53 protein-coding genes (1 of these 53 cut by a window edge) are annotated in these 55,606 nt (G+C 62.1%); 26 read left to right on the forward strand and 27 right to left on the reverse strand.

The genetic code is table 11. The features are described 5' to 3' along the window. Positions 1-116: 116 nt before the first annotated feature. On the forward strand, positions 117-707 hold the full coding sequence (locus tag CNQ84_RS09130) for a LysE family translocator (protein WP_096004581.1): 591 nt from the start codon (positions 117-119) through the stop codon (positions 705-707). Between the two features lie 16 nt (positions 708-723). Then, positions 724-1,527, forward strand: a complete 804-nt coding sequence (locus tag CNQ84_RS09135; RefSeq protein ID WP_096004582.1) for a helix-turn-helix domain-containing protein — start codon at positions 724-726, stop codon at positions 1,525-1,527. A 69-nt stretch (positions 1,528-1,596) separates the two neighbouring features. Here the strand turns inward: CNQ84_RS09135 and CNQ84_RS09140 are convergent, their stop codons facing one another. The 3 genes from CNQ84_RS09140 to CNQ84_RS09150 form a co-directional block, all read right to left on the reverse strand. Continuing rightward, the gene (locus CNQ84_RS09140; protein ID WP_096004583.1) at positions 1,597-3,048 is read right to left on the reverse strand and encodes an esterase-like activity of phytase family protein; all 1,452 of its coding nucleotides are present in this window, start codon (positions 3,046-3,048) and stop codon (positions 1,597-1,599) included. Positions 3,049-3,393: 345 nt separating this feature from the next. Further along, a complete protein-coding gene (locus CNQ84_RS09145) occupies positions 3,394-4,233 on the reverse strand; it encodes a CvfB family protein (RefSeq protein WP_096004584.1) in 840 nt (279 codons plus the stop codon). A gap of 41 nt (positions 4,234-4,274) precedes the next feature. Further along, a complete protein-coding gene (locus CNQ84_RS09150) occupies positions 4,275-6,116 on the reverse strand; it encodes a monovalent cation:proton antiporter-2 (CPA2) family protein (protein WP_096004585.1) in 1,842 nt (613 codons plus the stop codon). A 137-nt stretch (positions 6,117-6,253) separates the two neighbouring features. On the opposite strand from CNQ84_RS09150, the gene CNQ84_RS09155 reads away from it, so the two are divergent. Beyond that, complete coding sequence (locus CNQ84_RS09155; protein WP_096004586.1) at positions 6,254-7,066, forward strand: methyltransferase domain-containing protein; 813 nt, start codon at positions 6,254-6,256, stop codon at positions 7,064-7,066. 3 nt (positions 7,067-7,069) lie between these two features. Here CNQ84_RS09155 and CNQ84_RS09160 read toward each other — a convergent pair whose 3' ends face one another. The 3 genes from CNQ84_RS09160 to CNQ84_RS09170 form a co-directional block, all read right to left on the reverse strand. After that, the gene (locus CNQ84_RS09160; protein WP_425439957.1) at positions 7,070-7,558 is read right to left on the reverse strand and encodes a SprT family zinc-dependent metalloprotease; all 489 of its coding nucleotides are present in this window, start codon (positions 7,556-7,558) and stop codon (positions 7,070-7,072) included. Beyond that, positions 7,558-8,025 carry a flavodoxin family protein gene (locus CNQ84_RS09165; RefSeq protein ID WP_096004588.1) on the reverse strand — a complete coding sequence of 156 codons (468 nt, stop codon included), beginning with the start codon at positions 8,023-8,025 and terminating at the stop codon, positions 7,558-7,560. Before CNQ84_RS09165 ends, CNQ84_RS09160 begins: the two co-directional genes overlap by 1 nt. A gap of 350 nt (positions 8,026-8,375) precedes the next feature. Next, a complete protein-coding gene (locus CNQ84_RS09170) occupies positions 8,376-8,669 on the reverse strand; it encodes a hypothetical protein (protein ID WP_083728838.1) in 294 nt (97 codons plus the stop codon). A 197-nt stretch (positions 8,670-8,866) separates the two neighbouring features. On the opposite strand from CNQ84_RS09170, the gene CNQ84_RS09175 reads away from it, so the two are divergent. Next, complete coding sequence (locus tag CNQ84_RS09175; protein ID WP_096004589.1) at positions 8,867-10,195, forward strand: MFS transporter; 1,329 nt, start codon at positions 8,867-8,869, stop codon at positions 10,193-10,195. Next, positions 10,192-12,456, forward strand: coding sequence for a glucosylglycerol-phosphate synthase (gene ggpS, locus CNQ84_RS09180; protein WP_096004590.1), 2,265 nt, complete (start codon positions 10,192-10,194; stop codon positions 12,454-12,456). Before CNQ84_RS09175 ends, ggpS begins: the two co-directional genes overlap by 4 nt. Before the next feature lie 66 nt (positions 12,457-12,522). Here ggpS and CNQ84_RS09185 read toward each other — a convergent pair whose 3' ends face one another. Then, positions 12,523-14,385, reverse strand: a complete 1,863-nt coding sequence (locus CNQ84_RS09185) for a choice-of-anchor I family protein (RefSeq protein WP_096004591.1) — start codon at positions 14,383-14,385, stop codon at positions 12,523-12,525. A 127-nt stretch (positions 14,386-14,512) separates the two neighbouring features. Here CNQ84_RS09185 and CNQ84_RS09190 point away from each other — a divergent pair, with 127 nt between their 5' ends. The 7 genes from CNQ84_RS09190 (at position 14,513) to CNQ84_RS09220 (ending at position 18,986) form a co-directional block, all read left to right on the forward strand. After that, positions 14,513-15,124: a DNA-J related domain-containing protein gene (locus tag CNQ84_RS09190; RefSeq protein ID WP_096004592.1), complete on the forward strand. Its 612-nt coding sequence runs from the start codon at positions 14,513-14,515 to the stop codon at positions 15,122-15,124. A gap of 139 nt (positions 15,125-15,263) precedes the next feature. Continuing rightward, the gene (locus CNQ84_RS09195) at positions 15,264-15,863 is read left to right on the forward strand and encodes a Yip1 family protein (protein WP_096004593.1); all 600 of its coding nucleotides are present in this window, start codon (positions 15,264-15,266) and stop codon (positions 15,861-15,863) included. A 138-nt stretch (positions 15,864-16,001) separates the two neighbouring features. Further along, the gene (gene ttcA / locus CNQ84_RS09200; protein ID WP_096004594.1) at positions 16,002-16,826 is read left to right on the forward strand and encodes a tRNA 2-thiocytidine(32) synthetase TtcA; all 825 of its coding nucleotides are present in this window, start codon (positions 16,002-16,004) and stop codon (positions 16,824-16,826) included. Between the two features lie 14 nt (positions 16,827-16,840). Continuing rightward, the gene (locus CNQ84_RS09205; protein ID WP_096004595.1) at positions 16,841-17,512 is read left to right on the forward strand and encodes a DNA-3-methyladenine glycosylase I; all 672 of its coding nucleotides are present in this window, start codon (positions 16,841-16,843) and stop codon (positions 17,510-17,512) included. Positions 17,513-17,625: 113 nt separating this feature from the next. Further along, complete coding sequence (locus CNQ84_RS09210) at positions 17,626-18,150, forward strand: C40 family peptidase (protein ID WP_096004596.1); 525 nt, start codon at positions 17,626-17,628, stop codon at positions 18,148-18,150. Between the two features lie 20 nt (positions 18,151-18,170). Further along, positions 18,171-18,752: a GNAT family N-acetyltransferase gene (locus tag CNQ84_RS09215; protein WP_096004597.1), complete on the forward strand. Its 582-nt coding sequence runs from the start codon at positions 18,171-18,173 to the stop codon at positions 18,750-18,752. 3 nt (positions 18,753-18,755) lie between these two features. Further along, complete coding sequence (locus CNQ84_RS09220; protein ID WP_096004598.1) at positions 18,756-18,986, forward strand: cysteine-rich CWC family protein; 231 nt, start codon at positions 18,756-18,758, stop codon at positions 18,984-18,986. A gap of 1 nt (position 18,987) precedes the next feature. Here the strand turns inward: CNQ84_RS09220 and CNQ84_RS09225 are convergent, their stop codons facing one another. After that, positions 18,988-19,638, reverse strand: coding sequence for a class I SAM-dependent methyltransferase (locus CNQ84_RS09225; protein ID WP_217350081.1), 651 nt, complete (start codon positions 19,636-19,638; stop codon positions 18,988-18,990). Then, complete coding sequence (locus tag CNQ84_RS09230) at positions 19,635-20,714, reverse strand: patatin-like phospholipase family protein (RefSeq protein ID WP_096004600.1); 1,080 nt, start codon at positions 20,712-20,714, stop codon at positions 19,635-19,637. Before CNQ84_RS09230 ends, CNQ84_RS09225 begins: the two co-directional genes overlap by 4 nt. Before the next feature lie 128 nt (positions 20,715-20,842). Here CNQ84_RS09230 and CNQ84_RS09235 point away from each other — a divergent pair, with 128 nt between their 5' ends. The 4 genes from CNQ84_RS09235 to CNQ84_RS09250 are packed head-to-tail and all read left to right on the forward strand — an operon-like array spanning position 20,843 to position 23,451. Next, entirely contained in the window at positions 20,843-21,154 is a 312-nt protein-coding gene (locus CNQ84_RS09235) for a PepSY domain-containing protein (RefSeq protein ID WP_096004601.1), read from the forward strand. Then, positions 21,120-21,458: a PepSY domain-containing protein gene (locus tag CNQ84_RS09240; protein WP_096004602.1), complete on the forward strand. Its 339-nt coding sequence runs from the start codon at positions 21,120-21,122 to the stop codon at positions 21,456-21,458. Before CNQ84_RS09235 ends, CNQ84_RS09240 begins: the two co-directional genes overlap by 35 nt. Next, complete coding sequence (locus CNQ84_RS09245; RefSeq protein ID WP_096004603.1) at positions 21,458-22,129, forward strand: response regulator transcription factor; 672 nt, start codon at positions 21,458-21,460, stop codon at positions 22,127-22,129. The genes CNQ84_RS09240 and CNQ84_RS09245 overlap by 1 nt, the downstream gene beginning before the upstream one ends. Next, positions 22,126-23,451 carry a sensor histidine kinase gene (locus tag CNQ84_RS09250; protein WP_133065886.1) on the forward strand — a complete coding sequence of 442 codons (1,326 nt, stop codon included), beginning with the start codon at positions 22,126-22,128 and terminating at the stop codon, positions 23,449-23,451. Before CNQ84_RS09245 ends, CNQ84_RS09250 begins: the two co-directional genes overlap by 4 nt. A 7-nt stretch (positions 23,452-23,458) precedes the next feature. Here CNQ84_RS09250 and CNQ84_RS09255 read toward each other — a convergent pair whose 3' ends face one another. After that, positions 23,459-24,622: an EAL domain-containing protein gene (locus CNQ84_RS09255; protein ID WP_096004605.1), complete on the reverse strand. Its 1,164-nt coding sequence runs from the start codon at positions 24,620-24,622 to the stop codon at positions 23,459-23,461. 392 nt (positions 24,623-25,014) lie between these two features. Here CNQ84_RS09255 and CNQ84_RS09260 point away from each other — a divergent pair, with 392 nt between their 5' ends. Then, positions 25,015-26,223, forward strand: coding sequence for an ammonium transporter (locus tag CNQ84_RS09260; RefSeq protein ID WP_096004606.1), 1,209 nt, complete (start codon positions 25,015-25,017; stop codon positions 26,221-26,223). 132 nt (positions 26,224-26,355) lie between these two features. Here CNQ84_RS09260 and fabI read toward each other — a convergent pair whose 3' ends face one another. The 8 genes from fabI to gloB form a co-directional block, all read right to left on the reverse strand. Further along, positions 26,356-27,150, reverse strand: a complete 795-nt coding sequence (fabI, locus tag CNQ84_RS09265; protein ID WP_096004607.1) for an enoyl-ACP reductase FabI — start codon at positions 27,148-27,150, stop codon at positions 26,356-26,358. 13 nt (positions 27,151-27,163) lie between these two features. Beyond that, on the reverse strand, positions 27,164-28,798 hold the full coding sequence (locus CNQ84_RS09270; protein WP_096004608.1) for an ABC transporter ATP-binding protein: 1,635 nt from the start codon (positions 28,796-28,798) through the stop codon (positions 27,164-27,166). 1 nt (position 28,799) lies between these two features. Continuing rightward, a complete protein-coding gene (locus CNQ84_RS09275) occupies positions 28,800-29,831 on the reverse strand; it encodes an ABC transporter permease (protein ID WP_096004609.1) in 1,032 nt (343 codons plus the stop codon). 3 nt (positions 29,832-29,834) lie between these two features. Continuing rightward, on the reverse strand, positions 29,835-30,908 hold the full coding sequence (locus CNQ84_RS09280; protein ID WP_083728983.1) for a microcin C ABC transporter permease YejB: 1,074 nt from the start codon (positions 30,906-30,908) through the stop codon (positions 29,835-29,837). A 2-nt stretch (positions 30,909-30,910) separates the two neighbouring features. After that, positions 30,911-32,788 (reverse strand): extracellular solute-binding protein, encoded by a 1,878-nt coding sequence (locus CNQ84_RS09285; protein WP_096004610.1) that lies wholly within the window; start codon positions 32,786-32,788, stop codon positions 30,911-30,913. A gap of 17 nt (positions 32,789-32,805) precedes the next feature. Further along, the gene (locus CNQ84_RS09290; RefSeq protein WP_235827215.1) at positions 32,806-34,638 is read right to left on the reverse strand and encodes an extracellular solute-binding protein; all 1,833 of its coding nucleotides are present in this window, start codon (positions 34,636-34,638) and stop codon (positions 32,806-32,808) included. Between the two features lie 218 nt (positions 34,639-34,856). Then, on the reverse strand, positions 34,857-36,380 hold the full coding sequence (locus CNQ84_RS09295; protein WP_245841306.1) for a LysM peptidoglycan-binding domain-containing protein: 1,524 nt from the start codon (positions 36,378-36,380) through the stop codon (positions 34,857-34,859). Between the two features lie 81 nt (positions 36,381-36,461). Next, positions 36,462-37,241 (reverse strand): hydroxyacylglutathione hydrolase, encoded by a 780-nt coding sequence (gloB, locus tag CNQ84_RS09300; RefSeq protein ID WP_096004613.1) that lies wholly within the window; start codon positions 37,239-37,241, stop codon positions 36,462-36,464. 126 nt (positions 37,242-37,367) lie between these two features. On the opposite strand from gloB, the gene CNQ84_RS09305 reads away from it, so the two are divergent. Genes CNQ84_RS09305 through dnaQ form a run of 3 tightly spaced genes read left to right on the forward strand, consistent with a single transcriptional unit; the run spans position 37,368 to position 39,319 of the window. Further along, positions 37,368-38,141 (forward strand): class I SAM-dependent methyltransferase, encoded by a 774-nt coding sequence (locus CNQ84_RS09305; protein WP_096004614.1) that lies wholly within the window; start codon positions 37,368-37,370, stop codon positions 38,139-38,141. Beyond that, positions 38,138-38,590, forward strand: coding sequence for a ribonuclease HI (gene rnhA, locus CNQ84_RS09310; protein WP_096004615.1), 453 nt, complete (start codon positions 38,138-38,140; stop codon positions 38,588-38,590). The genes CNQ84_RS09305 and rnhA overlap by 4 nt, the downstream gene beginning before the upstream one ends. A gap of 3 nt (positions 38,591-38,593) precedes the next feature. Continuing rightward, a complete protein-coding gene (gene dnaQ / locus CNQ84_RS09315; protein WP_096004616.1) occupies positions 38,594-39,319 on the forward strand; it encodes a DNA polymerase III subunit epsilon in 726 nt (241 codons plus the stop codon). Between the two features lie 319 nt (positions 39,320-39,638). On the opposite strand, the gene nhaB is transcribed toward dnaQ, so the two are convergent. Further along, positions 39,639-41,132 carry a sodium/proton antiporter NhaB gene (gene nhaB, locus CNQ84_RS09320; RefSeq protein ID WP_096004617.1) on the reverse strand — a complete coding sequence of 498 codons (1,494 nt, stop codon included), beginning with the start codon at positions 41,130-41,132 and terminating at the stop codon, positions 39,639-39,641. A 357-nt stretch (positions 41,133-41,489) separates the two neighbouring features. Here nhaB and CNQ84_RS09325 point away from each other — a divergent pair, with 357 nt between their 5' ends. The 4 genes from CNQ84_RS09325 (at position 41,490) to CNQ84_RS09340 (ending at position 45,512) form a co-directional block, all read left to right on the forward strand. Continuing rightward, entirely contained in the window at positions 41,490-42,302 is an 813-nt protein-coding gene (locus tag CNQ84_RS09325; RefSeq protein ID WP_096004618.1) for a crotonase/enoyl-CoA hydratase family protein, read from the forward strand. A 96-nt stretch (positions 42,303-42,398) separates the two neighbouring features. After that, a complete protein-coding gene (locus CNQ84_RS09330) occupies positions 42,399-44,009 on the forward strand; it encodes a FimL-related protein (RefSeq protein WP_096004619.1) in 1,611 nt (536 codons plus the stop codon). Further along, positions 44,006-44,842, forward strand: a complete 837-nt coding sequence (gene nudC, locus CNQ84_RS09335; protein ID WP_096004620.1) for an NAD(+) diphosphatase — start codon at positions 44,006-44,008, stop codon at positions 44,840-44,842. The genes CNQ84_RS09330 and nudC overlap by 4 nt, the downstream gene beginning before the upstream one ends. Before the next feature lie 22 nt (positions 44,843-44,864). After that, positions 44,865-45,512, forward strand: coding sequence for a hypothetical protein (locus CNQ84_RS09340; protein ID WP_096004621.1), 648 nt, complete (start codon positions 44,865-44,867; stop codon positions 45,510-45,512). Between the two features lie 80 nt (positions 45,513-45,592). On the opposite strand, the gene CNQ84_RS09345 is transcribed toward CNQ84_RS09340, so the two are convergent. From CNQ84_RS09345 to CNQ84_RS09360, 4 genes are all read right to left on the reverse strand, one after another. Continuing rightward, positions 45,593-46,360 carry an SDR family oxidoreductase gene (locus CNQ84_RS09345; protein ID WP_096004622.1) on the reverse strand — a complete coding sequence of 256 codons (768 nt, stop codon included), beginning with the start codon at positions 46,358-46,360 and terminating at the stop codon, positions 45,593-45,595. Positions 46,361-46,589: 229 nt separating this feature from the next. After that, positions 46,590-48,395, reverse strand: coding sequence for an allophanate hydrolase (atzF, locus tag CNQ84_RS09350; protein WP_096004623.1), 1,806 nt, complete (start codon positions 48,393-48,395; stop codon positions 46,590-46,592). A gap of 220 nt (positions 48,396-48,615) precedes the next feature. Then, positions 48,616-48,930: an SCP2 sterol-binding domain-containing protein gene (locus CNQ84_RS09355; RefSeq protein ID WP_083729026.1), complete on the reverse strand. Its 315-nt coding sequence runs from the start codon at positions 48,928-48,930 to the stop codon at positions 48,616-48,618. Positions 48,931-48,980: 50 nt separating this feature from the next. After that, the gene (locus CNQ84_RS09360; RefSeq protein WP_096004624.1) at positions 48,981-49,685 is read right to left on the reverse strand and encodes a histidine phosphatase family protein; all 705 of its coding nucleotides are present in this window, start codon (positions 49,683-49,685) and stop codon (positions 48,981-48,983) included. 173 nt (positions 49,686-49,858) lie between these two features. On the opposite strand from CNQ84_RS09360, the gene sohB reads away from it, so the two are divergent. Beyond that, complete coding sequence (gene sohB / locus CNQ84_RS09365) at positions 49,859-50,884, forward strand: protease SohB (RefSeq protein ID WP_096004625.1); 1,026 nt, start codon at positions 49,859-49,861, stop codon at positions 50,882-50,884. 8 nt (positions 50,885-50,892) lie between these two features. Further along, positions 50,893-51,879 (forward strand): YhdH/YhfP family quinone oxidoreductase, encoded by a 987-nt coding sequence (locus CNQ84_RS09370; protein WP_096004626.1) that lies wholly within the window; start codon positions 50,893-50,895, stop codon positions 51,877-51,879. 67 nt (positions 51,880-51,946) lie between these two features. Here the strand turns inward: CNQ84_RS09370 and CNQ84_RS09375 are convergent, their stop codons facing one another. The 4 genes from CNQ84_RS09375 to CNQ84_RS09390 all read right to left on the reverse strand — a co-directional run. Continuing rightward, complete coding sequence (locus CNQ84_RS09375) at positions 51,947-52,444, reverse strand: DUF934 domain-containing protein (RefSeq protein WP_096004627.1); 498 nt, start codon at positions 52,442-52,444, stop codon at positions 51,947-51,949. Continuing rightward, positions 52,428-54,086 (reverse strand): nitrite/sulfite reductase, encoded by a 1,659-nt coding sequence (locus tag CNQ84_RS09380; RefSeq protein WP_096004628.1) that lies wholly within the window; start codon positions 54,084-54,086, stop codon positions 52,428-52,430. The genes CNQ84_RS09375 and CNQ84_RS09380 overlap by 17 nt, the downstream gene beginning before the upstream one ends. A 354-nt stretch (positions 54,087-54,440) precedes the next feature. Next, positions 54,441-54,671: a DUF2970 domain-containing protein gene (locus CNQ84_RS09385; protein WP_065335795.1), complete on the reverse strand. Its 231-nt coding sequence runs from the start codon at positions 54,669-54,671 to the stop codon at positions 54,441-54,443. 47 nt (positions 54,672-54,718) lie between these two features. Further along, a protein-coding gene (locus CNQ84_RS09390) for an MATE family efflux transporter (protein WP_096004629.1) crosses the window boundary here: on the reverse strand, positions 54,719-55,606 show its 3' portion. 447 nt of this gene lie beyond the right edge of the window; the window shows 888 of its 1,335 coding nt (coding positions 448-1,335); its start codon lies beyond the right edge, outside the window — the gene reads right to left on this strand; its stop codon occupies positions 54,719-54,721.

Genomic DNA, 55,606 nt, shown 5'->3' on the forward strand with positions numbered 1-55,606 from the left:
AGGGGCTTTGTCAGCAGTCTGGGGCGCCGCAAGGCGCCTTTTTTGTGCGCGCAATTTCCTTCAATACACAGCCGGCCATTTGCCGCAGCATGCTCTGACTAATGTAATGAGGGTGCATGATGCTGTCGCTGTGGTTGTCGATGTTGGCCTTTACCCTGGTGGGCTCGGTTGCGCCTGGGCCGGTTTGCGTGGTGACGGTCAGCAGCGCGGCGCGCGCCGGCATGCTGCGCGCCATGCCTTATGTGCTGGGTGCATCGCTTGGCTACGCGCTGATGGTGTTGCTGCTGGGGTTGGGGCTGCTCGGCAGCCTGGCGCAGAGCCCGGCAGTGCTGCAGGGTCTGGCCTGGGTCGGCGCGGTGTACCTGTTGTATCTGGCCTGGCGTATTGCGCGCGCCGAACCGGGGCTACCAAGAATGGCAGGGATTCGGGTGCCGGGCTTCTGGGCCGGCGCGCTGGCGCAGTGGTTAAACCCCAAGGCCTGGCTGTTTTCGTTATCGGGTTTGAGCATGTTTGTCAGCAACCAGGCGCAACCACTGGCGGTCTTCTGTATCCTGTCACTGGTGGTCTGTCTGTTCGGCGTTGGCTGCTGGGCGTTGCTGGGGCACCTGCTCGGTGGGCGTTTACCGGGTGCGCGGGCAATGCGAATATTCAATTTGGTGATGGCGCTGCTGCTGGTGCTCAGTGTGGTGCTGATTCTGTTGCCGTAACCGGTTTGAGGTGTGCATGTCGCAAGAGCAGTTTCTCCAGCGTAGCCCGGCGCTGCCGGTGATCGAGCTGCGGCAGGCTGATCGTTCGACAGCCTGTTATCAGGCGCACACCCACGACGAGTTTTCCTTTGGCGTGATCGATCAGGGTCATACTGCCTATCGCAACCGGCAGCGCCTGGAACGTATCGGTGTCGGTAGCATGGTGATGGTCAATCCGGGAGAGGTGCATGCCTGCAACCCGGCTGCCGGCCAGTGGTCTTACCGGATGCTGTTTGTTGATGCCAACTGGCTGGGCGCGCTGCAGCGTGACGCCTTTGGCGGTAGTGCCGACTATCAGTGTTTTCCAGACATTTGCAACCCGGCGGCCAGCGCCGAGTTCGATGCCCTGTTTGCCAGTTTGCGACGCAGCGATGGTGCGCTGGAAGCCGAAGGGCGGCTGGTCGAGATGCTGCAGCCGTTGTTTGCCCAGCAGCAGGAAGGGCCGCAAACCCTGCACCAGCGCGGGTTGCTGCGTGCTCGGGAATTGATCATGGATCGGCTCGGCAGCAACCTGCAGCTTGATGAGCTGGCCGAGGCGGCGGAGCTCAATCGTTACCAGCTGATTCGTGGTTTTAAGCGCCTCTATGGCCAGGCACCGCACGCCTATCAGCTGGATGCTCGGATCAAACTGGCGCGTTCGCGCCTGCGAGCCGAGGCGGTCAGCCTCAATCACCTGGCGCTCGATCTGGGGTTTGCCGATCAGGCGCATTTTCAGCGTCACTTCAAATTGCGCACGGCGCTGACACCGGGACAGTACCGGGCGTTTCATCAGGCGGGTTGAGTCGTCGAGAGTAAAAACAAGACAGGCGCCGTAAAGGGCGCCTGTCTTGTTTGCAGCAACGTCAGCCCATTAGTTCACCGACAGATCTACTTCACGGATGTACAGGCGACCAGCATCGATGGTGGCCTCGTCGAGCATCTTTTGCTCCAGCACGCCGCCGGTGGACCAGGTGGCGAAGTCATCGTCGTTCAGGACGCCCAGGTGGCTGTCGTCGATGCGCCACAGGCCTTCCATCTTGTCGTGCGGGTAGTTGGCTTCAACTACCATGTCCAGCGCCAGTGTCTTGTCCACCGGATAGATGCCGACTGCAGCCAGGGCCTCCCAGCCACCGTCGAGCACGACTTCTTCCAGCGTCTTGCCGTTGATGGTCAGACCCAGATCCGGGTCCTGCACCATGCCGGGCTGCAGGGCGACGGTTTCCAGGTTGGTGCCGGTGGACAGGTCGATGCGGTAGATCTGTTTCTGTGCGTTGGGCGACACACCGGCCGCGCCGTTCGGACCGCCATAGAGGAAGCTGCCGTCGCGCTCGAGTACCAGGAAATCGGTACTGCTCAGACCGACCATTTCCGAGTTGGAGTTGGTGGGTTTTTCCTGCTGGTACAGATACTGGCCGATCTCGTCGGTCTCGAGATTCACTGTCACAATGCGGGTAATGGTCTGCGCGCGCACGGCCTTGGTCGGCAGGTCCATGGTGGACTGCATCAGGCCGACCAGAGTGCTTTCGTCCGGGGTGATGGCCAGGCCTTCCATGCCGCGGTTGGCGCGGCGATAGGCGTACTCTGCCGGAAGGTTAATGCGGGTGCGTGTGTCGGCCGTGAACGGATTGATACGGTCGATCTCGCGGCCTTCAGCATCAAAGTGCACCATGTGCGGACCGTATTCGTCGCTTGCCCAGAAGCTGCCGTCGCGCAGTGCGACCAGGCCTTCGCCATCCAGGCCGTAGTCGTCGAGCTTGAGCGGATTGCTTGCCGCATCGTAGGGCCGGGTGGGGTCAACCACGACCGGTGTACCATCCGGGTTGTAGGGCGTCTCACCGGTGCCGCCCAGCGCCGAGGTATTGGGCAGGCCGGTGATCAGGGTGCCGTCCGGGCGTTTGAGCTCAATGGTGGCCAATTGCTCGACCCCGCCGCTGGCGGTGATACGAAAGTGCCCGATACGTGGCGTGTAATCGGCGACCGGGAATGACTTGCCGGAGCCGTAGGCGCCACCGACAAAGTCGGCGTTGGGGCCGCGGTCGGTCATGGCGTAAAACTCACCCAGGTTGCTCGGGTGCGCAGTCATGGCCGAGCCGTAGCCGCCATTGCGCACTTCGAACGGCGCCATGGTCTTGCCATCGATCAGGTCATCACGCAGTACCGCGAAGGGCAGTTCAACCCCTTCCTGCGGGAAGGCAGCCAGGCGTGCTGCCAGCTCCTGCTCGGGGGTGATTGCAGCGTCGTCATCATTGTCGCTGTCGGAGTTACAGGCGGTCAGCAGCGCGCTGCCCAGCAGCAGCGCAGAAAGCACTTTCCAGTTGGTCATGTCTTCGTCCTTGTCATCGGCAGGGGGCCGGCGGTTGCCGGCGAGGTAGACAGGGACAATAAAGACGGCAGGTGACAGCGCCGCGAAGAATTGATGACGGTTTGTGTGAGGCTATTTCAGACCCTAGGGTCTGTTGCCGTTTCGTTCGCCCGCCTGTTGCAGCCTGTAAAGCCGCCAATCAAGGAGCGAGAAGCGTAGCGTGGTCATTCCACGTGAGCGACGAGCCCCGTAGCATGGAGAACCGCGCAGCGTTCTCCGTGGGTTCATTTGCCGACGCGCGGAGAAGCCTGCGGCGTTCTCCGCCCTACGGCAGAGCCGCAATGCGCAGGCCCGCCGGGCCGTTGCTTATTGGGCCAGTTCGATATGCTCCGAATGAATCCGAATAACGCCCTTTTTCATCAAACCGCCAATGGCTTTTTTGAAGTTGCTTTTGCTGACGCCAAAGGCGTCGCTGATGGCCTCGGGGCTGCTGCGATCACTCAGGGCCAGGTGGCCACCGCTGGCGCGCAGGCGGTCGAGAATCTGCTGCTGCAGTAGGTCAGCGGCCTGGGTGCCGACCGGCTGCAGGCTGAGGTTGATCTTGCCGTCGGGGCGGATTTCGCGAATGTAGCCCTGCTCCTTGCGGCCGAGCTTGATTGGCCGGAAAGCCTCGTTGCGGTGGATCAGGCCCCAATGCTCGCCATTGATGATGGCCTTGTAGCCCAGATCAGTACGCTCCACCAGCAGCAGGTTGACCGCATCGCCGACCTGGTAGCGCGCCGGGGTCTTGTCCAGATAGCGGTCCAGGCGGGTGGTCGCCAGCACCCGGCTGGTGTGCTTGTCCAGATACAGGTAGGCGACGCAATACTGGCCTTCCTCCAGCGGCTTTTTCAGCTCGGCGAAGGGCAGCAGCACATCCTTGGGCAGGCCCCAGTCGAGGAACAGACCGACCTGGCTGCGTGCTACGACCTTGAGATTGGCAAAGTCGCCGACCTGTGCGCGGGGCCGCGTAGTGGTGGCAATGATGCGGTCTTCGCTGTCGAAGTAGACAAACACTCGCAGGCGGTCGCCCACCTCGGTGCTCTGGTCCTTGGGCACATAACGGTTGGGCAGCAGAATCTCGCCATCTTCACCACCGTCCAGGTAGAGCCCGAAGCCGGTGTGCTTGGTGATTTCCAGATTATTGAAACGCCCGATGTCGGCCATGCTGCTGCTCCTGATTGCTATAGCGGCGTATTCTAGCAGCCTCAGGACTGCCGTTTTGCTTGTTCGATCATGTCAGCCACGCTGCGCGCCTCGATGCGGTCGGTGTCGAACAGGTTTTCCAGATCGGCACGGGCCTGACGGGCGGTCTGCATGACAGCGGTGGCGTCGTCGTACACCGCGTGCTGGGCCGCCAGGACCTGTTCGTCGTGGCGCCGGAAGCGCGCCAGACGCGAGTCCGCCTGCTCATCGCTGAGGCCCAGTCCGGTAAGAATCTGGCGGCTCATTTCCAGACTGGAGTGAAAGGTTTCACGCACCGGCAGTACGTTCAGGTCGATCAACTTGTGCACGTGCTGGCGGTTGCGGGCACGGGCGATGATGGTGATCTGCGGATACAGTCGGCGTACGGTCTCGGCGGTGCGCAGGGTGATGTCCGGGTCACTGCTGGTGATGATGAAAAACTGTGCCTTGTCGACCTGAGCGGCCCGCAGGATCTCCGGGCGCAGGGGGTCGCCGTAGTAGATCGGCATCTCGGCACTGATGCTGCGCGACATCTCGATGCTGTCGACCGAGGTGTCCAGCGCAACATAGGGCACGCGCTGGGCCCGGAGCACACGGGCGATGATTTGCCCCATGCGGCCCATGCCGGAGATGACCACACGCGGGCTGTCGGTATCGATCTGCTGATACTCCTCGGGCACCTTGCGCGGCGTGGCCTGCTCCTTGGGCAGCAGTGCTGCGAGCAGCAGAATCAGCAGCGGGGTGACGGCCATCGACAGGGTAATGGCCAGTACCAGCAGATTGTGCTGGGTGGCGCTCAGCAACTGGTGCCCGCTGGCCAGTTGAAAGACGACAAAGGCGAACTCGCCGCCGGCCGCCAGCACCATGCCCAGCCGCAGTGCGCTTCGGCGATCAAGCCCGGCGGCCAGGCGCCCGGTCAGGTAGATCAGCGGCAGCTTGAGCACAATGATCAGCGTGGTCAGCAGCGCGACGGCCAGGCCGTTGGACTGCAGCAGCGATACGTCGGCCTGCATGCCGACGGTGATAAAGAACAGCCCCAGCAGCAGCCCTTTGAAGGGCTCGATCTGCGACTCCAGCTCATGCCGGTATTCCGAGTCCGCCAGCAGTAAGCCGGCCAGAAAGGCGCCAAGGGCCATGGATACGCCGACCGACTCCATCAGCCAGGCCGTGCCGATCACTACCAGCAGGGCGGTGGCGGTGGAGACTTCCTGCAGGCCGGTGCGGGCGACGATGCGGAATACCGGGCGCAGCAGGTAGCGTCCGCCGACGATGATCACGGCGATGCTGCCCAGTACCTTGAGCGTCTGCAGCAACAGGTTGCCGTCGGCGCTGCTGCCGGGTTGGCTGCCGAGCAGCGGGATCAGTGCGATCAGCGGAATGGCGGCCATGTCCTGAAACAGCAGTACGGCAAAGGCCTGGCGGCCGTGGGGGCTGGTCAGCTCGCGGCGCTCTGCCAGCAGCTGCAGGCCAAACGCGGTGGAGGACAAGGCAAGCCCCAGACCGAGCACTAGCGCGGTTGCCGGCGGCTGCTCAAACAGCAAGAGGGCGAGCAGACCGATGACGCTGGCGCACAGGCCGACTTGCAGCGCTCCGGTGCCGAACACCGCCCGGCGCATCACCCACAGCCGGCGCGGCGATAGCTCCAGGCCGATGATGAACAGCAGCAGGACCACGCCCAGTTCGGACACATGGCTGATGTCTTCGGGGTGCGGTACCAGATCCAGCGCCCAGGGCCCGATGATCACGCCGGCTGCCAGGTAGCCGATGACCGCGCCCAGGCGCAGGCGCTTGGCTACAGGCACAGCGATGACGGTGGCGAGCAATAGAACGACGATAAGCTGCAGAGCGCTGCCGGAGGGGTGCATGTGAAGGGGTACCTGAACAGAGGATAAACGACCTCTGCAGTTTAAGTGACGGCGCTGGCACTGTGGCGGAAAATCTGTCGCGCGGTTGGGCAAAACTGCTACTGTGCCGCGCAAAGAAGAGGATAGGGAGTACGGCGGTGGCAGCATGGCGGGGCTATCTGCAGCAACTCGGCTGGTGGCTGGCGCATCGCCTCGGGCGTGAGCCGGAGCGCGTGTTGGCGCGTGAGCATGATGCGCTGGGCGAGCTGCGGGTAACGCAGGCAGGCGAGCTACGTTACCTCTACTTTGGCGAGGAGACTGAACAGAGCTGCGCGCTGATCGGCAACCCGGCCTGGCTGGAGTACGACTACACCCGCGCGATGCTGCTGGCGGGGTTCTGGCTGCCACAGATCGAGCGAGCGCTGGCGTTGGGGCTGGGCGCCGGCAGCCTGGTCAGTGCGGTGTTGCAGCACCTGCAACCGGCTCAGATGCGCGCGGTAGAACTCCGTCCTGCGGTGGTGGAGCTGGCTCGGCGCTGGTTTGCGCTGCCGCAGGTGCCCGAGCTGCAGGTGGTGGTAGCAAGCGCCGAGCAGTACATGGAATCGCTGACCGAGCCGGTCGACCTGCTGCTGCTTGATCTGTATCTGGAAGACGGTATTGCCGGCGCCCAACTGCACATGGACTTTTTGCAACAATGCCACGCGGCGCTGCGCCCGGGCGGGCTGATGGTGGTCAATCAATGGCAGCAGGGCAGCAGTGGCAAGCCCTACGCCGTCCACCGTCTGCGCGAACTGTTCGGTGAGCGCTACCTGCAGGTGGAGGTAGTGGAGGGCAATATCCTCCTGTTTATCCCGCAGGCGGGCGAGCTGGCGCTGGACCGTCAGGCCATGAATGTCTGGGCCGACCGGCTGACGGCGCAATTGGGCTACAGCCTGCGACCCTATATCGAGGGGCTGCGGCGAGCGGGGTAGCACCTAAACCTGCTGGCTCTTGCCGGTGAAGTGCAGCGCATCGCCACAGCGCCGACACAGGTAGCGGTTGCCCTTTTTCACCAGGGCGTGACGGCGTGCGGTAAAGGGCATGTGCTCGGCGCAGCCGCAGCGATACAGGTACTGGGTGCTGCGTCTGCGGGCGACCGGGTAGTTGTGGCAGCGGTCTGCGGGCAGGCCGAACAAGCCGGTCATCAGGGCCTGCCATTCACGGCCGTGCGGGCGGATGCGGTGTCCGTACAGCTGGTGGGCAATCAGGTGGGCGACTTCATGGGCTACTGTCTGCCGTAGAAAATGCTCGCTGTTGTCGCGATACATCTGGCCGTTGAAGCGCAGCAGATTGCGATCCAGATAGGCCACGCCGGCGCGTTGGCCGCGCAGGTCCAGGTGGATAGCGGGGCGCGCAAAGGTGCGACGAAAATACTGCTCGGCCTGCGCGTAGCAAGTCTCGGTACGGGCGATGATGCGTTCCATCAGAACACCGCGTTATCGAGTCCGGCAGCCATGTACAGGCCCAGCTCCTCGACCTGCTGTTCAAAGTCGTCCTGCCAATCACCGCGCAGAGTCAGTGGCGCCTGTAACCAGTTCCAGCGCAGGCCAGTGACAATCGACTCCACCGCGCGGCGGGTGCCGGTGCCGTCCATGCCGGCACGGATGTAAAGCGCACAGGGCAGTCCCTGCTTCTCTTCCAGTACCGGGTAGTAGCAGCGATCGAAGAAATCCTTAAGCGCACCACTCATGTAGCCCAGGTTTTCGGTGGTGCCCAGAATAATGGCGTCGGCCTGCAGCACGTCTTGCGGTTGGGCTTCCAGTGGCGGCACCCAGCGGGTCTCGACCTGTTCGATATCCGGATGGCGCGCGCCGCGCAGAGCTGCTTCGGCCAGCTTGCGGGTGTTGGGCGAGGGCGCGTGCGCGACGATCAGCAGTTGTTTGGGTGTCATACCTTAGGGTCCGTTGACGGTTCGTTCACCAGCCTGCCGGAGGCCATTTTTCGGCCAGGCAAGGCGGAAGGAGCGCAGTGTGGTCGCTCCACAGAAGCGACTGACAACGCAGCATGGCCGAAAAATGGCCCCGGCCCTGCGGGTGGGGCCGCCGAGGTTGTGCCTGTAAAGCTGCCACTCAGCGTCCCTCGTCGTTTATTTGGAATGACCACAAAAACGCCGGGAGCGTTTTTGTGCGCTAGCCCCGAAGGGGTGAAGCACAGGGATGTGCTGAACAAACTACACTCCTCGCTACTTGATTGGCGGCTTTACAGGCAGCAACAGGCAGGTGAACGAACCGTCAACAGACCCTAGCCCTGCCGGCTATTCCACAGCCGGGCAACCGCGCGTTCGCTGCCCAGCCAGGCGACCAGCAGGCCAAGTGCCCCGAGCAGCCCGAAGACGGCGACGGGCAGGATGAAAAACGGATCGCTGCCGGCCGGCAACAGCAGCCCGAGCGCACTGGCCAGGGCGATGAACAGCAGGCTCATGATGACCAGAATGGCGCGGCTCTTGGGTGCGTAATGGTACGGAGCGTCACCGGCTTCCAGCGGGTTGAGCAAGGGCGCGCAGAGGCGGCGGGCGTGGTCTTTGATGGTAGCCATGGCGGGGCGAGATTCCTGTCAGCGATTGTTGGCCAGTGTAGCGTCATGTGCCCTGTGTTTTGAAGGTACAGACAATCCGGACTGGCCAGCACGGCCCGGATTGCGGTAGGGTGTTTACAGCTGAATATAAATAGTACGCATAAATTTACACCCCCAAATCCTGCCTGGACCCGACGCCACCAAGGAGATTCGGTTCCATGCTTCGACTTGTAGTGCCCATCGCGGCCCTGCTGTGCGGCATCGCTCTGTTGCTGCTGGGCACCGGCCTGCTCAATACGCTGCTCGCCCTGCGCGGTAGTGCCGAAGGTTTCAGCGACCAGACCCTCGGTCTGCTGGGTTCCGCCTACTTTGCCGGTTTTATTCTCGGTACCTGGTTGTGTCCGCGGCTGATTCGCCGCATGGGGCATGTCCGTGCCTTTACCTTTCTGGCTGCTGCCGAGGCTGCCTGTGTGCTGATCCACCTGTTGTGGATGCTGCCAGGTGTCTGGTTGCTACTGCGGGTGATGACCGGTGTTGCGCTGGTCGGCATCTACACCGTGATCGAAAGCTGGCTCAACACCCAGGCGCCGCCCGAGCGACGCGGACAGGTGTTTGCCTGCTATATGGCGATCAACCTGGGCTCGCTGGCGCTGGCCCAGCAACTGCTGAACTGGGATAGCCCGCTCAACTTCACGCTGTTTGTGATTGCCGCGATGTTGGTGGTACTGGCCGTCATGCCGGTATCGGCCACTCGCCTGTCGCAACCGGTCATTACCGATACCCCCGCCTTGTCGCTGCGCCGTCTCTGGGAGGCCGCGCCTGTCGCCTGCGCCGGGGCCTTGCTGTCGGGGCTCGGCATGGGCGGCTTCTGGGGGCTGGGCGCGGTATACGCCACGCGCATGGGCATGGACACGGCGCAGATCGCCGGATTCGTCTCGCTGGTGATTGTTGCCGGAGCGCTGGCCCAGTGGCCGATGGGGCGGCTGTCGGACAGCATCGACCGCCGCCGGGCGCTGGTCATCATCGCCGGCAGCGCGGCGCTGGGTGGGCTGCTGATGGCGGCGCTCGGGCCGTTCGGGTTGTGGCTGCTGGTGGGGGCGGTGGTGTTCGGCGCCGGTTCGTTTTCGGTATACCCCGCCGTGGTGGCGCATCTGATCGATCATTTACACCAGGAAGATATTCTCTCCGGCAACGCCGCCCTGTTGATGCTGCACGGAGTGGGCGCGGCGATCGGTCCTGCGCTGGCAGGTGTGCTGATGAGCGTGACGCCGGTGGCCTTGCCGCTGTTCTTCACCCTGATGTTCGCGCTCTGTGCGCTCTATGCCGGCTGGCATCTGCGTGCCGGTCGTGACCGAATTGTCGATGGTGCGGCGCATCAGGTGCCGATGGTACGCACGTCAACCGCCGTGCTGGAGATGATGCTGGAGGACGCCGGTGGTGACGACGCCGCTGCTACCGCCGATGCGGCGTCTGAGCAGGCAGCGCCCAAGCAGGCTGCGCCCGACACCGATACCGATTCCGATGTAACAGGGAGACCTCAACCATGATGTTGGCAACCGATCTGGATGGAACCTTTCTTGCGGGCGACCCGGATAACCGGCAGCGCCTCTACCAGCTGATCAGCGCGCACCCGGGCATCACCCTGGTGTTTGTTACCGGTCGTGGCCTGGAGGTGGTGGTGCCACTGCTGTCTGACCCGGCGATACCCCAGCCCGACTACATCATCTGTGATGTGGGGGCGACGGTAGTCGACGGCAAGACCCTGCAACCGGTCTACCCGGTGCAGAGCGAGATTGAGGCGCGCTGGCCGGGCGAGCAGCTGGTGCTGCAGACGGTGGCGGCGTTTCCCGGACTCGAACGCCAGCAGGTACCGCAGCAGCGCCGCTGTTCCTGGTTCTGTGAGCCGGACGCGGTCACCGACGAACTGCGCGCTGCCGTCGAGGCGCTGGACTGCGACCTGCTGTTCTCGGCCGGCATGTACCTGGATTGCCTGCCCCGGGGCGTCAACAAGGGCAGTACCCTGCAGCGTCTGGTCGAACATCTGGATGAGTCGCTGGACGATGTACTGGTGGCAGGCGACACCCTGAATGACCTGTCGATGTACGAGCAGGGCTTCAAGGGCGTGTGCGTCGGTGAGTCGGAACTAGCGCTGCTGGAGGCCACCAGTGACCGCGCCAAGGTACTGCACGCCCGTCTAAGTGGCTGCGGCGGGATTCTTGAAGCGGTCTCGCATTTCGGCTTTCTCGGCCCGCTGGGCGTGGATTCGGAGCTGCGCGACCTGCAGATCAAGGGCAAGGCGGATCTGGTCATGGTGTATCACCGCCTGCCTTACGAGGAGGTAGAGCAGGACGGCAAGGTAATACGCCGTCCACCGTCGTCGCCCAACGGTATTCTGCCGACCCTGCTGAGTTTTTTTGCCGGCGATCAGCAGGGCTCCTGGGTGGCCTGGTCGATTCATGATCCGCGTCGGCGTGAAGGCTTTGAGGTACACACCAAGGTGGATGCCGAGCGCTACCCCAACCTGGTTGCGGCCAGGGTCGCTTTGACCAAGGATGACGTGGATGTGTTCTACAAGCGCTTCTCCAAAGAGGCGTTCTGGCCGACCCTGCATACCTTCTGGGAGCGTGCCGTGTTCCGTGAGGAGGACTGGGCGGTGTTTCTCAAGGTCAACCGTCTGTTTGCCGAGCGTACTGCCGCCGAGGCGGCGCAGGGCGCGGTGGTCTGGCTGCACGACTATAACCTGTGGATGGTGCCGGCCTTCCTGCGCCCACTGCGCCCGGACCTGAATATCGCCTTTTTCCACCATACCTACTTCCCCTCTGCCGACGTGTTCAACGTGCTGCCGTGGCGCCGCGAGATCATCGGCAGCCTCTTGCAGTGCGATTACATCGGTTTTCACATTCCTCGCCAGTCGGAGAACTTTGTCGATGTGGTGCGCGGGGTCGCGCCGCTGGAGGTACTGGAAGAAACCGGCTGCGCGCCGCGCTATCTGACCTACGGCTGCGCGGTGGGGCTGGACCGCATGGCGACGCGCATCAACGTGCACGGCCGCGAGATCGGCCTGGGCGCGCACCCGGTCGGGCTGGATGTCGACCGTGTACAACAGGTGCTCGACAGCGATGTGTGTCAGGAGCAGATCAGCATGCTGCGCAAGGAGCTGGAGGGCATCCGCGTGGTGCTGTCGGTGGAGCGGCTGGATTACACCAAGGGTACCTACGCCAAGCTGCTGGCGTTTGAGGCATTGCTGGAGGCCCATCCGGAGCTGATCGGCAAGGTCAGCCTGATAACCATCTGCGTGCCTGCGGCGCGCGAGATGACCATTTATGCCGAGTTGCTGGGGCAGATCGAGCAGGCGGTGGGGCGTATCAACGGACGGTTCTCACGGGTGGGCTGGACGCCGGTGCAGTTCTTCTATCGCGCCGTGCCCTTTGACCAGTTGGTGGCCTATTACTTGATGGCGGATGTGATGTGGATTACCCCGCTGCGTGACGGGCTGAACCTGGTGGCCAAAGAATACGTGGCAACCCAGGGGCTGTGCGGTGGCGCCGGGGTGCTGGTGCTGTCCGAGTTTGCCGGGGCGGCGGCCGAGCTGCACGGCGCACTGCTGACCAACCCGCACGATCCGCATGATCTGCGCGATGGCCTTTATATCGGGCTGACGCTGGGCAAGGCAGAGCGCGAAGCGCGGTTGCGGGAGTTGTTCGGGATAGTGCAGCACAACGATATTCGTCGCTGGGGCGATGAGTTTTTGCAGGCGGTACGTGGGGTGCACCGTGAGGCGCTGGAGCATAGCGACGAGGTGGCCTAGCCGGAAATGAACAGGGCCGGCTAGATGGCCGGCCCTGTGGGCTAACAACGTGTCAGCACAGCTGTGTTACGGCAGTACCTGGTTGACCTGGTACACCGTGGTGGTGCCGCTGACTTCGTGACCGACGATCAGCAAAGCTTCACCGTTCGGTGAGTCCTCGGCAGAGACAAACACCAGACCTTCCGGCCCCAGGTCTCCGGCATCGGCCAGCACGGATTCGGTATCTTCCGTGGTCCAATCGGCGCGGGTGTTCAGGTAGTCCACCATCTCAGGCGCGGTCGGGTCGGTAATATCCCATACCATCACACCGCCCATGCGCTCCAGACCGATAAAGGCAAAGGTTTTCTCGCCCAGCTGGCCCAGGGTGACGCCTTCGGGCTCCGGGCCCTTGTTGTCACTGCGGTTGTCGAATACGTCACCTTCATCGTGGGTCGAGTTGAAGTAGTCGGCGCAGGGAATATTGCGGTTGGCGCCCAGCATGCACTCGGCGCTGGCGATGTACTGCTCGAAGGCATCACCCGAATCCCATACCAGCGCACCATCGGCATCGCGGATGGAGAAGGAGCGAGCGCCGTAGGCGTACAGGTTGTCGTACATCAGACGGTCACCCGCGACGTTTTCATTGCCGGCGGCATCGAACATCACCGGGTTGCCGGCGTCGTCTTTGCGATAGCCATCGGTCCAGGCAATGGTCAGGCGGCCCAGGGTTTCGTCTTCGCGGCAGTCGCCCGGATCAGCGGCGGTGGCGCCGCAGTAGCTGAAGGTGGTCGGGTTGAGCAGGGCGCCTGCTGCCAGTTCACGCAGCTGCGGCGGCAGGTCGTCGCCGGCGCGGCGGTCAAAGCCGCCGGTGTGGAGCAGGTGCTTGGCGCGAAACTCCTCAACAAAGCCCTTGCTGGCATCGCCGGCCCAGTAGGCGTCGTCGTCCTCGCCCCAGGCGCGGGCGTCACCCTCGTTGGCGGCGACCAGGTAGGTGCTGCCACCTGCGCTATAGGCGGCGATGGCATCAGGTTGGTACATGCCCAGCACTCCAGGCCAGGTGGTGATGTTGATTTCGCCGTCTTCGTCACTGGCATCAATGCCGTTGCCAGCCACGCCGTGGTCCTTGTAGCCCAGCGGCAGAATGTCGGTGACGGTGGCGCTGGCAATGTCGATCTTGGCCAGGGCGTTGTTCTCTTGCAGGGCAACCCAGGCGGTGCTGCTGTCGTCGGAGATGGCGATGTATTCCGGCTCCAGGTCCTGCTCGACGCTGGCACCGGGGCCAAAGATGCGCACGCCAGCGGCGACCAGCTCGTCGCGACGGGCGTTGAAGCTGCTGAAGGTGGCGGTTCTGACCTCGACGATGTCGTCGTCGGTCAGGCTGAGAATGCTGATGGAGCCGACCGGGTCGACGCTGTAGTCGTTGCTCGGCTCGCCTTCGTTGGCGGTCAGCAGGTATTTGCCATCAGGGCTGAAAGCCAGCATGTCGGGCTGGGCGCCAACCTGTTCGGAGCCGAGCAGCTCCAGAGTGGTGGCGTCATACAGGGCAACGTAGCCGTTGTCGGTCTTGGGCGAGGCTTCGATGGCCACGGCCAGGTAGCCGCCCTTGTAGGCGATGCTGTTGACCACGGCGTCGGCGGCAATGCCGGTGGCGGTCAGGGTCTCGATCAGGGTCGGGTTGGCCGGGTCACTGGCATCCAGTACGTCGACAGCGCCTTTCTGCGCGTTGACGATGAAGATGCGCTTGTTGACCGGATCAAAGGCCGGAATCTCGGCGGCGCTTTCGGCGAAGATGCCGGCACTGTAGCGACCCAGGAAGCTCAGATTTATGCTGTCAGGGGTGACTACCGCTGGCGGTTCGACCACGGCGTCGTCATTGTCACTGTCGCTGTTGCAGCCGGCCAACGCGGCCAGCATGGCGCTGGTCGTCGCGGCGAGTACCCATCTGTTCATGTGTTCTGTCCTTGCTGAGGTCTTGGAAGGTGACAGTGATACGCACTTGGCGTGACAGGGGCTTGTCGCTTTGATGGCAAAGTGATGACGGTTTGGGCTGGGTGACGGGCACTGATACACTCCAGCGATGACCGAGGTATACCCGCAAGACCTGGTGCCGGATGACTTCAGTGCGCAGCTGCGCGCGATGCTGCAGGCCCACCCCCAAGGCGTGAGTGAACATCAGTTGCTGCAGTTGCTGGCCCGGCAGTTGCCCAACTCATTGTTTGCCGAGCCCGGTGCACTGCGCGATCCCCTGCAGCTGTTTCGTCTGCACTTTCTGTTGTTCAACCGTCTGTATGATCTGGCCGACCAGCTGGCCGATGATCAGCTGGCGCTGGATATTCATGTGCTGAAGATCGTGCTGGTGCCCCGAGCATCGGGCGACGCAGCGCTGCAGCCTGAAGACCCGCTGCGGCGGTATTATCTGGACTGGAATCAGTGGCGCCAGACTAACGCGGACGACGTTCAGCGACTGCTTGATGGTTTCTGGCGCGGACGCGGCGCGCTGTCGGATGGCGAGGTGGCAGAGGCGCTGGAGGTGATGGGCTTTGATGCCGAGCCCGCGCCGGCTGCATTGAAGCAGCGTTATCGCACGTTGCTCAGCCGCCACCATCCTGACCGCGGCGGCTGCACTGCGCGAGCGCAGGAGATCAATCGCGCCATGCTAATTCTGCAACGCTATTACGGCAAAAACTGAAGTTGCCAATCTCTCTAAGCAGGGTCTGATCTGCCGAGCGCTTTTTGACTATAGTCAATGCAGGGCGCTGCCACGGCGCGCTCGGTTCTCCGATCGGAGGTGTCCGGCCGGGGCTCAATAATAATGAGGAGGTCAGACCATGATCCATCACGTAGTGGGGCTGTTTACCCATCCTGACGAGGAGTGGAAGGAAATCAGAGGTGAGGAAGAGAGCATCGGCCACATGTACCTTACGCATGTGTTGCTGCTGGCAGCTATTCCCGCCGTGTCCGCCTATATAGGCACCACCCAGATCGGCTGGACGATCGGCACGCCGGAAGCGGTCAAACTGACCCAGGCCAGCGCGCTGCAGATGACGGTGCTGTCCTACCTCGCCATGCTGGCGGGTGTAGCGGTCATGGGAGCCTTCATCCACTGGATGGCGCGCACCTACGATGCCAGCCCAACCTTTAATGATTGCGTGATCTTTGCTGCCTACACCGCAACACCGCTGTTCATCGCCGGGGTGGCGGCACTCTACCCAAGTCTGTGGCTGGGTATGCTGGTGGGCACCGCAGCCATCTGTTACACGGTCTACCTGCTCTACCAGGGCATTCCCATCTTTATGGATATTCCCAGTGACGAGGGCTTCCTGTTCTCCAGTTCGGTGCTCGCGGTTGGACTGGTAGTGCTGGTAGCGATGATGGCGACCTCGGTCATCTTCTGGGGCTTTGGCGTAGGGCCTGTGTACCTGCGTTAGTCAAGCCTATTGGGCTATCTTCTCCAGGCCTGCCTGAGCCGGCATCAGCCCCCGTCAGTCGCACTGACGGGGGCTGATGTTTTTATGCTCAGCGCTTTCCAGTAAAATGCCGGCTTTTGCCAGACCGGTGCCCTGTCCATGAGTCGTCTCAGTGTCAACCAGAACAAGTTGCAGAAACGTTTGCGTCGTCTGACCGCCGAGGCGGTGACCGACTACAAGATGATCGAGGATGGCGACAAGGTGATGGTCTGCCTGTCAGGCGGCAAGGACAGCTACACCATGCTCGACATGCTGCTGTACCTGCAAAAGGTGGCGCCGATCAGCTTCGAGATTGTCGCGGTCAACATGGACCAGAAGCAGCCGGGCTTCCCGGAAGAGGTGCTGCCAGCCTACCTTGAGAGTGTGGGTGTGGCCTATCACATCCTTGAGCGTGATACCTATTCGATCGTCAAGGAGAAGATTCCCGAGGGCAAGACCACCTGCTCGCTGTGTTCGCGACTGCGCCGGGGCAATCTCTACACCTTCGCCGATGAAATTGGCGCGACCAAGATGGCGCTCGGGCACCACCGCGACGACATTATCGAAACCTTCTTCCTCAACATGTTCTACGGCGGCAACCTCAAGGCCATGCCGCCCAAGCTGCTGTCTGATGACGGCCGCAATGTGGTGATTCGTCCGCTGTCCTATTGCAATGAGGCGGATATCGAGGCCTATGCCGAGCTGCAGGGTTTCCCGATCATTCCGTGCAATCTGTGCGGCTCGCAGGAAAACCTGCAGCGCAAGGTGGTCAAGGATATGTTGCAGGGCTGGGAGCGTGCGACGCCCGGTCGGCTGGAAAACATTTTCCGCGCCCTCAGGCATGTGCAGCCGTCGCAGCTGGCTGACACGGCGTTATATGATTTCGCCAGCCTGCGTATCGATGAGCAGGCTGCGTCCCGTGTGCTCAACGTCATGAATCTCTGAGGCGGGAGCTGTCGATGCAGGACTACCGCTGGCTGCATGAGTACTGCCTGAATCGCTTTGGCTCGGCGCAGGCGCTGGAAGCGCTTTTGCCCCAGCCGCGAACCGCAGATGAGCTGCGTGCCATTGCTGATGATCGCTATCTGTCGACCATCGCTTTGCGGGTATTTCGTGCGGGGCTCAGACATAGTCTGGTGGATGCCAAATGGCCGGCCTTTGAAGAGGCCTTCTTTGGGTTTGCCCCGGAGAAAGTCGTACTGATGAGCGCCGAGCACATCGAGCGGCTGATGCAGAACACTCGCCTGATTCGCCATCTTGGCAAGTTGCGCAGCGTGCCGCGCAATGCCCAGCTGGTGCTGGATATCCGCGCCGAGTACGGCAGTATGGGCAACCTGATCGCTGACTGGCCGGAGGACGATATCGCCGGGCTCTGGCGTTTGCTGGCCAAGCGGGGCGCGCAGCTGGGCGGTCAATCGGCACCGCGCCTGTTGCGCATGCTGGGCAAGGACACCTGGGCTCCCAGTGAGGATGTGGTGGCCGCGCTGAAGGCACAGGGCATCATCGACAAGATGCCGACCAGCCAGCGTGACCAGGCCGCCGCGCAGGCGGCTTTCAATCAGTGGCGCGCGGACAGCGGACGGCCGTTATGTCAGCTCTCTGCGATGCTGGCGTTTACCGTGAACCATTGATCAGAAAAAGGCAGCTGATCTGTGGCTTGGCGCGGCAAGTTAAAGTAAATTCTTGACCTTGGGCGCTTGAGCGTCCATTTTTTAATCAAACCCCTCGGGCTGGAGGTTGCCGGATGCGGCACAGTGCGCTGTTGATCCTGTTTCTGACCGCTGTTTTGGCAGGCTGCTCCAGTGCGCCCAAAAACCCTCCCGTTGCGGTGTCTGCACCGGCGCGCACCTTGCCCTCGGTGACCCCCTCCGACTCCTCTCAGATTCTTGGCAATGACGTGGTCTTTCAGGCTTTCAGTCTGGTGGGCACCCCGTATCGCTGGGGCGGCACCTCGCCCGAGACCGGTTTTGACTGCAGTGGCTTGATTCAGTACGTCTACCGCGAAGCGGCCGGCATGAGCCTGCCGCGCACCACCTCCGATCTGTATAACCTCAACGTGGCTCGCCCCGCCGAGAGCGCGCTGGCGCCGGGTGACCTGGTGCTCTTTGCCATGAACGGCGGACGCGTCAACCACGCCGGCATCTATATTGGTGAGGGGCGCTTTCTGCATGCGCCCAGCACGGGCGGCGTGGTGCGCGTCGACGAGCTGGAGTCGTCGTTCTGGCAGCGTACCTTCAAGGGCGCACGCCGGGTGATCGGTAGCCACTGACCCGCTGCCAGGAGTCAAACATGTTTATCCAACCTGGGCCCCTGCGGGGCCAGCACGTATTGCTGGAGCCGCTGGCGCTGGAGCATACCGCTGCGCTGCAACGCGCCGTTGCCGATGGAGAAAGCTGGAAGCTCTGGTACGCCAGCGTGCCGACGCCTGACGCGATGCCTGAGTACGTTCAGCACGCGTTGCACGGTATGGAACAGGGCAACCTTGCCTATGCGGTGCGCAGCCTTGCCAGTGGGGAGATCGTTGGCTGCACGCGCTACTACGACGTAGATACCGCCAATCGCCGCGCCTTGATCGGCTATACCTGGTATGCCGATGCCGCTCGGCGAACGCCGATCAACAGCGAGAGCAAGCTGCTGCTGTTGCAGCATTTGTTTGAGGCCGCCGGTGCCATCGCGGTCGAATTTCGCACGCATTTCTTCAATCAGGCATCGCGGACGGCTATCGAGCGTTTAGGCGCCAAGCAGGATGGTGTGCTGCGCAGCCACCAGATTCTGCCCGATGGCTCGATTCGCGACACTGTGGTGTACTCCATCGTTGCCAGCGAGTGGCCGGCGGTGAAGAACAACCTGCTGAGCCGTCTGGCAGGCTGACAGGTGCAACTGGCGCCTGCGGGTAGTGATGCGGCCCGTTGTCCTTTCTGCGCGGGTGCCAATGCCTGCGCTGCCGAGACGGGGAGCTGCTGGTGCTTTGACCTGTCCGTTCCTGAGGCTCTGCTGGCGCTGGTGCCGACAGAGCAGCGTCATCGCGCCTGTATCTGCCAGCACTGTGTGCGCGCCTTTACCAGTGACCCTAACGGCTTTGCAGAGCGCTATCGCCTGCGCTGAATCAGCGCTTGCGCAGTAACACGACATCCGCCCCCACTATCTCCAGCTCGGCCTGCCAGTGTTGCGCCAGCCAGTGAAAGCTGTGTTCGCTGAAAAAGCTGATATGGGTCGGGTCGCTCTTGTAGTGCCAGGTGCTGAAGGCCTCCGGGCTGGTTACCCGCTTGGTCATCAGCCCGAGCCAGCCGTCAGTCTTGAGGCAACGCCAGAGTTGCTCCAGCACCGCAAGCGGCGCAGCCAGATGCTCCACTACCTCGGTTGCGGTGATGAAGTCCCATTGCTGTTCAAGCGCGGCCGGGTTGGGGTGGTAGTAGAGGTCGTGCAGGGTCACCTGATGCCCGTGCTCACGCAGCATCAACGCGAGGGCCGGGCCGGGGCCACAGCCAAAGTCGAGACCGCAGCTGGCTGGCGGCAGGCGCTGCAGCAGTGGCTCAGCCAGACGTGAGAGAAAACGCCGATAGCCCGCGTCATCGGGGTGGTTCTCGTGGCGGTCGTACTCGGCCTTTTCCTGCGCGGCGGTCAGGTGCCATTGCGCCGGTACGTGCACCATCAGGCACTGTTCGCACTGCCAGTAGCCGCGCTTGCGGTCACTGAGCATCCAGTGGGAGGGCGAGCTGCAGAGCGGGCAGGGCAGGGCCTGGTGCTGCGCAGTCACAGTGGCTTGATACGGTCTATCAGTTGTCCGGAGTCGGCCAGCTCCAGGAATTCGTCGCCCATGCGCTGGCTTTCGCTCATTGCCTTGCGCCAGTACTTCTCGCGGCCATCGTTGTCGTACACGTAGCGATTGAAGTCCTTGCGATCCGGTAGCTTGCGATGCGGCAGGCGCTCCAGGTACTCGGGCGAGGGCGCCAGCAGCAGCACGTCGCGCAGTTGCTGGGCGTTGTGCTTGCGCCACGGCATGCTCTTGTCGAACCAGCCGGGAATCACGCGATCGATGAAGTGCGGATAGAGAATGACCCCGGGCGCGGTGTAGGGCAGGTCGAGGTGATAGTCGAGCAGGCCGCCATCGCGGTACACACCGGGCTCGGCGCCAGGTATGTCGCGGACCGCCTCCATCACCATCGGAATGGAGCCGGAGGCGAGCAGCGCCGAGCGCAGGTTTTCGGCTGTCAGTTCGACATGGGCGCTGGTGAAATCGCGCAGCTCTTCCAGCGCGGGCAGTTGACGCGGGTCATGCAGGATCACGCGTTCAAAGAAGCGGCCGAGGTGCCGACGGCCCAGCAGATTGGCGCCAATGACGCCCCCCAGGCCGAGCGCCAGGCGCGTGCGCGAATCGTCGCGCAGCAGGCCGCGGCTCTTCACTACGACGATGTTCAGACGGTAGTGCGGATTGCTGAGAATGGCATCAAACTGCGCCTGCAGCAGCTCGTCGATCATCTGGCCGCAGGCAGCGCTGATGGTCTGAATGGTCACGCCCTTGGGGAAGCGCATGGCGGTGTACAATTCGCCGAGCTGACGCAGCGTGTGCACAGGGTCTGGCATGCAGGCGCTGGCGAAGCGCCAACTGCCGATGGAGGCGCCGATCAGGCTGCGGGGTTGCGGCGCGCGCGGCAGCCATTCGCCGAACAGCGCCAGGTCCAGTCCCTGAATGCCCAGTGCCTTGGGGCCACCGGCGGCGCCGGGAATCATATGTACATCGGCCGGCTGCAGGCCGTTTTCGCGGATGTGCTGAAGGGCGCGCTGCCCTGCGCGGAGCGTCAACGCCGGTGTTTTAACCTGTATCGCTGTCATGCTGAGCGGGTTCCCTGTGGCTGCGCGCCCGATTTTAAGGTTGGTTTCAGCTGGTGGCTATAGTCTGTACTTGTCAGAAGGCGGTACCGAACGGTTCGGCATCGCTCCACATAAAAGAGGAAACGACTATGTACAAGCAACTTGTTTCGCTGTCTTGCGCCGCCATCCTGGGTCTGGGCAGTGCTGCCGTGCTGGCAGACGACGATGTACGCATGGATGAGGTCCCCGGTCTGGTTGAGCAGGGTACCATTCAGTCCCTGGAAAGCCTGAACGAAAAGGCGCTCTCGGTGCAACCTGGCACCATCACCGATACCGATCTGGACAAGCATTATGGCCGCTATGTCTACGAAGTTGAAATTCGCGATGCCCAAGGGCAGGAGTGGGACCTCGACCTGGATGCGAGCAATGGCGACGTTCTGGAACACCGCCGCGACGATTGATCCGCGGCGCATCAGCCGCCCGCTGGTATGGGCGCTGGTGCTGATTCCACTGAGTGTCAGCGCGCGCGACCTGAGTCAGGACGAGGCGCTGACGCTGACCGAGCAGGGGCACATTGTGCCCCTGCAGGTGCTTGTGGATGACGCCCTGGAGCGATTCCCGGGCCGCCTGCTGGAAGCCGAGCTGGAACTTGATGACGGCATCTACATCTATGAGATCGAGGTGGTGACCCACTCGCGGCGGGTCATGGAACTGGAATACGACGCGACCACTGGCGATCTGCTGGACGTAGAAGAGGACGATTGATGCGGCTGTTACTGGTTGAGGATAACGTGGCGCTGGCCGACAGCCTGCTGGCCGTACTCAAGCGTGCGGGCTACGCAGTGGATTGGCGCGCTGATGGACGCGATGCGCTGCTGCTCGGTGAGCAGGAACCCTACGACCTGGCCATTCTTGACCTCGGCCTGCCGGGCATGGATGGCCTGGAGATCCTGCGCACTTGGCGTTCTGCCGGCAGCTCGCTGCCGGTGCTGATCCTCACGGCTCGTAGCCGCTGGACCGAGCGCGTTGAGGGGTTGCAGGCCGGTGCCGATGATTACCTGACCAAGCCATTTCACAATGAGGAGTTGCTCCTGCGCGTGCAGGCACTGCTGCGTCGTGCCCATGGCCGCGAGCCGCAAACCCTGCTCAGCGCTGCTGGCCTGCAACTGGATGAAGCGCAGCAGCAGGTGGTGCGCGACGGGCAGGCGCCGGTCAGCCTGTCGGCGAGCGAGTTCAAGCTGCTGCGCTACTTTATGCTCAACCCGGGCAAGGTGCTATCCAAGACCCGGTTGGCAGAGCACCTCTACGATTATGAAGACGAGCGCGACTCCAACGTCATTGAGGTACTGATCAACCACCTGCGCCGTAAACTGGGCCGTGAGGCGATTGAAACGCGCCGTGGTCAGGGTTATGTGCTGGTGGGGGCGGATGCGTGATATCCATCAGCCGCCGTTTGACGCTGAGTCTGGTACCGCTGCTGCTGGTCAGCGTGTTGCTGATTGTGCAGGGCGGTGTCTGGTTGTATGACCAGGCGCAGCGCGACTACCTGACCCAACTGCTGCAACGTGAAGCCGACAGTATGCTGGCTGCGCTGACCCGGGGCAGCGACGGTCTGTTTCTGGACATGGATAAGGTTGACCCTGACTATCGACGCCCCTACTCGGGGCGTTATTTCGTTGTGCAGGGAGCCGAAAAATGGCGCTCGCGCTCGCTCTGGGATCACCGTTTACCGCTGCCGGGCGACGGCCTGCAGGCTGAATTGCTGCCCGGGCCGGATGGTCAGGAGCTGCTGGTCTGGTCCGGTGAGTACCTTAAGGGCGGCGAGCGTCTGACCATCAGTGTGGCCATCGACTATCAGCCGTTGCTGGGTGAGTTTCGCCAGGCCAGCTGGTGGCTTACCGGACTCGGGGTGCTGGTGGTGCTGCTAGCTGCGGCGTTGCAGCACTGGTTTCTGCGTCGTTCGCTAGGGCCGCTGCGCAGGGTGCAGGGCGAGTTGGCAGAGTGGCGCAGTGGGGAGCGTCTGCAGTTGAGCGAGCAGGTGCCGGAGGAGCTGGCGCCGCTGGTGGCTGAAATCAATCATCTGGGCCAGCAGATAGAGTCCGTGCTGGAGCGTGCGCGCAATAGCGCGGGTGATCTCGGGCATGCCTTGAAGACCCCGCTGGCGGTCATCGAGAGCCGTCTGGAGAGCTTGTCCGGGCAGCTGCCGCAGACCGATTGGCAGGAGCTGCAGGAGCAGGTGCAGAGCATCCGTACCCAACTGGAGCGCACACTGCAGCGTGCGCGTCTGGCACCGGATCAGGCGCGTGGGCAACGCTTTGCGCCGAGCACCGACCTCACCGCTTTGGTGCAGACGCTGCAGAGCCTGTATCCAAATGGCCCGCAGATTCAGCTGCAGGGGGAGTTGTCCATCAGTTGGCCCTTTGACCGGGAGGATCTGCTGGAGCTGCTGGGTAATCTGCTGGATAACGCCTGCAAATGGGCGCGCGCCGAGGTACGTATTGCCTGGCAGCTGCGTGCCGACCAGCTGGATCTGGAGGTGGCAGACGACGGCCCCGGTATCGCGAAGGCTGAGCGTGAGCAAGTGCTTGGGCGGGGCGCGCGCCTTGACCAGCAGGCCCCCGGGCATGGGCTGGGCCTGGCGATCGTACGGGATATGGTAGCCACCTATCAGGGCACGCTGGCGCTGGAGCAGGCCCCGGAAGGCGGGCTGCTGGTGCGTATCAGCGTGCCACTGCAGCGCCGCCGGGGCGGCGCCTGAGCAAGCGTCAGAGTGCGGAGGCGTCGATATCGACCAGCAGCAGGTGGCGGCTGTCGTCGATGAACAGTCCGGACGTCATGCAGTACTGGTTAGTGGTAGCGTCGCGGTAGCGGTTGGACAGGATCACGCGGCTGTCTTCGCCGGCCTCGGCCAGAATCTGATAGAAATACGGCCGCCAGGACCAGTTGTGGTCCAGGTAGCGAGGGTCGGTCTGCCAGGTGCCGTCGCGCCAGTCAAAGTTGGGGGAGATCTGCGTGCCCTCGGCATCACACAAAAAGCAGCGCAGCAGCCACGGATAGTTGCGCGGGTCGGGCAGCCGCGTCGCTTGAGCGCCCTGTTGCAGCCATTGACGCAGTTCGGCAAACAGCTCTGCCAGCGAGCGGCGCAGGTGGGCCAGCTTTTCGCGCTCGGCCAGCTTGGCGTGCACGTAGTGATCGCGCATCCGCGAGAACTGCTGCTGCACGGCTTCGCTAGGCAGAAAGTTCTCGGCCGGCTGGCCAAACAGGTAGCCCTGCACGTAACGGGCGCCGCACTCCAGCGCAAAGTGCAGTTCCTGCTCGGTCTCCACGCCTTCGGCGATGATCCAGCACCCGCTTTTTTCCGCCATCAATGCCAGTGCGCGCACAAAGTCGCCGCTGTTACCGTTGCCGGCGGCCGCCTGACGGAACAACTGGATATCCAGCTTGAGGATGTCCGGCTCCAGCGCCAGCACCCGGTCAAGCATGGAGTAGCCGGCACCGAAGTCGTCAATGGCGATGCGAATGCCAGCGGCGCGGTAGCGCTGCACGACTTCGCGCAGCTGCTCGATGCTGCCCTGCAGCTCGGTGATTTCAAACACCACCTGATCGCTGGCAATGCCCATTTCTTCAAGCAGTTGCAGACTGGGCAGCGGCTTGCCCGGTTGTAACTGGCTGATCCAGGCGGGCGAGATGTTCAGGCTGAGAAACCCCTCGGGCGTATCGCGGAAGCGCTCCAGCGCCTGTCGGCGGATGGCGCGGTCCAGCTCCAGCAGATCTTCCTGCGGCGTGGCCGGGTTGGTGAACAGCGGGCCGGCGCTGCGAACATGTCCTTCATCGTCGCGCAGGCGCGCCAGGGCCTCGTAGCCGGCAATGCGGCCAGTGGCGGTGTCGATCAAGGGCTGGAAGTAGGGCAGTGGCTGGCCTGTAAACACATCATTCTCCGGGGTCGGGACGTCGGGCGCTGACAGTATGCAAGATTATAGCCAAGCGGCTGGATGCTGCCGTGCCCAAGGACTTTGGGTCCGCGCAGGTGTCATCAAAGCGTCATTGTGCGCTTGCAGTGCACGATTTTGCGCTTTTGGTATGACGATTGCACTAATCAGGGGAGTTGCAAGCTTGATTACGCGCCAACATGGTGCCTTGCTGTTATGGGAAACAGCCAAGATTGCATCTAATGCTATGAAAAATAAATACAAATTAAACAAACCCTGAAAACCCGGCCGCAGCGACCTATTTTGCTGTCCGGGAGATATTGCACCAAATGTATGCAGCGCAAAGCGCTGTGCACGCATGGGGTGCACATTGTTTGCAAGAGGCTGCTTGAATGGAAAACCTGCACAGCGCTGTTGAAACCCTGGTTCACGGTGCAAACACCCTGTTTATTCTGATGGGTGCGATCATGGTTCTGGCCATGCACGCCGGCTTTGCCTTTCTTGAGGTGGGTACGGTGCGGCAGAAGAACCAGGTCAACGCGCTGTCAAAGATCATCAGCGACTTTGCCATCTCCTGCCTGGCGTATTTCTTCATTGGTTACTGGATCGCCTACGGCGCAACCTTTTTCACCGACGCGGCCACGCTGTCGCAGAACAACGGCTATGCCCTGGTCAAATTCTTCTTTCTGATGACCTTTGCCGCAGCGATTCCGGCCATCATCTCCGGCGGTATCGCCGAGCGCGCCAAGTTTGCTCCGCAGCTGTGTGCATCGCTGCTGATTGTCGGCGTGGTCTATCCGTTCTTCGAAGGCATCGTCTGGAATGGCAACTACGGCTTCCAGGGCTGGCTTGAAGCGACCTTTGGTGCCGGTTTCCATGACTTTGCCGGCTCAGTCGTTGTGCACGCGGTAGGGGGCTGGATTGCCCTGGGCGCGGTGCTGCTGCTGGGCGCGCGTAACGGCCGCTATCGCGGTGGCCACGTGGTTGCGATGCCGCCCTCCAATATCCCGTTTCTGGCGCTGGGTGCGTGGATTCTGACCATCGGCTGGTTTGGCTTCAACGTGATGTCGGCGCAGACGCTGGAGGGTATCAGCGGTCTGGTGGCGGTGAATTCGCTGATGGCAATGGTCGGCGGCACCCTGGTGGCGCTGCTGGTTGGCCGTGCTGACCCGGGCTTTATTCACAACGGTCCGCTGGCGGGGCTGGTGGCGGTGTGCGCAGGCTCGGACCTGATGCATCCGCTGGGCGCGCTGGCCACCGGTGCGGTTGCCGGCGGACTGTTCGTCTGGACCTTCATCCTGACCCAGAATCGCTTCAAGATCGATGACGTGCTGGGTGTCTGGCCGCTGCATGGTCTGTGCGGTGTGTGGGGTGGTCTGGCGGCCGGTATCTTTGGCACCGAAGCGCTGGGCGGTCTGGGCGGCGTCAGCTTTATATCGCAGCTGATTGGCTCGCTGGCTGGTGTGGTGGTTGCCTTTATTGGCGGTCTGCTGGTCTACGGCGTGATCAAGTCGGTGGCCGGCCTGCGTCTGAGCGAAGAAGAGGAATACCAGGGCGCCGACCTGTCGATCCACAAGATCGGGGCGACCTCGGAAGACTGAATGCGCGATACCGTTGTAGGGCGGGCAAAGCGAAGCGTGTCCGCCATCGGCGCCACGCGATACCGGCGGCATAAAACATAAAAAAACCGGGCTGAGTCGCCCGGTTTTTTTATGTCCGAAAACAGCCGCGGCTTAGTCTTCCAGGCCACCCATGGCGGTGATGTTGAAACCACCGTCAACGTAGGTGATTTCACCGGACATGCCGGAGGCCAGGTCGGAGCAGAGGAAGGCGCCGACGTTGCCGACTTCTTCGATGGTGACGTTGCGACGCAGCGGGGTTTGTGCGGCGTTGTGGGCCAGCATCTTGCGGAAGCTCTTGATGCCGGAGGCTGCCAGGGTGCGGATCGGGCCGGCAGAGATCGCGTTGACGCGGGTGCCTTCCGGACCCAGGCTGGTGGCCAGGTAGCGGACGCCGGCTTCCAGACTGGCCTTGGCCATGCCCATGACGTTGTAGTTCGGCATGGTGCGCTCGGCGCCCAGATAGGACAGCGTCAGCAGGCTGCCGTTGCGGCCTTTCATCATTTCGCGACCGGCCTTGGCCAGCGCGACAAAGCTGTAGGCACTGATGTCGTGGGCGATGCGGAAACCTTCACGGGTGGTGACTTCGGCAAAGTTGCCGTCCAGCTGGTCGCCCGGGGCAAAGCCGACGGAGTGCACGATGCAATCCAGGCCGTCCCACTTTTTCGCCAGCTCGACGAATACCTGCTCGATCTCGGCGTCATCGGCCACATCGCAGGGGAAGCACAGCTCAGGACCGGAGCCCCAGCCGGCAGCGAATTCTTCAACCCGGCCTTTCAGCTTTTCGTTCTGATAGGTGAAGGCCAGTTCGGCGCCCTCGCGGTGCATGGCCGCGGCAATGCCGGAGGCAATGGACAGTTTGCTGGCGACGCCAACGATGAGTACGCGCTTTCCGCTGAGAAATCCCATAGTGCTTTCCTGTTTAGTGCTTGGCCGTATCGGCCCTGTTATCGGTTTGCGGCAGGGCAAAGGCCGCTTCCAGCAACTGACGAGTATACGCGTGCTGCGGAGAAGCGAAGATGTCGCCTGCCGGTCCCTGTTCTACTACTTCGCCCTGGCGGATCACCATCAACTGATGGCTGAGAACCTTGACCACTGCCAGGTCGTGACTGATAAACAAATACGTCAGATTGTACTTCTGCTGCAAACTGCGCAGCAGCTCTACCACTTGCCCCTGTACCGTGCGATCCAGTGCCGACGTCGGCTCATCCAGCAGGATCAGCTTGGGCTTGAGCACCAGTGCCCGGGCAATCGAGATCCGTTGGCGCTGGCCGCCGGAAAACTCATGCGGATAGCGGTGCCGGGTCTCCGGATCCAGGCCGACTTCTTCCAGCGCCTGAATCACCATCTGTTCGCGCTCGGCCTCGGTGCCGATGCGGTGAATCTCCAGCCCTTCGCTGATGATCTGGCTGACTGACATGCGTGGGCTCAGACTGCCATAAGGGTCCTGAAACACCACTTGCAGCTCGCGCCGCAGCGGGCGTACCTCCTGCTGGCTAAGCCCGTCCAGACGCTTGCCGTCACATTCGATCAGGCCCTGACTGTCGATCAGCCGCAGGATCGCCATGCCCAGGGTGGTCTTGCCCGAGCCGCTCTCGCCAACAATACCCAGGGTCTGCCCGCGGGGCAGGCTGAAGCTGATGTCGGTGACGGCCTTGACGTGATCCACGGTACGTCGCAGTACGCCTTTCTTGATCGGAAACCAGATCCGCACCTGCTCCGCCCGCAGAATATCCTCTGCATTCGGATCGACTGCCACCGGCTCACCGCTCGGATCCGCCGCCAGCAGCTGACGGGTGTAGTCGTGCTGCGGGTTGCTGAACAGAGTAGCGCAATCGTTCTCTTCGACGACGTCTCCGCGGTACATGACACATACTCGGTGGGCAATTTTGCGGACCAGGTTCAGATCGTGGCTGATCAGCAGCATGGCCATGCCGAGTTTCTGCTGCAGTTCCTTGAGCAGCTCGAGGATCTTCAGCTGTACCGTGACATCCAGTGCAGTGGTCGGCTCGTCGGCGATCAGCAGTTCCGGTTCATTGGCCAGTGCCATGGCGATCATCACGCGCTGACGCTGGCCGCCGGACAGTTCATGGGGGTAGGCGCCCAGGCGCTTGCGCGGCTCCGGGATGCCGACCAGCTCCAACAGCTCCAGCGTGCGTGCACGCGCCCGCGCCTTGTTCAGCCCCTTGTGCAGGGCGAGCACCTCACCAATCTGCCGCTCTACACTGTGCAGCGGGTTGAGCGAGCTCATCGGCTCCTGAAAGATCATCGAGATGCGGTTGCCACGGACCTTGCGTAGTCGATTTTCGCCGGCCTTGAGCAAGTCGTCGCCGCGAAACTCGATGCTGCCGTTGGGGTGCGAGGCGATCGGATACGGCAGCAGACGCAGAATCGAGTGCGCGGTGACCGATTTGCCGGAGCCACTCTCGCCGACCAGGGCGAGGGTCTGTCCGGGCTGAATGTCAAAGCTGACATCCTTGACCGCCAGGACGCTGTCATCGCCCTGACGAAAGGCCACGCTGAGATTGCGGATGCTGATCAAAGGTTGTTCGCTCATCTCATTTCCTTGGGTCAAAGGCATCACGCAGCGCCTCGCCGATAAACACCAACAGGCTGAGCATCAGTGACAGTACGACAAAGGCGGTAATCCCCAGCCAGGGCGCCTGCAGGTTGCTCTTGCCCTGGGCGATCAGCTCGCCCAGCGAGGGCGCGCCGGGCGGCAGGCCAAAGCCGAGAAAGTCTAGCGAGGTCAGGGTGATGACGCCGCCGGTCAGAATGAACGGGAAGAAGGTCAGGGTAGCGACCATGGCGTTGGGCAGAATGTGCCTGAACATGATTACCTGGTTGCTGGCGCCGAGGGCGCGAGCGGCGCGCACGTACTCCAGATTGCGACCACGCAGGAATTCGGCACGCACCACATCCACCAGCGCCATCCAGGAGAACAGCAGCATGATGCCCAGCAGCCACCAGAAGTTGGGTTGCACGAAGCTGGCCAGAATGATCAGCAGGTAGAGCACTGGCAGGCCCGACCAGACCTCGATGAAACGCTGGCCGAACAGGTCGATGCGCCCGCCATAGAAGCCCTGCACTGCGCCGGCAATCACGCCGATGATCGAGCTGAAAATGGTCAGCGTCAGCGCAAACAGCACGGAGATGCGGAAGCCGTAGATCACCCGCGACATCACGTCCCTTGCCTGGTCATCGGTGCCCAGCCAGTTGTCCGCCGACGGCGGTGCGGGGGCGGGCACCTGCAGGTCGTAGTTGATGGTGTCGTAGTGATAGGGGATCGGCGGCCAGAGCATCCAGCCATCGCCGGCGTCGGTGATCAGCTCCTGCACGTAGGGGCTACGGTAGTCGGCTTCGATCGGAAACTCGCCGCCAAAAGCGGTTTCCGGATAGCGCTTGAACACCGGAAAGTACAGCTCGCCCTGATAGCCCACGGCCAGGGGCTTGTCGTTGGCAATCAGCTCGGCGCCCAGACTCAGTACAAACAGCACCATGAACAGGTGCAGCGACCACCAGCCACGGCGGTTGGCACGAAAGCGAGCAAAGCGGCGCTGATTGAGCGGGGACAGATTGAACAGGCGCATGGATCAACCCTCCCGGCTGCTGAAGTCGATGCGCGGATCGACCAGGGTGTAGGCGATATCGCCGATCAGTTTCACCACCAGGCCGACCAGGGTGAAGATGTAGAGGGTGCCGAACATGACCGGGTAGTCGCGGTTGATCGCCGCCTCAAAGCCGAGCAGGCCGAGGCCGTCGAGGGAGAAGATCACCTCGATCAGCAGCGAGCCGGTGAAGAAGATGCTGATCAGCGCCGAGGGGAAGCCGGCAATGATCAGCAGCATGGCGTTGCGGAACACGTGGCCATAGAGCACGCGGCGCTCGGACAGGCCCTTGGCGCGGGCGGTGACCACGTACTGCTTGCCGATTTCGTCGAGAAAGCAGTTCTTGGTCAGCATGGTCAGAGTGGCAAAGCTGCCCACGACCATGGCAAAGATCGGCAGCACCAGATGCCAGAAATAGTCGAGTATCTGCTCGCCGGTACTCATCTGCTCGAAGTTGTTGGAGGTCAGCCCGCGCAGCGGGAACCAGTCCAGATAGCTGCCGCCGGCGAACAATACGATCAGCAGGATCGCCAGCAAAAAGCCGGGGATGGCGTAGCCGACAATGATCAGCGAGCTGGTCCACACATCAAAGGCTGAGCCGTGCTTGATGGCCTTGCGAATGCCGAGCGGAATGGAAATCAGGTAGGTCAGCAGGGTGGTCCACAGCCCCAGCGAAATGGAGACGGGCATCTTCTCCAGAATCAGGTCGGTTACCTTGGCGTCGCGGAAGAAGCTGTCGCCAAAGTCGAACTGCAGGTAGCCCTTGATCATCAGCCAGAAGCGTTCATGGGCGGGCTTGTCGAAGCCGTACATGCGCTCGATCTCGGCAATGATGTCCGGGTCCAGTCCCTGCGCGCCACGGTAGTTGCCGCCGCTGGCAACTTCGCTGCCGCCACCACCGACCCGGCTGGTAGCGCTGCCCTCAAAGCCTTCAAGGTTGGCAATCATCTGCTCGACAGGGCCGCCAGGCGCCGCCTGGATGATCAGAAAGTTGATGAGCAGGATGCCAAACAGCGTCGGGATTATCAGCAGCAGGCGACGGATAATGTAGGCGAGCATGCTTATTCAGCCTCTGGCGCGGCATCGCCTGCGTTGTCTGCGGCTGCGGCTTGTGGTTCCGCCACTTGTTCCTGTTCGCTGCGCAGACGTTCATCCTTGGCGGGGTTTACCCACCAGGTGTAGAGCCCAAGGTCGTACTTCGGCGGTTGCTCCGGATGTCCGAACTTGTTCCAGTAGGCGGCGCGATAAACCTTGGTGTACCAGTTGGGTACGACCAGGTGCAGCGAGCGCAGCGCGCGGTCCAGGGCGTGGGTGTAGGTGACCAATGACTCGCGCGAGTCGGCTTGGATCAGGCCCTCAACCAGGGTGTCGATCGCCGGGTCTTTCAAGCCCATCAGGTTGCGACTGCCCGGGTTGTCTGCACTGGAGGAGTGCCAGTATTCGCGTTGCTCATTGCCCGGTGAATTTGACTGGCCAAAGCTGGTGACCACCATGTCGAAGTCGCGTGAACGCAGGCGGTTGATGTATTGCGATACATCGACGCGGCGCAGCTCCATGTTGATGCCGAGCGAGGCCAGGTTGCGCTTGAACGGCAGCAGCACGCGCTCAAACTCTGCCTGTACCAGCAGGAATTCAAATTGCAGGGGCTCGCCTTCGGCGTTGACCAGTTGATCGTCGACAATCTGCCAGCCTGCCTCCTGCAGCAGTGCATAGGCTTCGCGGCGCTGCTCACGAATAGTGCCGCTGCCATCGGTTTTGGGTGGCGTCCAGACCGGCCCGAAAACGCTGGCTGGCAACTGGTCGCGCAGCGGTTCAAGTAGTTCCAGTTCGTCAGCGTCAGGTTCGCCTTGGGCAGCCAGTTCAGAGTTGTCGAAGTAACTGGTGGTGCGAGTGTAGGCGCCATGGAACAGCTTGGCGTTCGACCATTCGAAATCGAACAGCAGTGCGATGGCCTGGCGCACCCGTGCGTCGGCAAAGTAGGGCTTGCGCATGTTGAAGACGAAGCCCTGCATACCCTGAGTGTTGTTGTTTGGAATCTCTTCCTTGATGATCCGGCCGGCCTCCAGTGCCGGGCTGCTGTAGCCGGTTGCCCAGTTTTTGGCGGCCATTTCCTGGTTGAAGTCGAACTGGCCGGCCTTGAAGGCCTCCAGCGTGACGTTGCCGTCGCGGTAGTAGTCGACGACGATCCGGTCGAAGTTGTAGAAGCCGCGCTGCACCGGCAGGTCTTTGGCCCAATAGTCTTTCACTCGCTCAAAACTGACACTGCGACCGGGGCGCACCTGACCAATCTGGTAGGGGCCGCTGCCTAGTGGCGCTTCCAGCGAGCCCTTACTGAAGTCGCGACCTTCCCAGTAGTGTTTGGGCAGTACCGGCAGTTGGCCCAGCACCAGCGGTAGCTCCCGGTTGCCGCTGTGTTTGAAGTGAAAGGTGACGCTGTGCGCATCGTCGGCGACGACCCTATCCACATCGTCGTAGTAGGCACGATAGAAGGGCGCGCCTTGCTCGATCAGGGTGTTGAAGGTGAACACAACGTCGTCGGCGGTGATCGCTTCGCCGTCATGAAAGCGTGCTTCGGGGCGGAGCTTGAATCTGACCCAGCTGCCGTCATCGGCCTTCTCGATGTTTTCGGCAACCAGCCCGTATTCGGTGAAGGGCTCGTCGAGTGAGTGGAACGTCAGGGTGTCGTAGATCAGGCCAAGTTGCTCGGCGGATGTGCCGCGGCTGATGTAGGGGTTGAGCGAGTCGAAACCGCCAAAGCCGGACAGTCTCAGTGTGCCGCCTTTGGGCGCGTCCGGATTGACGTAATCGAAGTGAGTGAAGTCGGCGGGGTACTTGGGTGCCTCATCATAGAGCGTAACGGCATGTTGTGGTGCGGCCTGCAGGGCGCCTGTGGCACTCATCAGCAGGGCCAGGCTGCAGGATTTCAACGAGAGTCGCATTCAGGTCCCTTATTCTTCTATTGTTGCGCCGGCGCCTGCCACCAGCTGCGGATCGACAGCGAGTAGGGCGGAATCTCCGGGGTGCGGAGCCAGCTGCGGTAGGCGATGCGGTGGTAGTCGATATACCAGTTCGGAATCGTATAGTGCTGCCACAGTAATACTCTGTCGAGGGCGCGTGCGGCGGCAACCTGCTCACTGCGGCTGCTGGCGGCGCCCAGGCGCTCGACCAGCTGGTCGACCACCGGGTTGTTGATGCCCGCATAGTTGCGGCTGCCTTTGACGTTGCGCTGGCTGGAGTGGAAATAACCAAACTGTTCCAGTCCCGGCGACAACCCTTGGGGCAGGGTGGTGAGGATCATGTCGTAGTCAAACTGATCCAGCCGTGCCTTGTACTGCGCCCGATCCACGGTGCGAATCTGCATGTCGATCCCCAGGCGCGCAAGGTTTGCGCGATAGGGTTGCAGGATGCGTTCCAGGCTTGAGTTGACGAGCAAGACTTCAAAGCTCAGTGGCTCGCCGTCATCGTTTTCCAGGCGCCCGCGGCGCAGTTCCCAGCCCGCTTCGGCAAACAACTCCACGGCCTCGCGCAGGGTGTCGCGTGGGATTCCCCGGCCATCGGTCTCAGGTAGACTGAATGGCTCAAGAAAGAGTTCCGAGGGCAGTTGATCGCGAAACGGCGAGAGGTAAAGAAACTCTTGTCCGGCCGGAATGCCGGTGGCGCTGAAGGGGCTGTTCGGGTAGTAGCTCAGCGAGCGCTGATAGGCATCGTAGAACAGCACCCGGTTGGACCATTCAAAGTCGAACAGCATGCCCAAAGCCTTGCGCAGGGCCAGGCTGTCGAAGGGCGTGCGGCGGGTATTGAAGAACATGGCCTGGGTGGGGCTGGGGATTTCATGCGGCACGGCGCGCTTGATTACCTCGCCATTGGTCACCGCAGGGAAGGCGTAGGCGTTGGCCCAGTTGCTGGCTTTGTGGTCGATGTAAATGTCGAATTCGCCGGCTTTGAAGGCCTCAAAGGCGACGCTGTTGTCGCGATAGAACTCCACTTCCATACGGTCGAGGTTGTACTTGCCGCGGTTGATCGGCAGGTCGCGTCCCCAGTAGTCCTCCACGCGCTGAAAGCTGATGCGCCGGCCCGGGTCCACACTGCTGACCCGGTACGGGCCGCTGTTCAGGCCGGCCTGGAAGGTGGTGCTGGCAAAGTCGCGCCCCTGCCAGTAATGCGCTGGCAGCACCGGCAGTTCGCCCAGGCGCAATATCAGCAGCGAGTTGCCGGGGCGGTTGAAGACAAAACGGATACGTCGTTCACCCAGAATGTCGATGCGGCTGACGTCCTGCAGCACCGAGCGATAGTTGGGGTGCCCCTGTTCCTTCAGCAATCGGTAGGAAAAGGCGACGTCCTCGGCGGTAATCGGCTCGCCGTCGTGAAAGCGCGCTTCTGGCCGCAGGTTGAATACGACCCAGCTGCGGTTGTCGGCAAACTCCAGGCTTTCGGCAATCAGGCCGTAGGCCGAGTACGGCTCGTCACCGGAGGGGTCGTAGACGCCGCTGCCCACCATCAGCGGCTCGTTCAGCTCGCTGATGCCAAATTGGCCAAAGTCGCCGGTGTTGATCGGGCTGGTGCCCTTGAGGGTGTACGGGTTGAGCGTGTCGAAGGTGCCGCTGCCCATGACCCGCAGGGTACCGCCCTTGGGCGCGTCAGGGTTGACGTAGTCCAGATGCTCGAAGTTGGCGGGGTACTTGGGTTGGCCGTAGAGCGAGTAACCATGCTGGCGGTAGAGGGTCGCCCAGGCGGGTTGGGTGAGGGTAAACAGCAGCGCCAGGCACAGCATTCGAGACAGCAGGGGCATGACTTTTCGCACGATAAGGTGGCCGATGGCTGACGGCATTGCCCGGGCTGCACGTCGAGTGACAGCTGGTGTCGGCGCGCCGTCAGCGATGGTGCCAACGCTACCATTGTGCGACGCCGGGCGGAAGCCCGGCACCGTGTTTAGGGAAACACTGATTAACTCGGCCGGTCCTCCGGCCCGAGCGCCCCGCAGGGCGAGCGCAGTTGTTCAGCGCTTGCTTAGCGCACGAACAGAGTGAGTTGCTGACCCGGTTGCAGGTAGCGACCCAGCTGGTTCCAGTCGCGGATCTTGTCGACATCCACATTGAAGCGTTGGGCGATGGTGTACAGCGAGTCACCGGAACGCACGGTGTAGGCCACACGGCGCGTATCGCCATCAGCGCTGGTGCCAGCAGTCTGCAGTACCAGGGTGTCACCAACAGTCAGGCCGTTGCTACTGAGGTTGTTGTCGCGCTTGATGCGGTTGACCGTGGTGCCGTGGGCGCGGGCAATGGTCCAGAGGTTGTCGCCGGGCTGGATGCGGTAGCGCAGCGAGTCGGCGCCAGCCAGCGTGTTGGTAGCCGGCGCGGCGGGGCTGCCGGCCAGTTGCGGCAGCATCAGCGTCTGACCCACGCGCAGCAGGCTGCCGTTGATGTCGTTGACGTCGCGAATCACGCTGACGCTCAGCTGGTGACGTTGGGCGATCTGGGACAGGGTGTCGCCGCGGCGTACCCGGTAGTGCTGGTAGTTGACGCGCTCGTTGGCTGGCAGGCTGGCCAGCGCGGCGGTGAACTGTTCCACATGATCGACCGGAATGAGCAACTGGTACTCGCCGTTTGGTGCGGTCACGCGTTGATTGAAGGCCGGGTTCAGGCTGAGCAGCTCGTCGGTGGACAGGTCGGCCAGTTCGGCGACCTTGTGCAGGTCGATCTGCTGATCAATGGCCACGCCAGCGAAGTAGGGCTCGTTGGCCAGGCTGGGCAGCACGGTGCCGTAGGCGGTTGGGCTGTCGACGATCTGAGCCAGGGCCAGCAGTTTGGGCACATAATTCATGGTTTCGCGCGGCAGCTGCAGGTTCCAGTAATCGGTCGGCAGGCCGAGGGCTTCATTGCGCTTGATGGCACGGCCAACGCAGCCTTCGCCGCAGTTGTAGGCCGCCAGGGCCAGCAGCCAGTCGCCATCGAAGTAGCCGTTGAGCAGCGTCAGGTAGTCAAGGGCGGCGGCGGTGGATGCGGTAATGTCGCGGCGACCGTCGTACCACCAATCCTGACGCAGCGAGAAGTTGCGCCCGGTAGAGGGGATGAACTGCCACAGGCCGGCGGCCTGGGCACTGGAGATCGCCTGCGGGTTGTAGGCGCTCTCGATAAACGGCAACAGGGCCAGTTCCAGCGGCATCTGGCGCTCGTCCAGTTGCTCAACCACGTAGTAGAGGTAGCGTTGGGCGCGTGCAGAGGTCAGCTCGAAATAGCGAGTCTGGCTGGCAAACACGATACGTTGCTGGTCGATGCGCGGGTTGTCGATAGAGGCCGGATCGAGGGTGAAGCCGGCGCGAATGCGGCCCCACAGGGTGTGCGGTTTGCTGGCTTGGGGAATCGGTTCGAGAACGGAGGGGGGGACAACGGGAGCGGGGAAAGGTGACGCGGCGAGTGGCTCGACGGGCTGTTCGAGCTGTCCCGTCTGCCGGTAGCCCTGGCTGTCGGTGGTTTGACAGCCACTGATCAGCAGCATCGCTCCGAGGGAGGCTGCTGACAGCAATTTGGGCAAGATGGCAGATTCCGTGATTCGCATGTAGGACCCCAAAAAAATGAGGTCGATTCTATGGGCGGGTTTTTAACCGGTCAACGGTTAAAAACTGTCCTTCCATGACCTTACAGTTGCAAAGGTTTCTACGCCCGGCTTCAGGTCGCGATTTGCCTGCCTGCTGGCGGCCTGCGTCACAGCGTCGCACTCGGCCCGCAGGAACGGATTGGTGCGTTTTTCCAGAGCCAGATCGGTTGGCAGCGTCATGCGGTCGGCGGCGCGCAGCTCTTCCACGACTTCCAGGCGTACACGAATATCGGTGTTGTCCGGCTCTACTGCATGGGCAAAGCGCAAGTTGGCCAGGGTATATTCGTGGGCGCAGTAGATGCGGGTGTTGTCTGGCAGCGCAGCCAGACGTGAGAGCGAATGGTGCATCTGCTCCGGCGTGCCCTCGAACAGGCGACCGCACCCGCCAGCAAACAGGGTGTCGCCGCTCAGCAGCCAGGGGTCGCCGGCGTTGTCGCAGAAGAAGGCAATGTGGCCGAGGGTGTGGCCGGGTACGGCAATCACCTCCAGCTCCAGGCCGAACAGGTGCAGGCGATCGCCGTCGCTGAGGGCACGGTCGCGGCCTGGGATGTTCTCGTCTGCGGGGCCCCAGACGCGGCACTCGGTGGCCGCCTTGAGGGTGTTGACGCCGCCAACATGGTCGGGGTGGTGATGGGTCACCAAAATGTGGCTGAGGCTGTATTCCGGGTGTCGACCGAGCCAGGTGATTACCGGCCGGGCGTCGCCCGGGTCAACCGCGGCAACCTGCTGGCGCTGCTCGTCGATCAGTAGCCAGATATAGTTGTCATTGAAAGCCGGTAGCGCGATAAAGGTAGACATGGGCAGGCTATTCCTCGAGATATTCTTGGTTTCGTTGTCGACCAGGGTGCAGCCTACCATTGCACGACCCCGATGTACTGGTTCGGACAAATACACAGAGTGGGGTGATACCCCGGTGGAGATGACATGGCTCGCGGTGAGGCGGCAGGGTCAATAAGCCAGGCTGATCTGATGCGATTGCTGCAGGAGGCGCGCCAGTGGCTGGCGTCGCCGGCCGGTTGCATGCTGTTGGACGCCGAGCGGCAAGTGCAGCGCGAGGTGCTGTCGGCGTGTTTTGGCCAGCACCTGGTGCAGTACGGGCTGGCTCCCCAGCTGTTGACGCCAGAGGTGCGGGTGCTGCGCCATTGCTGGTTGCTGGACATGCGTGGCGAGGGTGAGAGTATTGCTACCGAAGAGGCTCGTTGGCCTTTTGCACCGCAAGCGCTGGACGTGGTGGTGTTGCATCATGGGCTGGACTTCAGCCTGTCGCCGCGCGCCTTGCTGCGCGAGGCCAGCCAGGCTGTGCGGGCTGGTGGCCACCTGCTGATTTTTGGCTTCAACCCGCTGAGCACCTGGGGCTGGCAACACTACCTGGGGCGTGACTGGTTTGGCGAGGCCGGCTTTGTCAGTCCGGCGCGGCTGGAGGACTGGCTGGAGCTGCTGGGGTTTGCGGTGGAGAAACGATTGGATGGGTGTTATCGTCCGCCGCTTGCATCGCCGACCTGGTTGCGGCGCCTGGCTTTCCTGGAATCCTTTGGACAGCGTGGCGGGCTGCCTGGCGGCGGATTCTACTGCCTGCTGGCGCGCCGCCAGATGCTCGGCGCCACGCCGCAGCGCGAGCGCGGCCGGGTCTTCCCTACGCTGGTGATGCCGCCCTTGGCTGCCGGCAGTCGGCAGGCGCATAAACGGAATGGCCGATGACCCAAGCGATTGAAATCTTTACCGACGGTGCCTGCAAGGGCAATCCTGGCCCGGGCGGCTGGGGCGTGTTGCTCCGGCTGGGCGAGCATGAAAAGCGTCTTTACGGCGGCGAGCTGGACACCACCAACAACCGCATGGAGCTGCTGGCTGCCATCCGCGGTCTGGAAGCGCTCAAGCGACCCGCTTCGGTGATTTTGACCACCGATTCTCAGTATGTCATGAAGGGCGTGCGCGAGTGGATGCCCAACTGGAAAAAGCGTGGCTGGAAAACCGCCAGCAAGCAGCCAGTGAAGAACGTCGATCTCTGGCAGCAGCTGGATGCGCTGGTCAGTCAGCATGAGGTCGAGTGGCGCTGGGTACGCGGCCATACCGGCCATCGCGAAAATGAACTGGCCGACGAGCTGGCCAATCTGGGTGTCCAGTACATCCTCAGTGAACGGAAGGGTTAACGCATGCGTGAAGTGGTACTGGATACCGAAACCACGGGTATCGAGCACAAGGAAGGGCATCGGATTATCGAGATCGGCTGTGTCGAGGTGATTGGCCGGCGCCTGACCGGGCGGCACTATCACGTCTACATCAACCCGCAGCGCGACATTGATGAAGGCGCCCAGGCGGTACACGGCATTTCCGCCGAATTTCTCGCCGACAAGCCGCTCTTTGCCGACATCGCCGATGATTTCATGAACTTCATCAGCGGCGCTCGGCTGGTCATCCATAATGCCGCGTTCGACGTCGGCTTTATCGACAGCGAGCTGACCCGTCTCAATCGTGGGCACGGTGTTGTGGCAGACCATTGCTCGGTGCTGGATACCCTGGCGATGGCGCGGGAGAAGCACCCGGGCCAACGCAACAGCCTGGATGCCCTGTGCAAGCGCTACGGCGTGGACAACTCTCAGCGCGACCTGCACGGCGCCTTGCTGGATGCCGAGATTCTGGCTGATGTCTATCTGACCATGACCGGTGGCCAGACGGCGCTGTCGCTGGCAGCCAACGGCCAGGGTGATGGCGAAGGGGGGGATACGGCCAGCGCGATTCGGCGCATCGACCCGGCGCTGCGTCAGCACTTGCAAGTGTTGCGCGCCAGTGACGCCGAGCTACAGGCCCATGAGGCGCGACTGGACGCGCTGGAAAAATCAGCCGGCTTTGCCTTCTGGCGCGGCGCCCCAGAGCAGTAACCTTTGCAGTGATGTTTTCTTAGGTTTGGCGGGGAAAAGCGAAACCTAGTCGCTCTGACTACCGCTCTGTTGGTGGGGTGTACACCGAGTTCTGTCCCGTTTACGCGGGCGAGTAGCGCAGGGCTAACGGGAGAAAGAGTCATAGGATGTTTGAGGCTCGAAGAGCCGAGTTTTATGACTCCCCGTTAGCCCGAGCAACGCAGCGAACCCGCAGGGCCGCGTAGCCGGGTGCCCCGGGGGATCGCTAAGGGGGGCTGGGCAAGCAGCCCCCCTTAGCTCGCCGTAAAAGGCGAAAAGCTATTTATCCTTTGGCGCGCCCTTACAGCCAATACGTCACCGCAAACAACCCCACGCCACCCAGCACCAGCGTGTAGGGCAACGCCATAAAGACCATGCGGCCATAGGACAGGCGCACCAGCGGGGCAATGGCGGAGGTCAGCAGGAACAGGAAGGCTGCCTGGCCGTTTGGCGTCGCCACACTCGGCAGGTTGGTGCCGGTGTTGATGGCAATGGCCAGGTGCTCAAACTGCATCGGCGTGATCTCGCCCGCATCCAGTGCCTGCTTGACCTCGCTGATATAGACGGTGGCGACGAACACGTTGTCGCTGATCATCGACAGCACGCCGTTGGCGATAAAGAACATGCTCGGTTGCTGCTCTGGCGGCAGCGCCAGCACGGCGTGGATGATCGGGCTGAACAGATGCTGTTCATGGATCACCGCAACAATCGCGAAAAACACCACCAGCAGCGAAGTGAAGGGCAGCGCCTCCTGGAAGGATTTGCCGATTTGATGTTCGTCGATGATGCCGTTGAACGACGCAATCAGGATGATCACCATCAGGCCGATAAAGCCGACTTCCGCCAGGTGTAGCGCCAGGCCAACGACCAGCAGCACGGCGGCCAGGGCCTGAATCAGCAGGGCTGCACGTTGCGGGCCGCGACGTTTGGCTTGTTCGCTGGCGGCAAAATCCTCCAGTACGCGGCGTACTGGGCGGGGCAGGCGAGCGCCGTAGCCGAACCAGCTGGTTTTCTCCAGCAGCAGGCAGGTCAGCAGTCCGCAGGCCAGCACCGGCATGCTGACCGGCGCCATCAGCAGGAAGAACTCGACGAAGTCCCAGCCGGCTACTCCGGCAATCAGCAGGTTCTGGGGTTCACCGACCAGTGTGCAGACGCCGCCCAGGGCGGTACCCACCGCGCCGTGCATCAACAGACTGCGCAGAAAGGCGCGGAACTGCTCCAGGTGCTCGCGGTGGCGCGGGTCTTCGTCAGGGTCGAGGGTGCTGCCGTCACCGGGGCCAGCAGAAGCCACCTTGTGATAAACCCCGTAAAAGCCGACCGCGACCGTGATGATCACTGCGGTCACCGTCAACGCGTCGAGGAAGGCCGACAATACCGCCGCCACCAGGCAGAACAGTAGCGCAAGCACTGATTTGGAGCGCACGCCAAGGATCAGCTTGGTAAATGTCAGCAGCAGCAGGTCCTTCATAAAGTAGATGCCGGCGACCATGAACATCAACAGCAGGATCACCGGAAAGTTGCCCAGTACCTCGCGATACAGGGCGTCTGGTGTCGTCATGCCGATGACCAGGGCCTCCAGTGCGAGCAGGCCGCCGGGTAACAGGGGGTAGCACTTGAGGGCCATGGCCAGGGTAAAGATGAACTCCACCACCAGCAGCCAGCCTGTCAGGTAGGGGCCGAGCAGCCACATGGCGAGTGGGTTGAGCAATAGAAAGGCGACAATGGTGCGCTTGTACCAGCCCGGCGCCTGGCCGAGAAAGTTCTGCGCCAACGCCGGGAGGAGGGCATCAGACATGGTGAAAGTCCTGTTTCAAGTGGGAAAGTGCGTTGAACAGAATGCTGGAGTGAGTCAGTGGCCTGTTCGACGTACTCTCACCAAGGCGCCGGAAGCTTACCGCAAATTGCCGTGTGGTGTGGCCCCCCGATAGTCGATGTTGCAGGGGTCTTTGGTCCCGGCCGGCGTGAGCCGGCGCAGGAGCCTTTACCAAGTCGCATTTTCAGTATCTTAGGCGGGTTTGCTGAGTTTTTGGTTATGGTGTTTGCCTGTCGGCTTGTTATAGTCACGTTACTCTATTCGTCTGGTAGTGGTATCTGATTTGGATCATGTTCAGATCGGCTGCCGGATGCATCCTCAAAAAAAGAAGGTCTGAAAATGCCGGAGTTCAAGACACTGCTGGTGGAGCAACTGGGCAAGGTGGTTCACATCCAGATTAATCGTCCCGACAAGATCAACGCGATGAACCGCGCGTTCTGGGAAGAGATGATCCAGCTGTTCGACTGGATTGACGAGACCCCTGAGATCCGTTGTGCGGTTATTTCCGGCGCGGGCAAACACTTTTCCGCAGGGATCGACCTGCAGATGCTGGCCGAAGCTGCTGCTGGCATGGACCCGGATATCGGCCGCAAGGCCGAAGCGATTCGACGCAATGTATTGAAGCTGCAAGAGTCCTTCAACGTGATCGATCGCTGCCGCAAGCCGGTCATTGCTGCGATTCACGGCTATTGCATTGGCGGTGCGATTGATCTGATTTCTGCCTGTGACATGCGTTACAGCACGGAAGATGCTCATTTCTCCATCAAGGAAATCGACATGGGCATGGCCGCCGACGTCGGCACCCTGCAGCGATTGCCGCGCATTATTGGCGATGGCATGATGCGGGAGATGGCCTACACCGGCCGTGCCGTGCTGGGCACCGAGGCCGCGCGCATTGGTCTGGTCAACCGCACCTGGGCGGATCACGAGCAACTGTTGGCTGGCGTGCTTGAACTCGCGCAAGAAATCGCCAGCAAGTCACCATTGGCCATTCGCGGCACCAAGGAAATGATTCGCTTCAGCCGCGATCATAGCGTCGAGGACGGTCTCAACTATATTGCGACCTGGAATGCAGCCATGCTGCAGTCTGATGACCTCAAGAACGCTGTGATGGCACACATGAGCAAGCAAAAGCCGGAGTTTGCCGACTGATCGGCCAGGGCGCAGCGCAGGGACGGTGGGGGACTGAAAGCTATGTTAACCGGTAGCACGTCGCTAGATCTTGTCAGGGATGAACTCTTCACCAGCATGGGTGAGGTAGAGGATCTCCTGCAGCAGTTTCTGGAAGACAGACAGAATGGCAGTCTGTTGCAGCAGTCGATCGAGGGCCTGCAGCAGTTGCGTGGCACCTTGGCGCTGATTGAGCTCAAGGGGGCTGCCGAACTGCTCGACGAGATGATTGAGCTGGCCACCGACATTCCGGTGCATGAAGGCGAGCAACGTAACGAACCTTTGGCGGCCCTGTGTGACGCCCTGTTTCTGCTCCAGCGCTACCTGGATCAGGCGCGCCAGGCTGGCAGCGAACGCCCGGAGTTGCTGCTGCCGATGATCAACCAGTTGCGCCGCCATCGCAGCGGCGCAGCGCCCTTGCCAGACAGCCATTTCTACCCGCTGCCGGTGGCAGGCTTGCCGCTGAATCTGCGCCCCGGGGTGACAGAAGACCCGAACCCGAAAACCTTTGCCCGCATGCGTCAGATGTATCAGTTGGGCCTGCTGGGGCTGCTGCGCGAAGACGCTGCCGCCGCTACGCCGCTGATGCAGCGCGCGCTGCTGCGTTTTGAAACCTGCATGAGCAGCCGTATGGCGACCCTGTGCTGGGTTGCCGGAGCGGCGCTTGAGGCTCTGGAGCAGGCCGGACTCGAGCTGACCCCGGTGCGCAAGCGCCTGTTTGCCCAGCTCGACCGGGAAATCAAACGCCATGGCGCCGCCAACGATGGCGCTTTCAATGACGAGCTGCTGCGAGAGCTGCTCTATCTGGTTGCGCTGGCCGACTCCAGCTGCATGCGCTGCCAGGAGGTATCAAGCGCCTATCAGCTGCCCGATCCGGGCTACACCGAAATCGAAATTCAGGATGCCTTCGCGAAGTTGCGTGGTCCGGGCATTGATGTGATGCATTCGGTCGCCGAAGCCTTGCGCGAAGAAATTACTGCCATCAAGGATCTGCTGGACCTGCTGGCACGCAATGCCGGTGACCCGGAACAGTCGCTTGAAACCCTTAACGGCAGCCTGGAACGTCTTTGGAAGACGCTGAACATGCTGGATATTCGTGCCGAGTCCGAAGGGATCAAAGCGGCTGCCGCCCAGCTCAGCCGCTGGGAGAGTGGCGATATGGTTGCGCTGGAGCAGGTGGCTGATGCCGTGCTGCGCGCAGAGACGGCGGTCAACCGGCTTGATGCGTCCGGCGATGAAGCTGAGACGGCGACCGCCGATGGGGCTGGTTACGGCGAGCCGCTGGAGCTGAAGGAGGCGCGCATCGTTTTGATCGAAGAATCGCAGGCGGGTCTGGCCCTGGCCAAGCGGGCGATCACCGCCTATATGGAATCGGGCAATGATGCCATGCACCTGCTTAACGTTCCGCCGTCACTGGAAACCGTGCGCGGCGGCCTGGTCTTCCTGGGCATGACGCGTGCGGCCAATGTGATTCAGATGGCCGCCAGCTTTATCCGCGAAACCATGCTTGAGCGCAAGCAAGTGCCGCAGGATGCTCAACTGGAGGTGCTGGCCGACGCCTTGACCAGCATTGAATTCTATCTCGAGTCGGCCGAGCGAGCCGCCGTCGCGACCGGCGATGTACTGGCGTTGGCGGAGGAAAGCCTGGCCGAGCTCGGCTACGCCGTATCGGGGACCCCCTCTGCATGAGATCTTTCCGGCTGTTTGAACCAGCCACCCGTTTGCAATCGACCGCCTCGCAAGGGGTGGTTGTGGTCTATCACCAGAATCAGTTTGCAATGTTCGAGGGGCGCTTGCTGCTCGATCCGGATCAGGTGATGTACTTTGGTGATACCGGCCATCGCCTGATGCTTGGGCATGTGGATGGACGGCCCTGCGAATTGATTCACCTGAGCAATACGCTGGATATGCCCGGTGTCAGCTGGCACGGCCTGCGTACCCTGATCGGTCAGGTGGATGATGCCCTGTTTCGCCTGCTTGGCTTGGCTCAGCAACTGGATGCCTGGTATCGCGGCCACCGTTTCTGCGGCAGTTGCGGCGGTGCGATGCAGCCGCGAGAGGATGAGCGGGCGATGGAGTGCCAAGCCTGCGAGCGCCGGGATTACCCGAAGCTGGCGCCGTGCATCATCGTTCTGATTACCCGTGGTCGAGAGATTCTGCTGGCCCGTGCGCCGCACTTTCCGCCTGGCTTTTTCAGCACCCTGGCCGGCTTTATCGAACCGGGTGAATCCGCCGAGGAATGCCTGCACCGGGAGGTCAAGGAAGAGGTCAATCTGGAGGTCGACCAGCTGCGCTATCTGGGCAGCCAGAGTTGGCCTTTCCCTAATTCGTTGATGCTCGGGTTTCACGCCGAGTATGTGAGCGGCGAGATTGTGCCGCAGCCCGGGGAAATCGAAGAGGCGCACTGGTGGTCAGTGGATGATTTGCCACGGCTGCCACCCAAGGGCACTATTTCGCGCTGGCTGGTGGATTGTTACCTGGCCCAACTTGACGGCGCGCCGGTTCCGCCCGTTCCCGCCTGAGCTACGCAAGGAGTCGCTGGGTATGCAATTTTTCGGACTGGCCTTGATCGCTGCTGTGCTGGCAGCGCTGCTGGTACTGCTGGTCGTGCGCTATGGCTGGCATTTGCGCTGGTTGGCAGGCTGGGTGAAAGGCAATGTGCTGTTGCTGGGCTTGGTGCTGGCGACCCTGATCGGGCTGCTCGCATGGGATCTGCAGTATTTCAGGGTGATCGAGCCACGCACCACGGCGGGCACTCTGACCTTCAGCAAGGTAGGTAATCAGCAGTATGAGGCGGTGCTGTCCGGTGCGGGAGAAGAGCGCAGGGTGCGCTTGACCGGTGATCTCTGGGAGCTTGAGGTAGAGGTGCTGCGCTGGCACGGCCTGGCGAGCCTGATTGGCCTGCAGGACGGCTACCGGATGCATCGGCTGCTGGGGCGCTATATCGCACTGGAACAACAGCGTGATGCCGGTAGCGCGCTGTCAGCCAACTTCAACCCCACGCCGGCCTGGCGTGATCTGTGGGTCTGGGTTGATCGGCTGGAAAGCCAGGCGATGGTGCAGGCTGATGCCTTTGAAGTGCGCTTTGTGCCCCTGGTGGATGGTGCGCGCTTTGCCCTTGAGGTCGGCCCCACCGGCCTGACGCCAGAGCCGTTGAATGCACAGGCACGCGCGGCCATGAAGGGGCTGTGAGCGCTGTCCCCCCGAGCGTGTCGCTACGCAGAAACAAAAAAGGCTGCCCGTGGGCAGCCTTTTTTATTGCCGGCTGGCAATCAGGACAGCATGCCGCCGTCGACGTTGATGGCAGCGCCGGTAGTGTAGCTGGAGGCTTCGCTCACCAGGTACAGCACGGTGCCGGCCATTTCGGACGGGTCTGCTGCACGGGCCAGCGGGATGCGCTCCAGTGCCGGCTTGAGGATCGCGTCGTTGGTGGTCAGGGCTGAGGCGAACTTGGTGTCGGTCAGGCCTGGCAGCAGGGCGTTGCAGCGGATGCCGAACTGAGCGGTTTCCTTGGCGAAGACCTTGGTCATGTTGATGACCGCTGCCTTGGTGATGGAGTAGATGCCCTGCAGCTGGCCGGGCACGACGCCGTTGACCGAGGCGACGTTGAGGATGTTGCCGCCGCCGTTTTTGCGCATCAGCTTGCCGGCTTCTACCGACATGAAGAAGTAGCCACGGATATTGACGTCAACGGTCTTCTGGAAGGCGCCCAGGTCTGTGTCCAGCACGTTACCGAAGTAGGGGTTGGCAGCAGCGTTGTTGACCAGGATGTCCAGTTTGCCGAACTGCGATTCAATCGCTGCAACGGTGGCGACGATCTGCTCCATGTCGCCGATGTGGCAAGCCTGGGCTGACGCCTTGCCACCGGCGGCGACAATGGCGTCGGCTACGGCCTGGCAGTCTTCGACCTTGCGGCTGGAGATGATCACGTGCGCGCCCTGCTGGGCCAGCAGCTTGGCGATGGCTTCACCGATGCCGCGGCTGCCGCCGGTTACCAGGGCTACTTTGCCGTCGAGGTCGAACAGTTGGGTCTTTTGCATGGCTTGATCCTTGATCTCGTTCTGCCTCCTTGCAGAGGCGCTGATTGGATGCCGCGCAGCGGCCGCAGATAACTGCGCGCGCCGGGCAGGGCGACATGACCGCTTAATCTAAAGCAGCGATGGGGCAGTAACAAGGAATGTGTCAGAGGATTAGACAGGGTGTTGCCGGAGCATTGGCTGGATCAATGGGCCACCGGCTGCAGGGCGCAGCTGGTGGCGCTATTTGGGGTTAGTGGTTGTTCTGGCTGGCGATAAAGGCGCGCCAGCCGCCAAAGCTGGTAATGTCGCGTGCGCCCTGCAGTGCGGCTGGCTCGCAGATGAATCCCTTGACCCAACGGCCATCGGCCAGTTGCAGGTTGCCGATGCCCAGCGGCGGTGGAATTTCGGCAACAAATTCGCCGAAGCGGGCTATGGGTACATCCCACAACTCGACGATGATCTGTGCGCCATCCTCGTTGACGCGCGCCAATCCCGGTTTGGGGGGGACGGTGCCGGGCAGGGCATACAGGCGGTAGTCGGCGCAGGTCAGGGTCTGCTCTACCAGGCAGGCGTCGCGGGTGGTGAGCTGGAAGTTGAGCGGCATGCCGGTCAGGTGGGCGCCAACCACCGCAACGCGAACGGAACCGGGTGCGGGCGGGGACGATTCGGCCGGCGGCGGGCAGGGGCGGTCGGTGGCCCCCAGTCGCAGTGCCATGTGCTGTTGCCAGCGTTTGCCGAGGCTGGCCAAGGCGTGGTCGTGCCAGGCCGGAGCAATCAGCGTGACGCCCGCTGGCAGACCGTCTGCGCGGAACCCTGCCGGTACGGCCAGCGCGCTGAGGTCGGCCAGGTTGGTGAAATTGGTGTAGGTGCCAAATTGGCTGTTATACAGCACCGGCTCATTCTGCATCTCGCTGATACGGCGAATGGTCGGTGAGGTAGGGACCAGCAGGGCGTCGAAGTCGGCCAGCAGCAGGTTGATCCGACGTGACAGCTCGGCACGGGTGTATTCCGCGCGGTAGGCGTCGCAGGCGCTGTACTGGTCGCCGCCGGCCGTAATCGCGCGTACCACCGGGTCCATGTCGTCCGGGTTGACGCCATCGACAGCAACTGTCCGCTCCGCCACCCAGGAGCCCTGATACAGCTGGGCTGCCAGTTCGGCAAAGGGGCTAAAGTCGATCTCGCACAGCTCGGCTCCCAGCGCGCGCCATTGCTCCAGCGCGGCCTCGTAGGCGGCTTGCATCTGTTGGTCGCCGTGGAACTCGGGGTTGCTGGCAATCGCCAGGCGCGGCGCCTGAGGCATACCGACCGGTGCACTGCCAGGATTGGCGCGGCTATAAGGGTCGGCAGGGTCGAAACCGCCAGCGATGCCGGCGACCTGCTCGGCATCCTCTACGGTCAGGGCGAAAACGGAGATGCAATCCAGCGTTTTGCAGGCCGGAACCAGGCCCGTATTGGGCAACCAGCCGCGCGTTGGCTTGAGGCCGACGATGTTGTTGAAGCCGGCCGGTACGCGACCCGAGCCGGCGGTGTCGGTGCCCAGTGCAAAGGGCACCAGCCCGCGGGCGACGGCACTGGCTGAGCCTGAACTGGAGCCACCGCTGACGTACTCGGGGTTGAAGCTGTTGGCGACTGCGCCGTAGGGCGAGCGGGTGCCCACCAGCCCGGTGGCAAACTGATCCAGGTTGGTCTTGCCAATCAAAATGGCACCGGCCGCACGCAGGCGGGTGACCACGGTCGCATCGTTATCGGCGACACGGCCAAAGGCTGGGCAGGCGGCAGTGGTCTGCCATCCGGCAGCATCGATATTGTCCTTGATCGCAAAGGGCACGCCGTACAGCGGCAGTGTTGTCAGGTCACCATTGGCAGCGTCCAGCTGGGCTGCCAGTGCTTGCAGTTGGCCGGTCAGTTGCTCGGCGCTGGCTAGGCTGATCCAGGCGTTGTCTGTCTCGCTTAGCTGGGCGCGCAGAGCGGGCAGCAGCGTGTCGGGGGAGACGCCGGGTTGTTGGTAGGCTTGCTGCCATTGGCTCAGGGTGAAACCGGTGGTGCTGTTGCTCATAGTGTTGAATACCGTCTTGGATACAAGATGGTATTAACTAAAGCAAGTCGCATGCCTCTCTGGCTAATACCAGTGTAATCAGTTGGTTAGATGTTTTTGAAGCAAAGGGGGGAGTCGGTGGAATGGCTGTGTGCCCGGTTCTGGGGCGCTTTGCCTGGTGGTCTGCCTGATTGCGGGGCAGAGAGGGGGCCAGGGCGGCACCCCTCCTTGGCTGTCGGCCTCAGGCGGGGAACAGTTCGCCCAGCTTGAGGGCCAGCATCATGTCGCCTTCAGCGCGCAGCTTGCCGCCCATGAACGCCTGCATGCCGTCGGTTTCGCCTGTCATGACGCCGACCAGGGTTTCCTTGTCCATGATCAGGGTGACGTTCGGATCGGCGGCTTCGCCTTTGGCCAGAGCGCAGGTGCCATCCTTGACGGTCACGTTGAAGTTCTCGTCGTCGGTGATGTTGAACTGGAATACCAGATCCAGACCGGCTGCAGCGGCTGAGTTGAACTTGGATTCCATCTGGCTGGTGATTTCTGCAACGGTAGTCATCGGTCGTTCCTATGCTGGTTGAAGTGACGGGGCTGGATGCGCCGTCGCGGTTATCTGTAGCTGATCCATTCCGGACGCTGGTGGATGTCCAGGTGCGCCTGGCTGTTGAAGGCAGCCAGGCTGACCTTGTCCGCCCGGTACTGCAACCGGCTGACAGAGGTGTTCACGATTTGCCAGTTCAGCTCAAAGGCGCTGGTGGCTGGCATTTGCGTGATCAGTTGCAGGGCGGCGGTAATGGTGCCGCCCGAGGCAAAGATGGCGATGTTCTGGCCGCTGTCGGTGTTGGCTGCCATGACGCGCTGCAGACCGCCGGCTACCTGATCTACATAGCTTTGCCAGGTGGGGCAGCCCTGCGGCGGGTTATCGTCGGTGATCCACAGGGTCACAGCCATGCTGAAAATACGCTGGAATTCCTTGCGGTATTGCCCGGCATGGGCGAGGTAGAAGTCGGTGTCGGCGATGTGATCACGCACCCGGGGCAGGTAGGCTGCCATGACGGGATCAGAGTGGTATTCGTTGAATGCCGGATCGATCTGTATGTCGGTTTCGGGTTGGCGCAAGCCCGCCAGGCAGTGACGGGCGGTGTCTATCTGACGGCGCAGATCGCCTGCATAGCAGGCATCAATACGCAGGCCGCAGCGATGCAGAAACTCGCCGCACAGCTGGGATTGGCGCACGCCCAGCGGGGACAGTTCATCGTAGTTGGCTGCGCCCAGCGACGCCTGCCCGTGTCTGATCAGGTAGATACTGCCCACAATCCCCGGTCCCGTTTGCTGTTATGCGTTGAGGTTAGGCTTGAGCTGACGAGGCTGTCAATACAAAATCATACGAGCGTTTGAATTTTGCCAGCGCCGGCGCCGCCCATGGACAGGGCGTTGCTGTATGCTTGAGCGCCAATGCAGGCTATTTGAACAGGGTGGAGAGCGCAGTGGAATGGTTTGATCAGTATGTCTTTTTCCTCGCCAAGGCGCTGACGGTGCTGCTGGTTGTTGGTGCGCTCATCGTGCTGGTCGCGGCCAGCAAGGGCCGTGGCAAGCGGGCAGAGGGGACGCTGCAGGTCAGTCGTCTGAATGACCGTTTCCAGCGTATGAACGAACAACTGAGCGAGCTGGTGCTCAGTAAGCAGGCACGCAAGGCGCAGCTCAAGATCCGCAAGCAGGAGGCCAAGGCACGCAGCAAGGACCCGCAGGCGGACGAGCAGGGGCGCGTCTACGTGCTCAACTTTCACGGTGACATCAAGGCCAGCGCGCTGGAGAACCTGCGTCACGAGGTCAGCGCGGTGCTGGAAATCGCCCGCCCGAGCGATGAGGTGCTGGTGCGCCTGGAAAGTGGCGGTGGCATGGTCCACGCCTACGGGCTGGCGGCTTCGCAGCTGGTACGAGTGCGCGAGGCAGGGATTCCGTTGACTATCGCCGTCGACAAGGTAGCGGCCAGCGGCGGCTACATGATGGCCTGTATTGCCGACCGCGTTCTGGCAGCGCCCTTTGCCATGCTCGGCTCCATTGGTGTGGTGGCTCAGTTGCCCAACGTGCATCGTCTGCTGAAGAAGCACGATATCGACTTCGAGATGCTGACGGCTGGCGAATACAAGCGCACACTGACTATCTTTGGTGAGAACAGCGACAAGGGGCGGGAGAAATTTCAGGAAGATCTGGAAACCATCCACCGCCTGTTCAAGGCGTTTGTGGCCCGCTACCGCCCGACACTGGATATTGACGCGGTGGCAACCGGCGAGGTCTGGTTTGGTAGCGAAGCCCTGTCGCGCGGCCTGGCCGATGAGATCAAGACCAGCGATCAGTATCTGTGCGAGCGCGTTCGCCAGGCTGACGTCTTTGAGGTGCAGTTTGAACAGCGTAAGCGGCTGCAGGAGCGCCTGTCCGGCGGCCTGTCCCAGACGGCTGACAAGCTGTTGGTCACCTGGGCTTCACGCTTTCACAATCAACGATTCTGGTAGGAGCGAATATGTCTGAATTCAAGGCGTTGGTGGTATCTGAGCAGGACGGACGCTATGTTTCGGCCGTGCAGCAGCGGCACGTGGATGAACTGCCCGAAGGCGACGTACTGATTCGTGTGCGCTACTCCTCGCTGAACTACAAGGATGCCCTGTCCGCCAGCGGCAACAAGGGCGTCACCCGGAACTACCCCCACACCCCGGGCATCGATGCGGCGGGTGTAGTGGAGGCCAGCTCTGCGCCAGAGCTGGTGGCGGGCGATGAGGTGATTGTGACCGGTTACGACCTGGGTATGGGCACCGCTGGTGGCTTTGGCCAGTATATTCGGGTGCCGGCGAGCTGGGTCATCAAGCGTCCTGAGGGGCTGTCCCTGCGTGACAGCATGGTACTGGGGACTGCCGGTCTGACGGCGGCCCTGTGTATCGACAAGCTGGAGCAGGCCGGCCTGACGCCTGGTCAGGGGCCGGTACTGGTGACCGGCGCGACAGGGGGCGTGGGCAGTATTGCCGTGGCCATGCTGTCCAGCCTGGGGTATGAGGTGGCCGCCGCCACTGGCAAGGCGCTGCAGGCCGAGATGCTCAAGCGCCTGGGTGCCAGTCAAATTGTTGACCGTACCGCGCTGCAAAGCGGCACAGAAAAGATGCTACTCAAGGAGCAGTGGGCAGGGGCGGTGGACACCGTGGGGGGCGATATCCTGTTCAACGTGGTCAAGTCGCTGCGCTATGGTGCCAGCGTCGCCACCTGCGGGATGACCGCCGGCGGAGCCTTTGCCGCGACTGTGTTCCCGTTCATTCTGCGCAACGTCAACCTGCTGGGGGTGGACTCGGTCGAGCTGCCACTGGTGGTCAAGGCGTCGATGTGGGATCGGCTGTCGCTGCAGTGGAAGACCGATCTGCACAATCTGGAGCGGGAAGTTTCGCTGGAGGAGCTGCCCAACGAGATCGAGCGTATTCTGACCGGCAAGATGACCGGGCGCGTGGTGGTCAATCTGGATTAGTCGGCTGGCAGCATGTATCAAGCAGGCATAAAAAAACCGGGGCCCAGCCCCGGTTTTTTTTTGCGCCTCAGGCGCGGCGGCGGAACAGCGGTAGCGGCTGATCGGTCGCTGCCTGATAGGTGTTGGAAAAGTCTTTCAGGCTTTCCAGCGCCTCATCGGCGTTGCGGTCGGCACGCAGGGCAAAGGCGTCAAAGCCGCAGCGCTGCATGAAGAACAGCTGATCACGCAGGACATCGCCAATGGCGCGGACTTCGCCCTGGTACTGGTAGCGGTCACGCAGCAGGCGGGCGTTGGAGTAGTTGCGACCGTCGCTGAAGACCGGGAAGTTCAGTGCGATAACCTGGAACTGCTGCAGGTCATCGGCAATGCTTTCCACTTCCTCGTCGCTGTCCAGCCACACACCCAGACCGCCATCACGGGCTTTCAGGGCATGGCTGTGCTCCAGCCACAGTGCCAGCGGCACGATGATACTGTCGCTGTTGGGCAGGCCGTCCAGGGTGGCGTCCTTGTCCAGCAGGTGCCAACTGTCGTTGACCACCTCACCGTTCTTAATTAGCCGCTGCATACACGCGCTCCTTGAAGGGTGCCATGCCGATACGCTTGAAGGTATCGAGGAACTGTTCTTCGGGGGTGCGGTTCTCGATGTAGACATCGATCACCTTGGTCATCACGCTGGGCATATCTTCGGCCGAGAAGGACGGGCCGAGGATCTGGCCGATGCTGGCGTCGCGACCGCTGTTGCCGCCAATCGAGACCTGATAGAACTCCTGGCCTTTTTTGTCGACGCCCAGTACGCCAATGTGCCCCACATGGTGGTGACCGCAGGCGTTCATGCAGCCTGAAATGTTCAGGTCCAGATCGCCGATGTCGTGCAGGTAGTCCAGGTCATCAAAGGTGCGCTGGATGGCTTCGGCGATCGGAATCGACTTGGCGTTGGCCAGGGCGCAGAAGTCGCCGCCGGGGCAGCAGATGATGTCGGTCAGCAGGCCGATATTGGGGGTCGCAAAACCATGCTTGCGGCAGGCTTGCCACAGCTCGTACAGGTCGCTCTGGCGTACGTCGGCCAGCACCAGATTCTGCTGGTGGGTAACGCGCAGCTCGCCGAAGCTGAACTGATCGGCCAGGTCGGCAATGGCGTCGAGCTGTTTGTCGTCGGCATCGCCCGGGGCAACCGCGGTCGGCTTGAGCGACAGGGTAACCGCGGCATAGCCCGGTACCTTGTGGGCGTGCACGTTACGCAGCGCCCAGTTGTTGAAGCCCTTTTCGGCTTCACGCTTGGCCAGGTAGTCGGCGTCGTCGCCGCTGAACTGCTCGTAGGCAGGCGCAGAGAAGTGGCCGGCAACACGATCCAGCTCTTGCTGGGTCAGGGTGGCCGGGCCGTCCTTGGTGTGCGCCCATTCGGCATTGACCTTCTCGGCGAAGACCTCGGGAGTCAGAGCCTTGACCAGGATCTTGATGCGCGCCTTGTACTTGTTGTCACGACGGCCATAGCGGTTGTAGACACGCAGGATGGCATCGAGATACGTCAGCAGGTGCTGCCAGGGCAGGAATTCGCAAATCTGCGAGCCGACAATCGGCGTGCGGCCGAGACCGCCACCCACCAGCACGCGGAAGCCGATGTCGCCGGCATCGTTACGTACAACGTTCAGGCCGATGTCGTGTACGCCGATGGCGGCACGGTCCGCCTCAGCGCCGTTGACGGCAATCTTGAACTTGCGCGGCAGGAAGGCGAATTCCGGGTGGAAGGTAGACCACTGACGGATGATTTCGCACCACGGACGCGGGTCAACCAGCTCGTCAGCAGCAACGCCGGCAAACTGATCGGTCGTGGTGTTGCGGATACAGTTGCCGCTGGTCTGAATGGCGTGCATCTGGACTTCGGCCAGGTGGGCCAGAATATCCGGCACGTCTTCCAGGGCCGGCCAGTTGAACTGCACGTTCTGACGGGTACTGAAATGTACATAGCCCTTGTCGTACTGACGGGCAATCAGGGCCAGTTTGCGCACTTGTCTGGCAGAAATCAGGCCGTAGGGGATGGCAACGCGCAGCATTGGCGCGTAGCGCTGAACATACAGACCGTTCTGCAGGCGCAGCGGCAGGAATTCGCTCTCGCTCAGCTCGCCGGCGAGAAAGCGGCGGGTCTGATCGCGGAACTGCTTTACGCGGTCCTCGACGATCTGCTGATCATATTCGTCGTAGATATACATACAGAAACCTGTTCATGGGGCACTGCTGGCCCCTTCTTTAGTCATGACCCTTCAGGCTTGGGCGGGCAGACAATAGCAGTTTTTGAATATGCACAAAAGGAATGTTTATCTATATGTTTAGATCGATTTTGTACATAAAAAGCGGCCTTGAGAGCCGTGTTGGAATGGTCTTAACTGTTATCTGACATTGCACTACAACCATAACAACAAGACAGAGGGCTTTTATATGACAGACCACAACCTGCAGGAGAGCAGTGCGGGCGAATCGTCCCTGGACGCCATGGCCGCGGTTGCCTTGATTCTTATCGTGGTGGTGGCTGCTGTGTTCTGGGTCAGTGGCCAGTAGGCCTGCTGTCAGCCAGCAGCGACATGCAATACCAGTTTCACGACCCCCAGTACGCAGAGGACAAATAGCAGGGTAAAGCCAACACCGGCAATAATAAAGTGGCTGGGTTTACCCTGACTGAAGTCGCGCTCGCGGGCCCGGTTGCTCTGCACGCCCAAGGCGGCAGCCAGCACGCTGGAGAGGGTGTCGCGCAGGCGCATCGGCTTGTCGTTCGGCTGCTGTTGATCTGACTCGCTCATGGGCACAGCTCCGTTAGGGTGCTCTGCCAGCTTAGGTGCTTAGCGGCTCAAATGCGAATGTCGGCCCAATGCCGGCGACGCCACATCAGCGCAAAAATCATCGAGTTGATACAGCGATACAGGCTCTGCAGCAGCCACACCAGCAGCAGGCCGCCGCCCAGTAGCGGTCCGGCAATATAGGCGCAGGGCAAAAACAGCAGCCATTGACTACCCAAGTTTACGGCCATGACGGTGCGGCTGGCGCCAGCGCCCAGCAGCGCCTGGGTGAGGACCAGGGCGGTCGCATCCAGGCTCATGCCCAGGCCGGTAATGCGCAGCGGCCATTCGCCGAGGTCGATCAGTGCCGGATCCTGGGTAAAGAGGCCAAGAATCAGATGTGGCGCCAGCCAGAACGGCATGCCCAGTACAAAGAGCACCAGGACGGCCACGCGGACCACGTCCCAGCCCCAGCGATAGGCCTGCTCCGGCTCTTGCCGTCCCAGGCTGTGACTGACCAGTGTGGTGGCGGCCATGCCGAGGCCCACGCCGGGCAGAATCAGAAACAGCGCCAGGTTGACCAGCACATGGGCGATGGCCAGCTCGTCGGTGCCGATGCGCGCGACAATCCAGAACAGGGTGGTAATTCCGGTGGCGAAGAAGAACTGCTGCAGTGAATTGGGCAGGGCCAGGCGCAACATGGCGCGAATCTCGGTGCCGCGTGGCCGAGCCCGCAGGAAGCCGTGTTCGCGCCCGCCATGCAGGGTGATGCCGAAATACAGCGCCGAGCCCAGCAGCATGGCGATCGCGGTGCCCATGCCCGAGCCTTCGGCGCCTATCTCCGGCAGGCCGAAGCGGCCGAAGATCAGGCCATAGCTGATCAGCACATTGGCGACATGCATGATGATCAGAATCTGCAGGTAGCGGCCGGCCCGGTGGGTGCCGTTCCAGTAGCCGCG

This window comes from Pseudomonas abyssi, from assembly GCF_002307495.1.
GTDB lineage: Bacteria > Pseudomonadota > Gammaproteobacteria > Pseudomonadales > Pseudomonadaceae > Halopseudomonas > Halopseudomonas abyssi.

Excerpts from the sequence above, each read along its gene's own strand:
- CNQ84_RS09150 (WP_096004585.1), bottom strand. The coding sequence starts at position 6,116 with ATGCACCCCTCCGGCAGCGCTCTGCAGCTTATCGTCGTTCTATTGCTC.
- CNQ84_RS09140 (WP_096004583.1), bottom strand. The coding sequence starts at position 3,048 with ATGACCAACTGGAAAGTGCTTTCTGCGCTGCTGCTGGGCAGCGCGCTG.
- CNQ84_RS09210 (WP_096004596.1), top strand. The coding sequence starts at position 17,626 with ATGCGGCACAGTGCGCTGTTGATCCTGTTTCTGACCGCTGTTTTGGCA.
- CNQ84_RS09205 (WP_096004595.1), top strand. The coding sequence starts at position 16,841 with ATGCAGGACTACCGCTGGCTGCATGAGTACTGCCTGAATCGCTTTGGC.
- CNQ84_RS09375 (WP_096004627.1), bottom strand. The coding sequence starts at position 52,444 with ATGCAGCGGCTAATTAAGAACGGTGAGGTGGTCAACGACAGTTGGCAC.
- CNQ84_RS09165 (WP_096004588.1), bottom strand. The coding sequence starts at position 8,025 with ATGACACCCAAACAACTGCTGATCGTCGCGCACGCGCCCTCGCCCAAC.
- nhaB (WP_096004617.1), bottom strand. The coding sequence starts at position 41,132 with ATGTCTGATGCCCTCCTCCCGGCGTTGGCGCAGAACTTTCTCGGCCAG.
- CNQ84_RS09170 (WP_083728838.1), bottom strand. The coding sequence starts at position 8,669 with ATGGCTACCATCAAAGACCACGCCCGCCGCCTCTGCGCGCCCTTGCTC.
- CNQ84_RS09355 (WP_083729026.1), bottom strand. The coding sequence starts at position 48,930 with ATGACTACCGTTGCAGAAATCACCAGCCAGATGGAATCCAAGTTCAAC.
- CNQ84_RS09270 (WP_096004608.1), bottom strand. The coding sequence starts at position 28,798 with ATGAGCGAACAACCTTTGATCAGCATCCGCAATCTCAGCGTGGCCTTT.
- CNQ84_RS09260 (WP_096004606.1), top strand. The coding sequence starts at position 25,015 with ATGGAAAACCTGCACAGCGCTGTTGAAACCCTGGTTCACGGTGCAAAC.
- CNQ84_RS09285 (WP_096004610.1), bottom strand. The coding sequence starts at position 32,788 with ATGCGACTCTCGTTGAAATCCTGCAGCCTGGCCCTGCTGATGAGTGCC.
- CNQ84_RS09190 (WP_096004592.1), top strand. The coding sequence starts at position 14,513 with ATGACCGAGGTATACCCGCAAGACCTGGTGCCGGATGACTTCAGTGCG.
- CNQ84_RS09230 (WP_096004600.1), bottom strand. The coding sequence starts at position 20,714 with ATGACAGCGATACAGGTTAAAACACCGGCGTTGACGCTCCGCGCAGGG.
- fabI (WP_096004607.1), bottom strand. The coding sequence starts at position 27,150 with ATGGGATTTCTCAGCGGAAAGCGCGTACTCATCGTTGGCGTCGCCAGC.
- CNQ84_RS09325 (WP_096004618.1), top strand. The coding sequence starts at position 41,490 with ATGCCGGAGTTCAAGACACTGCTGGTGGAGCAACTGGGCAAGGTGGTT.
- CNQ84_RS09215 (WP_096004597.1), top strand. The coding sequence starts at position 18,171 with ATGTTTATCCAACCTGGGCCCCTGCGGGGCCAGCACGTATTGCTGGAG.
- CNQ84_RS09175 (WP_096004589.1), top strand. The coding sequence starts at position 8,867 with ATGCTTCGACTTGTAGTGCCCATCGCGGCCCTGCTGTGCGGCATCGCT.
- CNQ84_RS09380 (WP_096004628.1), bottom strand. The coding sequence starts at position 54,086 with ATGTATATCTACGACGAATATGATCAGCAGATCGTCGAGGACCGCGTA.
- CNQ84_RS09370 (WP_096004626.1), top strand. The coding sequence starts at position 50,893 with ATGTCTGAATTCAAGGCGTTGGTGGTATCTGAGCAGGACGGACGCTAT.
- CNQ84_RS09245 (WP_096004603.1), top strand. The coding sequence starts at position 21,458 with ATGCGGCTGTTACTGGTTGAGGATAACGTGGCGCTGGCCGACAGCCTG.
- CNQ84_RS09275 (WP_096004609.1), bottom strand. The coding sequence starts at position 29,831 with ATGCGCCTGTTCAATCTGTCCCCGCTCAATCAGCGCCGCTTTGCTCGC.
- rnhA (WP_096004615.1), top strand. The coding sequence starts at position 38,138 with ATGACCCAAGCGATTGAAATCTTTACCGACGGTGCCTGCAAGGGCAAT.
- CNQ84_RS09385 (WP_065335795.1), bottom strand. The coding sequence starts at position 54,671 with ATGAGCGAGTCAGATCAACAGCAGCCGAACGACAAGCCGATGCGCCTG.
- dnaQ (WP_096004616.1), top strand. The coding sequence starts at position 38,594 with ATGCGTGAAGTGGTACTGGATACCGAAACCACGGGTATCGAGCACAAG.
- CNQ84_RS09330 (WP_096004619.1), top strand. The coding sequence starts at position 42,399 with ATGGGTGAGGTAGAGGATCTCCTGCAGCAGTTTCTGGAAGACAGACAG.
- CNQ84_RS09160 (WP_425439957.1), bottom strand. The coding sequence starts at position 7,558 with ATGGAACGCATCATCGCCCGTACCGAGACTTGCTACGCGCAGGCCGAG.
- CNQ84_RS09195 (WP_096004593.1), top strand. The coding sequence starts at position 15,264 with ATGATCCATCACGTAGTGGGGCTGTTTACCCATCCTGACGAGGAGTGG.
- CNQ84_RS09290 (WP_235827215.1), bottom strand. The coding sequence starts at position 34,638 with ATGCCCCTGCTGTCTCGAATGCTGTGCCTGGCGCTGCTGTTTACCCTC.
- CNQ84_RS09235 (WP_096004601.1), top strand. The coding sequence starts at position 20,843 with ATGTACAAGCAACTTGTTTCGCTGTCTTGCGCCGCCATCCTGGGTCTG.
- CNQ84_RS09305 (WP_096004614.1), top strand. The coding sequence starts at position 37,368 with ATGGCTCGCGGTGAGGCGGCAGGGTCAATAAGCCAGGCTGATCTGATG.
- CNQ84_RS09145 (WP_096004584.1), bottom strand. The coding sequence starts at position 4,233 with ATGGCCGACATCGGGCGTTTCAATAATCTGGAAATCACCAAGCACACC.
- CNQ84_RS09280 (WP_083728983.1), bottom strand. The coding sequence starts at position 30,908 with ATGCTCGCCTACATTATCCGTCGCCTGCTGCTGATAATCCCGACGCTG.
- CNQ84_RS09345 (WP_096004622.1), bottom strand. The coding sequence starts at position 46,360 with ATGCAAAAGACCCAACTGTTCGACCTCGACGGCAAAGTAGCCCTGGTA.
- CNQ84_RS09240 (WP_096004602.1), top strand. The coding sequence starts at position 21,120 with ATGGCGACGTTCTGGAACACCGCCGCGACGATTGATCCGCGGCGCATC.
- ggpS (WP_096004590.1), top strand. The coding sequence starts at position 10,192 with ATGATGTTGGCAACCGATCTGGATGGAACCTTTCTTGCGGGCGACCCG.
- CNQ84_RS09340 (WP_096004621.1), top strand. The coding sequence starts at position 44,865 with ATGCAATTTTTCGGACTGGCCTTGATCGCTGCTGTGCTGGCAGCGCTG.
- nudC (WP_096004620.1), top strand. The coding sequence starts at position 44,006 with ATGAGATCTTTCCGGCTGTTTGAACCAGCCACCCGTTTGCAATCGACC.
- CNQ84_RS09135 (WP_096004582.1), top strand. The coding sequence starts at position 724 with ATGTCGCAAGAGCAGTTTCTCCAGCGTAGCCCGGCGCTGCCGGTGATC.
- CNQ84_RS09185 (WP_096004591.1), bottom strand. The coding sequence starts at position 14,385 with ATGAACAGATGGGTACTCGCCGCGACGACCAGCGCCATGCTGGCCGCG.
- gloB (WP_096004613.1), bottom strand. The coding sequence starts at position 37,241 with ATGTCTACCTTTATCGCGCTACCGGCTTTCAATGACAACTATATCTGG.
- ttcA (WP_096004594.1), top strand. The coding sequence starts at position 16,002 with ATGAGTCGTCTCAGTGTCAACCAGAACAAGTTGCAGAAACGTTTGCGT.
- CNQ84_RS09130 (WP_096004581.1), top strand. The coding sequence starts at position 117 with ATGATGCTGTCGCTGTGGTTGTCGATGTTGGCCTTTACCCTGGTGGGC.
- atzF (WP_096004623.1), bottom strand. The coding sequence starts at position 48,395 with ATGAGCAACAGCACCACCGGTTTCACCCTGAGCCAATGGCAGCAAGCC.